Source organism: Bariatricus sp. HCP28S3_A4 (assembly GCF_052066395.1).
Classification (GTDB): Bacteria; Bacillota; Clostridia; order Lachnospirales; family Lachnospiraceae; genus Allocoprococcus.
Window position 1 is genome coordinate 1 of the sequence record NZ_JBQHSE010000002.1, and the last position, 57,671, is coordinate 57,671.

General features: G+C 43.9%; 56 protein-coding genes, 2 tRNA genes, 1 other RNA gene and 1 other annotated feature (1 of these 60 running past the window's edge). Of the genes, 54 read left to right on the forward strand and 5 right to left on the reverse strand.

Translation table 11 applies throughout. The features are described from left to right. Positions 1-519 precede the first annotated feature (519 nt). Complete coding sequence (locus tag ACTNBF_RS00960; protein WP_441088605.1) at positions 520-1,611, reverse strand: CdaR family transcriptional regulator; 1,092 nt, start codon at positions 1,609-1,611, stop codon at positions 520-522. A 379-nt stretch (positions 1,612-1,990) separates the two neighbouring features. Between ACTNBF_RS00960 and secG the strand changes: the two genes are divergently transcribed. The 7 genes from secG to ACTNBF_RS00995 all read left to right on the forward strand — a co-directional run bounded on the left by secG (position 1,991) and on the right by ACTNBF_RS00995 (position 7,007). Beyond that, on the forward strand, positions 1,991-2,233 hold the full coding sequence (gene secG / locus ACTNBF_RS00965) for a preprotein translocase subunit SecG (RefSeq protein ID WP_427806214.1): 243 nt from the start codon (positions 1,991-1,993) through the stop codon (positions 2,231-2,233). Between the two features lie 97 nt (positions 2,234-2,330). Further along, positions 2,331-4,451: a ribonuclease R gene (gene rnr, locus ACTNBF_RS00970; protein ID WP_441088606.1), complete on the forward strand. Its 2,121-nt coding sequence runs from the start codon at positions 2,331-2,333 to the stop codon at positions 4,449-4,451. A gap of 11 nt (positions 4,452-4,462) precedes the next feature. Further along, positions 4,463-4,930 (forward strand): SsrA-binding protein SmpB, encoded by a 468-nt coding sequence (gene smpB / locus ACTNBF_RS00975; RefSeq protein ID WP_427818844.1) that lies wholly within the window; start codon positions 4,463-4,465, stop codon positions 4,928-4,930. Positions 4,931-4,989: 59 nt separating this feature from the next. Continuing rightward, complete coding sequence (locus ACTNBF_RS00980) at positions 4,990-5,223, forward strand: hypothetical protein (RefSeq protein ID WP_427818845.1); 234 nt, start codon at positions 4,990-4,992, stop codon at positions 5,221-5,223. Between the two features lie 117 nt (positions 5,224-5,340). Continuing rightward, complete coding sequence (locus ACTNBF_RS00985; protein WP_427806218.1) at positions 5,341-5,937, forward strand: ECF transporter S component; 597 nt, start codon at positions 5,341-5,343, stop codon at positions 5,935-5,937. Between the two features lie 90 nt (positions 5,938-6,027). Further along, on the forward strand, positions 6,028-6,513 hold the full coding sequence (locus ACTNBF_RS00990) for a YbaK/EbsC family protein (protein ID WP_441088607.1): 486 nt from the start codon (positions 6,028-6,030) through the stop codon (positions 6,511-6,513). Then, positions 6,489-7,007: an N-acetyltransferase family protein gene (locus ACTNBF_RS00995; RefSeq protein ID WP_441088608.1), complete on the forward strand. Its 519-nt coding sequence runs from the start codon at positions 6,489-6,491 to the stop codon at positions 7,005-7,007. The genes ACTNBF_RS00990 and ACTNBF_RS00995 overlap by 25 nt, the downstream gene beginning before the upstream one ends. Before the next feature lie 102 nt (positions 7,008-7,109). Here the strand turns inward: ACTNBF_RS00995 and ssrA are convergent. From ssrA to ACTNBF_RS01010, 3 genes are all read right to left on the reverse strand, one after another. Further along, positions 7,110-7,456, reverse strand: a transfer-messenger RNA (tmRNA) gene (ssrA, locus tag ACTNBF_RS01000). A 231-nt stretch (positions 7,457-7,687) separates the two neighbouring features. Then, a tRNA-Ala gene (locus tag ACTNBF_RS01005) sits at positions 7,688-7,760 on the reverse strand. A gap of 4 nt (positions 7,761-7,764) precedes the next feature. After that, positions 7,765-7,838 (reverse strand) — tRNA-Val (locus ACTNBF_RS01010). Positions 7,839-7,941: 103 nt separating this feature from the next. Here ACTNBF_RS01010 and ACTNBF_RS01015 point away from each other — a divergent pair. From ACTNBF_RS01015 to ACTNBF_RS01105, 19 genes are all read left to right on the forward strand, one after another. Next, positions 7,942-8,850: a LysR family transcriptional regulator gene (locus ACTNBF_RS01015; RefSeq protein WP_427806221.1), complete on the forward strand. Its 909-nt coding sequence runs from the start codon at positions 7,942-7,944 to the stop codon at positions 8,848-8,850. 204 nt (positions 8,851-9,054) lie between these two features. Continuing rightward, on the forward strand, positions 9,055-9,579 hold the full coding sequence (locus ACTNBF_RS01020) for a C-GCAxxG-C-C family protein (RefSeq protein WP_427806222.1): 525 nt from the start codon (positions 9,055-9,057) through the stop codon (positions 9,577-9,579). Between the two features lie 86 nt (positions 9,580-9,665). Then, positions 9,666-10,589, forward strand: coding sequence for a TDT family transporter (locus ACTNBF_RS01025; RefSeq protein WP_427818847.1), 924 nt, complete (start codon positions 9,666-9,668; stop codon positions 10,587-10,589). A 147-nt stretch (positions 10,590-10,736) separates the two neighbouring features. Beyond that, positions 10,737-11,414, forward strand: coding sequence for a response regulator transcription factor (locus ACTNBF_RS01030; RefSeq protein WP_427806224.1), 678 nt, complete (start codon positions 10,737-10,739; stop codon positions 11,412-11,414). After that, the gene (locus ACTNBF_RS01035; protein ID WP_441049767.1) at positions 11,414-12,877 is read left to right on the forward strand and encodes an ATP-binding protein; all 1,464 of its coding nucleotides are present in this window, start codon (positions 11,414-11,416) and stop codon (positions 12,875-12,877) included. The genes ACTNBF_RS01030 and ACTNBF_RS01035 overlap by 1 nt, the downstream gene beginning before the upstream one ends. Before the next feature lie 84 nt (positions 12,878-12,961). Beyond that, a complete protein-coding gene (gene hisH / locus ACTNBF_RS01040) occupies positions 12,962-13,567 on the forward strand; it encodes an imidazole glycerol phosphate synthase subunit HisH (RefSeq protein ID WP_427818849.1) in 606 nt (201 codons plus the stop codon). A 12-nt stretch (positions 13,568-13,579) separates the two neighbouring features. Continuing rightward, on the forward strand, positions 13,580-14,341 hold the full coding sequence (hisF, locus tag ACTNBF_RS01045) for an imidazole glycerol phosphate synthase subunit HisF (RefSeq protein ID WP_441088609.1): 762 nt from the start codon (positions 13,580-13,582) through the stop codon (positions 14,339-14,341). A gap of 22 nt (positions 14,342-14,363) precedes the next feature. Beyond that, positions 14,364-15,038 (forward strand): uracil-DNA glycosylase, encoded by a 675-nt coding sequence (locus tag ACTNBF_RS01050; protein ID WP_441088610.1) that lies wholly within the window; start codon positions 14,364-14,366, stop codon positions 15,036-15,038. Between the two features lie 53 nt (positions 15,039-15,091). Next, positions 15,092-15,451 carry an ArsR/SmtB family transcription factor gene (locus tag ACTNBF_RS01055; protein ID WP_427806228.1) on the forward strand — a complete coding sequence of 120 codons (360 nt, stop codon included), beginning with the start codon at positions 15,092-15,094 and terminating at the stop codon, positions 15,449-15,451. A 39-nt stretch (positions 15,452-15,490) separates the two neighbouring features. Next, complete coding sequence (locus ACTNBF_RS01060; protein ID WP_441088611.1) at positions 15,491-17,356, forward strand: heavy metal translocating P-type ATPase; 1,866 nt, start codon at positions 15,491-15,493, stop codon at positions 17,354-17,356. 25 nt (positions 17,357-17,381) lie between these two features. Further along, complete coding sequence (locus ACTNBF_RS01065; RefSeq protein ID WP_441024219.1) at positions 17,382-17,948, forward strand: tetratricopeptide repeat protein; 567 nt, start codon at positions 17,382-17,384, stop codon at positions 17,946-17,948. A 5-nt stretch (positions 17,949-17,953) separates the two neighbouring features. Next, entirely contained in the window at positions 17,954-19,198 is a 1,245-nt protein-coding gene (hflX, locus tag ACTNBF_RS01070) for a GTPase HflX (RefSeq protein WP_427818852.1), read from the forward strand. A gap of 2 nt (positions 19,199-19,200) precedes the next feature. Next, a complete protein-coding gene (gene addB / locus ACTNBF_RS01075; protein WP_441088612.1) occupies positions 19,201-22,536 on the forward strand; it encodes a helicase-exonuclease AddAB subunit AddB in 3,336 nt (1,111 codons plus the stop codon). After that, positions 22,537-26,181: a helicase-exonuclease AddAB subunit AddA gene (gene addA, locus ACTNBF_RS01080; RefSeq protein ID WP_441088613.1), complete on the forward strand. Its 3,645-nt coding sequence runs from the start codon at positions 22,537-22,539 to the stop codon at positions 26,179-26,181. After that, entirely contained in the window at positions 26,178-26,444 is a 267-nt protein-coding gene (locus tag ACTNBF_RS01085; protein ID WP_427806234.1) for a DUF1294 domain-containing protein, read from the forward strand. Before addA ends, ACTNBF_RS01085 begins: the two co-directional genes overlap by 4 nt. Positions 26,445-26,625: 181 nt before the next feature. Further along, a complete protein-coding gene (locus tag ACTNBF_RS01090; RefSeq protein WP_427806235.1) occupies positions 26,626-26,949 on the forward strand; it encodes a PadR family transcriptional regulator in 324 nt (107 codons plus the stop codon). Further along, complete coding sequence (locus ACTNBF_RS01095) at positions 26,946-27,665, forward strand: DUF1700 domain-containing protein (protein WP_427818855.1); 720 nt, start codon at positions 26,946-26,948, stop codon at positions 27,663-27,665. The genes ACTNBF_RS01090 and ACTNBF_RS01095 overlap by 4 nt, the downstream gene beginning before the upstream one ends. After that, the gene (locus ACTNBF_RS01100) at positions 27,665-28,531 is read left to right on the forward strand and encodes a DUF4097 family beta strand repeat-containing protein (protein ID WP_441088614.1); all 867 of its coding nucleotides are present in this window, start codon (positions 27,665-27,667) and stop codon (positions 28,529-28,531) included. The genes ACTNBF_RS01095 and ACTNBF_RS01100 overlap by 1 nt, the downstream gene beginning before the upstream one ends. 45 nt (positions 28,532-28,576) lie before the next feature. Next, entirely contained in the window at positions 28,577-28,768 is a 192-nt protein-coding gene (locus tag ACTNBF_RS01105; RefSeq protein WP_427806238.1) for a PspC domain-containing protein, read from the forward strand. 42 nt (positions 28,769-28,810) lie between these two features. On the opposite strand, the gene ACTNBF_RS01110 is transcribed toward ACTNBF_RS01105, so the two are convergent. Beyond that, positions 28,811-29,086: a DUF3343 domain-containing protein gene (locus ACTNBF_RS01110; RefSeq protein ID WP_441088615.1), complete on the reverse strand. Its 276-nt coding sequence runs from the start codon at positions 29,084-29,086 to the stop codon at positions 28,811-28,813. 113 nt (positions 29,087-29,199) lie between these two features. On the opposite strand from ACTNBF_RS01110, the gene ACTNBF_RS01115 reads away from it, so the two are divergent. The 28 genes from ACTNBF_RS01115 to ACTNBF_RS01250 all read left to right on the forward strand — a co-directional run. Beyond that, the gene (locus ACTNBF_RS01115; protein ID WP_427818857.1) at positions 29,200-29,397 is read left to right on the forward strand and encodes a small, acid-soluble spore protein, alpha/beta type; all 198 of its coding nucleotides are present in this window, start codon (positions 29,200-29,202) and stop codon (positions 29,395-29,397) included. Between the two features lie 126 nt (positions 29,398-29,523). Continuing rightward, positions 29,524-30,222, forward strand: coding sequence for a WecB/TagA/CpsF family glycosyltransferase (locus ACTNBF_RS01120; protein ID WP_427806241.1), 699 nt, complete (start codon positions 29,524-29,526; stop codon positions 30,220-30,222). A gap of 159 nt (positions 30,223-30,381) precedes the next feature. Beyond that, complete coding sequence (locus tag ACTNBF_RS01125; RefSeq protein WP_427806242.1) at positions 30,382-31,470, forward strand: PucR family transcriptional regulator; 1,089 nt, start codon at positions 30,382-30,384, stop codon at positions 31,468-31,470. A 16-nt stretch (positions 31,471-31,486) separates the two neighbouring features. Continuing rightward, positions 31,487-32,173 carry a cell division ATP-binding protein FtsE gene (gene ftsE / locus ACTNBF_RS01130; protein WP_427806243.1) on the forward strand — a complete coding sequence of 229 codons (687 nt, stop codon included), beginning with the start codon at positions 31,487-31,489 and terminating at the stop codon, positions 32,171-32,173. After that, positions 32,163-33,074 carry a permease-like cell division protein FtsX gene (gene ftsX / locus ACTNBF_RS01135; RefSeq protein ID WP_427818858.1) on the forward strand — a complete coding sequence of 304 codons (912 nt, stop codon included), beginning with the start codon at positions 32,163-32,165 and terminating at the stop codon, positions 33,072-33,074. The genes ftsE and ftsX overlap by 11 nt, the downstream gene beginning before the upstream one ends. Before the next feature lie 28 nt (positions 33,075-33,102). Further along, positions 33,103-34,221: a murein hydrolase activator EnvC family protein gene (locus tag ACTNBF_RS01140; RefSeq protein ID WP_427806245.1), complete on the forward strand. Its 1,119-nt coding sequence runs from the start codon at positions 33,103-33,105 to the stop codon at positions 34,219-34,221. Between the two features lie 33 nt (positions 34,222-34,254). Continuing rightward, on the forward strand, positions 34,255-35,454 hold the full coding sequence (locus tag ACTNBF_RS01145) for a S41 family peptidase (protein WP_441088616.1): 1,200 nt from the start codon (positions 34,255-34,257) through the stop codon (positions 35,452-35,454). 108 nt (positions 35,455-35,562) lie between these two features. Further along, positions 35,563-36,840, forward strand: coding sequence for a dihydroorotase (locus ACTNBF_RS01150; protein WP_427806247.1), 1,278 nt, complete (start codon positions 35,563-35,565; stop codon positions 36,838-36,840). 30 nt (positions 36,841-36,870) lie between these two features. Then, complete coding sequence (gene pyrF / locus ACTNBF_RS01155) at positions 36,871-37,797, forward strand: orotidine-5'-phosphate decarboxylase (protein ID WP_441024202.1); 927 nt, start codon at positions 36,871-36,873, stop codon at positions 37,795-37,797. A 115-nt stretch (positions 37,798-37,912) separates the two neighbouring features. Beyond that, positions 37,913-38,695, forward strand: coding sequence for a dihydroorotate dehydrogenase electron transfer subunit (locus ACTNBF_RS01160; protein WP_427806249.1), 783 nt, complete (start codon positions 37,913-37,915; stop codon positions 38,693-38,695). A gap of 11 nt (positions 38,696-38,706) precedes the next feature. Then, entirely contained in the window at positions 38,707-39,609 is a 903-nt protein-coding gene (locus ACTNBF_RS01165; protein WP_427806334.1) for a dihydroorotate dehydrogenase, read from the forward strand. A gap of 37 nt (positions 39,610-39,646) precedes the next feature. Then, positions 39,647-40,327: an orotate phosphoribosyltransferase gene (gene pyrE, locus ACTNBF_RS01170; RefSeq protein WP_427806250.1), complete on the forward strand. Its 681-nt coding sequence runs from the start codon at positions 39,647-39,649 to the stop codon at positions 40,325-40,327. A 12-nt stretch (positions 40,328-40,339) separates the two neighbouring features. Then, positions 40,340-40,492 carry a hypothetical protein gene (locus tag ACTNBF_RS01175; RefSeq protein WP_441088617.1) on the forward strand — a complete coding sequence of 51 codons (153 nt, stop codon included), beginning with the start codon at positions 40,340-40,342 and terminating at the stop codon, positions 40,490-40,492. A 15-nt stretch (positions 40,493-40,507) separates the two neighbouring features. Next, positions 40,508-41,005, forward strand: coding sequence for a VanZ family protein (locus ACTNBF_RS01180; RefSeq protein ID WP_427806252.1), 498 nt, complete (start codon positions 40,508-40,510; stop codon positions 41,003-41,005). Further along, complete coding sequence (locus ACTNBF_RS01185) at positions 40,956-41,333, forward strand: DUF6142 family protein (RefSeq protein ID WP_427806253.1); 378 nt, start codon at positions 40,956-40,958, stop codon at positions 41,331-41,333. Before ACTNBF_RS01180 ends, ACTNBF_RS01185 begins: the two co-directional genes overlap by 50 nt. Continuing rightward, on the forward strand, positions 41,330-43,372 hold the full coding sequence (locus ACTNBF_RS01190; protein WP_427818992.1) for an aminopeptidase: 2,043 nt from the start codon (positions 41,330-41,332) through the stop codon (positions 43,370-43,372). The genes ACTNBF_RS01185 and ACTNBF_RS01190 overlap by 4 nt, the downstream gene beginning before the upstream one ends. Positions 43,373-43,490: 118 nt before the next feature. After that, a complete protein-coding gene (gene purE / locus ACTNBF_RS01195; RefSeq protein ID WP_427806254.1) occupies positions 43,491-44,003 on the forward strand; it encodes a 5-(carboxyamino)imidazole ribonucleotide mutase in 513 nt (170 codons plus the stop codon). Between the two features lie 25 nt (positions 44,004-44,028). Beyond that, positions 44,029-45,054 carry a phosphoribosylformylglycinamidine cyclo-ligase gene (gene purM / locus ACTNBF_RS01200; protein WP_427806255.1) on the forward strand — a complete coding sequence of 342 codons (1,026 nt, stop codon included), beginning with the start codon at positions 44,029-44,031 and terminating at the stop codon, positions 45,052-45,054. Beyond that, positions 45,048-45,674, forward strand: coding sequence for a phosphoribosylglycinamide formyltransferase (gene purN, locus ACTNBF_RS01205; protein WP_441088618.1), 627 nt, complete (start codon positions 45,048-45,050; stop codon positions 45,672-45,674). Before purM ends, purN begins: the two co-directional genes overlap by 7 nt. Before the next feature lie 10 nt (positions 45,675-45,684). Then, positions 45,685-46,956: a phosphoribosylamine--glycine ligase gene (gene purD / locus ACTNBF_RS01210; protein ID WP_441024195.1), complete on the forward strand. Its 1,272-nt coding sequence runs from the start codon at positions 45,685-45,687 to the stop codon at positions 46,954-46,956. 173 nt (positions 46,957-47,129) lie between these two features. After that, the gene (locus tag ACTNBF_RS01215) at positions 47,130-47,666 is read left to right on the forward strand and encodes a DUF6323 family protein (RefSeq protein WP_441088619.1); all 537 of its coding nucleotides are present in this window, start codon (positions 47,130-47,132) and stop codon (positions 47,664-47,666) included. A gap of 4 nt (positions 47,667-47,670) precedes the next feature. Further along, positions 47,671-48,456 carry a DUF6179 domain-containing protein gene (locus ACTNBF_RS01220; RefSeq protein ID WP_441088620.1) on the forward strand — a complete coding sequence of 262 codons (786 nt, stop codon included), beginning with the start codon at positions 47,671-47,673 and terminating at the stop codon, positions 48,454-48,456. A gap of 76 nt (positions 48,457-48,532) precedes the next feature. After that, positions 48,533-49,771: a DUF1015 domain-containing protein gene (locus ACTNBF_RS01225; protein ID WP_441088621.1), complete on the forward strand. Its 1,239-nt coding sequence runs from the start codon at positions 48,533-48,535 to the stop codon at positions 49,769-49,771. Between the two features lie 110 nt (positions 49,772-49,881). Then, positions 49,882-50,114 (forward strand) — a binding site (T-box leader). Positions 50,115-50,194: 80 nt separating this feature from the next. Continuing rightward, positions 50,195-52,843, forward strand: coding sequence for a valine--tRNA ligase (locus ACTNBF_RS01230; RefSeq protein ID WP_427806260.1), 2,649 nt, complete (start codon positions 50,195-50,197; stop codon positions 52,841-52,843). 83 nt (positions 52,844-52,926) lie between these two features. Next, positions 52,927-55,185, forward strand: a complete 2,259-nt coding sequence (locus ACTNBF_RS01235) for an LTA synthase family protein (protein ID WP_441024186.1) — start codon at positions 52,927-52,929, stop codon at positions 55,183-55,185. A 24-nt stretch (positions 55,186-55,209) separates the two neighbouring features. Next, positions 55,210-56,520 carry a bifunctional folylpolyglutamate synthase/dihydrofolate synthase gene (locus ACTNBF_RS01240; protein ID WP_441016671.1) on the forward strand — a complete coding sequence of 437 codons (1,311 nt, stop codon included), beginning with the start codon at positions 55,210-55,212 and terminating at the stop codon, positions 56,518-56,520. Continuing rightward, entirely contained in the window at positions 56,513-56,647 is a 135-nt protein-coding gene (locus tag ACTNBF_RS01245; protein WP_427806263.1) for a hypothetical protein, read from the forward strand. Before ACTNBF_RS01240 ends, ACTNBF_RS01245 begins: the two co-directional genes overlap by 8 nt. A gap of 11 nt (positions 56,648-56,658) precedes the next feature. Continuing rightward, positions 56,659-57,671, forward strand: partial view of a tetratricopeptide repeat protein gene (locus ACTNBF_RS01250; RefSeq protein ID WP_427806264.1) — the 5' portion only. The gene runs 370 nt beyond the window's last position; the window shows 1,013 of its 1,383 coding nt (coding positions 1-1,013); it begins with the start codon at positions 56,659-56,661; its stop codon lies off the right edge, out of view.

Here is a 57,671-nt window from a genome sequence, read left to right on the forward strand (position 1 = left end):
CAAAGGCGGTGCGAAGCATCCTTTACATACACTGGAAACTTCGGTATTATCCAAGCAACAATCCAATGAATTTTTTAGCCACAAATGTTACAAAAAAGCTTGACCACAACAGTTGTCGTCAATCGACGTAGCCACCGCTACGCCTCATTCCTCCGCCTTGCATATGAAACAATCATCCTGCGTCAATGTATCAGATACTTATTTTTCGGTGTACTAGTACATCGGTTTCGAAATAACTATACTAAATAACTTGCCTATTTCTCCGATTGCACATGGCAAAAAGTCTCAGCGTAGCTAGCTATATAATAGTTTACGTATTGAAAAGAAGAAAAAAGAGAATAATCCGTAGCATTTTCCTTAAGTTACGTGTCAAAAAGAAATAAATTTATAATAGTCCGTAGCAGTGCGCTGAAACTACGTGTCAAAAAAGATGATTCCCCAAAAAATCCGTAAATCGTTATAAAATGCAAGAAACAAATGATAAGAAATTGAAGTGTTTCCTATGCCTAAGCATAAGACTTACCTTGATATCGTATAGTATAGTTTCACTGCAAGGTAGAGAATGACAGCATCCTGAAATCGGCGTGGATTCAATCCACAAATGCGATAGATGCGGTCAAGCTTATATTGAAGTGTATTTTTATGTAGAAAAAGCTTCTCGCAGGTTCGGTTAAGCGATTGCTCTTCCTCGAAATAGGTGCGCAGCAAAGAAAAATCTTCGGAGGAAAGTCCTGCAGCTGCCTTAGATAAAAAGTCTTTTTTGGTTACCGAATCTATCCTGGCCAGAATGATTTCCAAAGTCAGTTTGTCAAAAAGGGCAAAATGTGTCTCTGAACCGGAGAGACTTTCCAGAGCAATCCGGGCGGTACGAAGAGAATCATCAAGCTGATAGATACTGTCTGTTCGTCCAACTCCAAGAAGCACATCATCTCTGGCAGAAACAAAAGACTCGAGAATTGTCTGATGCGTATCGAATGAAGTACTGTCAATGATCGCTGCAAATTCGTTCGGATACTGAAAACAGAATACAGAATCCGGAATCCGTTCAAAGAGATGATGAATGGCGGATTCGACGGTGGAAATCCCGGAACGTCCTTCGTGAGAGCATACTTGTAGAAGAAGAACACGTTTTGGCTTCTTAGCATTTAGATGAAATTCCTGAAGCATTTTCTGAATGTATTCCGGATTTTCAATATTGCCATTTAACAGTGTCTGAATCAAGTAAGTTTTTTTCTCAGTCTGAGTCCGGGAAGCGGCATTTAGTTCCTGCTCGCGGATCAGAAGACGGGTAATCTTCTCAGCAAGGTAAGCATAACTTCGTACCTCGTCCGGTTCCCCACTGATTCCGATTACGGCAGTCAGAATGCCATTGTGTGTCACCGGAATATTCACACCCTTTTGTGTGCCGGAAAGGCTGTTGTCTTCGTAAACTTCCAGAGGAATTCCGGTCTTGATCACTTGTTTTCCACCCTCATGGAAGGTGCCGATGCGCGTTAAATCTGTACTTGCAATGATCATGCCGTTTTCATTGATGAAATTTATATTGTGCCCACAGACATCCTTGACAGTATCAACGATTTGCTGAGCCGTTTTCTTATTGATGATATTCATGGCAGAAACTCCTTTGTGCTTTGGGTGACTTACATTCTGACGGCTCTATGAAGGAGCCTATATAAAATAAAAAGCATATAACATCATTATATAATCTGGCATTTTCGGATGCAATAGAAAATGAGACAGAGCTTTTTATATTAATGTAACTGTTCAGAGCCAACCTCGAAAACACTTCGTGTTTTCTCAGTGTGGCGTATCCGCCAAATAGATTTGTCAAAAAAGGCTCTCACGAATGCAAGCATTCATCGGTCTTTTTTATCAAATCTGCTTGGCTCTGAACAGTTACATATTAATTTAAAAAGAGGAAAAATTTTCTTGAATAACACATCATAGTATGGTAGAATAATCATGGTTTATCCATCAGGAGGTGTGAATAATGGAGATTTTGAAAACGGTTCTTTTAATACTTTTTGCAATAGACTGTGTCGCATTGACAACAATCGTATTACTTCAGGAAGGAAAGTCAGCCGGTCTTGGAACGATCGCGGGAGCAGCCGATACGTACTGGGGACAGCATAAGGGACGCTCTATGGAAGGTGCACTTGTGAAGTCTACCAAGTTTCTTGCAGTTCTCTTTATCGTACTTGCGGCAGTGCTGAATCTGAAAGTATTTGGTTAACGAATGAATGGTTGAAAATGAGGAACACTCTATAGTAATTATAGGGTGTTCTTTTTTCGATACAGGGGCCCGAGGGAGTAAAACAGGGAGATAAAAAATGGACGAGATATTTGAAAAGCGGAAGAAAATTATATATGAATTTATCTGTGACGAGTTCTATGTGCCGATGAAGCTGAAAGAACTTGCGATGCTGCTGCAGGTGCCAAAAGATCAGAGAGATGAACTGAAGGCAGTAATGGATTCGCTGGAGGCAGAAGGCAAGGTTCATGTCACTCAGAAAGGGAAATATATCAAAGGGGAAGCGAAGCATCTGCGCGGAATCTTTCAGGCGAACGCAAGAGGATTCGGATTTGTGACGGTGGAAGGAGAGCCGGAGGATATTTTTATCGGTGAAGAGGATATGGGCGGTGCCATGCAGGGGGATGAAGTGGAAGTCGCCATTACGAAGGCACCGGAAGGAAGACGAAGAGAAGGAAAGATCCTGAAGATTGTGAATCGGGGAACGCAAAGACTGGTCGGTTATTATCAGAGCAGAAAGAATTTCGGTTTTGTAGTGCCGGATAATGAACGGATCTTACAGGATATTTTTGTCCCGGCAGAGCAGTCAAAAGGAGCTGTGACCGGACATAAGGTTGTCGTGGAACTGACATCTTATGGAGGAGAGAGAAAGAAACCGGAAGGCAGGATCGTAGAGATTCTTGGTCATGCAAATGATCCGGGGGTGGACATCCTTTCTATCGTGAAGGCATATGATCTTCCGATCGAATTCCCGGAAAAAGTGCTGAATCAGGCAGAACGTGTGGCAAAGCCGGTGACTGGAGCTGATATGGCAGGAAGGAAGGATGTCCGGGACTGGCAGACGGTCACGATCGACGGTGAGGATGCCAAGGATCTGGATGACGCGATCACGCTGACAAAGGAAGGGGACAACTATATCCTCGGCGTGCACATTGCAGATGTGACGAATTATGTGCAGGAGAACAGTGCATTGGACAGAGAGGCTTTAAAAAGAGGGACCAGTGTGTATCTGGCAGACCGTGTGATCCCTATGCTGCCGCATGTACTATCAAATGGCATGTGTTCTTTAAATGCCGGCGAAGACAGGCTGGCACTCAGCTGTATCATGACGGTGGACGCAAAAGGAAACGTAGTCGACCATCAGATTGCAGAGACGGTGGTCAATGTGGATGAGCGGATGAGTTATACCAGTGTGAAGAAGATCCTGGAGGAACATGACGAGGAAGAATGCCGGCGCTACCAGACCCTGCTTCCGATGTTTGAGATGATGAAAGAACTCTCTGAGATCCTTAGGAACAGAAGGCACAAACGAGGGGCAATTGATTTCGACTTCCCGGAATCCAAGATGGTGCTGGATGAAGACGGTACACCTCTGGAAATCAAGGCGTATGACAGAAATGTAGCCACAAAGATCATTGAAGATTTCATGCTTCTTGCCAATGAGACGGTGGCAGAAGAATATTTCTGGCAGGAAATCCCGTTTGTATACAGAGTCCATGAAGCGCCGGATGAAGAAAAAATGAAGAAACTGATCACATTTATCCAGAATTTCGGCTATACGATGCACGTTCCGAAAGGACAGGAGATTCGTCCGAAAGAGGTGCAGAAACTGCTGGATAAGATAGAAGGAAGCCAGGAAGAAGCAATGATTTCCCGGCTGACCCTTCGTTCCATGAAACAGGCGAAGTATTCACCGGATAATGACGGCCATTTTGGACTTGCAATAAAGTACTATACACATTTCACATCGCCGATCAGGCGCTATCCCGATCTGCAGATTCATCGGATTATCAAGGATAATCTGCGCGGAAGAATGACAGAAAGCCGAAGAGATCATTACGCGAAGATCCTGACAGAGGTTACGATGCAGGCGAGCAGCCTGGAACGCCGTGCGGATGAAGCAGAACGTGAGACGGTGAAGCTGAAAAAAGTTCAATATATGAAGAAATTCTACGGAGAAGAATTCGAGGGAGTTATTTCCGGTATCACGAAATGGGGACTTTATGTGGAGCTTCCGAATACGGTGGAAGGGCTGGTTCATGTTGCAAATATGATGGATGATCATTATGATTATGATGAGACTCATTTTCAGATGGTCGGTACTCACACAGGTAAGAGATATGAATTGGGTCAGAAAGTGAAAGTCCGTGTGACGGGCTGTGATACGATAGCAAGAACGATTGATTTTGAATTGGTATAAGGAGAGGCAAGATGGCAAAAACGCAGGGAAAACTGATCGCGAATAACAAGAAAGCATATCATGACTATTTTATACTCGATACTTACGAGGCAGGGATCGCCCTTGCAGGGACGGAGGTAAAATCTCTCCGTATGGGAAAATGCAGTATCAAGGAATCATTTATCCGGATCGAAAACGGAGAAATATTCATTTACGGAATGCACATCAGTCCATACGAGAAAGGAAATATATTCAATAAAGATCCGCTCAGAGTGAGAAAATTGCTGCTTCATAAAAGCGAGATCAACAAACTGCTTGGCAAGATCAAGGAAAAAGGAATGGCGATCGTGCCATTAAGAGTGTACTTCAGTGGCAGCCTTGTCAAGGTGGAGATCGGGCTGGCAAAAGGTAAAAAACTATATGATAAGCGCGATGACATCGCGAAAAAAGACCAGAAGAGGGAAGCTGAGAGAGACTTTAAAGTGCGGAATTTCGGATAAGCGATTCGCATTGATGGAAGCAAAGATAAAGAAAAACGGATGATTAGGAGGAAGAGAAGTTGGTACCACGGACAAAAGAAGATTTGAACAAAATGGTAACTCAGCAGACATTGGAAACGTATGAGGAACTGGCACCGCAGCTTGTTCAGCTGATTGACATGACGAAAAACAGAGCTGATCTGACAGATGCCGAAAAATGGGATGAGATTGCGCTGCATATGATGGGGTATGTAAAATCCTGCACCAACGAAATTATGGTGGAAGTGCTGGCGGAAATATTGGGTCTGGATTAAAACTGTACATATAAAAATAATGAAAATTGTGTATTTCTAAAAAGACAGTCAAGCGGTAATATAGGTCTATCCTTGAGAAATAAAAATAGGGAACAAGAAGAAAGGATGAGACGTAACATGAGACAGAAAAATACAACCGTATTAAAAATCGCACAGACTGCTCTTTTGGCAGCACTTTGCTATGTATCTTTTACATTTTTACAGATTAAGATTCCGATGCCGGGAGGAGATGCAACATCTCTTCATATCGGAAATGCATTCTGTGTTCTTGGCGCGCTACTTGTCGGCGGAGTGTACGGAGGACTGGCAGGAGCAATCGGTATGTCAATTGCAGACATCATGGATCCGGTATACATCACTGTAGCACCGAAGACATTTGTCCTCAAATTCTGCATCGGTCTGATCGTAGGACTGGTGGCACACAAAGTGGCAAAGATCAACGAAAGCACAGATAAGAAATACATTTTCAAATGGAGCGTGATCGCATCCGCCTTCGGACTTGGATTTAATGTGATCGCAGATCCTCTGGTAGGATATTTCTATAAACAGTATATTCTCGGACAGCCGCAGGAGATGGCATCTGTACTTGCAAAATGGAGTACCATGACAACATTTGTCAATGCAATTGTCTCTACGATTCTGGTAGCGATCATCTACAATGCACTTCGTCCTGTACTGCTCAAAAGTGGACTTCTGATCACAAAAGAAGCATAAGGTTCGATATTGTAATTCGATATGAAAACCGTTATACTAAGGGGAAGACCCGGTATAACGGTTTTTTACATCAACAGGAGGCATAGGAATATGGCAATCGACAAAGTAAAAGAGTATTTCAAAGCATATGGTATGGAGGACAGGATACTGGAATTTCCGGTATCGAGTGCAACGGTGGAGCTTGCGGCAGAAGCGGTGGGGTGCGAGCCGTGCAGAATTGCAAAAACACTGTCTTTTATGGCAAATGATTTTCCGATTCTGATCGTAGCAGCCGGGGATGCGAAGATTGATAATCATAAATACAAAGAAAAGTTTGCGAAGAAAGCAAAAATGCTTACGCCAGAAGAGGCGGAACAACTGGTGGGACATGCTGTCGGCGGCGTCTGCCCATTTGCGGTGAATGAAGGAGTTACCGTTTATCTGGACGAATCTCTGAAACGGTTTGAGACAGTATTTCCGGCATGTGGAAGCAGTAACAGCGCGATTGAACTTACGATTGAAGAACTGGAACGTTATTCTTCTTATATAGAATGGATTGATGTATGCAAAGGATGGGAAAGAGGAACGGACAGATGAACCATGATATTGAAATAAGAGAATATGTACCGGAAGACCTGGATCAGATGGTCGAGATCTGGAATGAAGTTGTAGAAGAAGGAATTGCATTTCCACAGGAGGAATGTCTGGATCAGGCGTCGGGAAAAGTATTTTTTGACAGCCAGAGTTACTGCGGTGTAGCGGTCGATACAGAAACGGAACGAATTATGGGGTTGTATATTCTCCACCCGAATAATGTGGGAAGATGCGGACATATCTGTAATGCGAGTTATGCGGTCCGTTCTGAGAGCAGAGGACTTCACATCGGAGAAAAACTGGTTCTTGATTGTCTGGAACAGGGGAAGAAGCATGGATTCGGTATCCTGCAGTTTAATGCAGTCGTAGCGACAAATGTGCATGCACGACATCTTTACGAACGACTTGGATTTGTGCAGCTCGGGATAATCCCGAATGGATTCCGTATGAAAGACGGAAGTTATGAGGATATTTGTCCGTATTATCATGAGTTATAGGAATGTGTGGAAAGAAGTGCTACTCCACAATGATATAAAAGGATCGTTTTTAACATACAAAAGGAAAAGCCTTGAAAATCCAGCATTTTCAAGGCTTTTCTCATATGGACCTGAGGGGAATCGAACCCCTGTCCGAAAGCTCATCCATCAGAGCATCTCCCATCACAGTCATTACTTTGACATTCCCTCCTTCGGACGCCTAATGACAGGCTGCCGAATTCAGTAGCTTCATAAAATCTTCCATTCCCTCAAAGCTTTGAGAACGAAGTGCCTCATCTGGTCGAAGCCGGTTACTTAAGCGATGAGCGACCTAAGGCCGACTGCTGCAAACTAGGCAGCTAACGCGTAATTATCGTCTGCGTTTAATTTTAAATACGGTTTACTGCGCGGTCCCGTCCCGCGGATGGCTTCTCCAACTTCCAAACCCCCGTCGAAACCAGTACAAGCCCTGGTTTATCTGTCTGCATGTTCTTACTATAAATGAATATGCAGAGGTCGGAAAGCTCCAACGCATATGTTATTATAAATGGGATGCCGGGGTGATGTCAAGGGGGGATGAAAACTTTACTTGGGATATATTTGCAGATTCTTTACAAGAAAAGAGTATCCTAGTATAATATCTATAGAAACAAAAGGAGTATCGCAAAAAAACAATGATTTTGCGGTACTCCTTTATGAAATGGAGTATACGGGATTCGAACCCGTGGCCTTTACAATGCGAATGTAACGCGCTCCCAACTGCGCTAATACCCCAAAGTGGAAGCAACGGGGCTCGAACCCGTGACCTCTCGCGTGTGAGGCGAACGCTCATCCCGGCTGAGCTATGCTTCCGTGCTGCTTATAAATTTCATTAAATCATATTATAGCACCGGACGAAAATAAATCAATTGTTGGATTATAATAATTTTATAAAATTTTCAGGAGATGATAATCGATGAATGTCAAAGATTTCAATGTGTTTATTACGGTGGCTGAGACGAAACACCTCACGAAGGCGTCCAAATTATTGTATATGACCCCGCAGGGAATAAGCAAAGTCATCAAAAATCTGGAAAATGAATGTGACTGTGAGTTGTTTCTGCGTACGGGAAACGGGATGGAATTGTCGGAAGCAGGCAGACATTTCCTTGAGTATGCAAAAAAGGCAATGAAAGAGTACTTTGATATGAGAAATGAACTCCTTCGGATCAAACAAAAAGAACATGGGGTGGTGGATCTGCTTTCCGCATTTGGTATCGTGCGTCTGGTTACTCCGGAGTGCATTTTGGATTTCAAGAAGAAGTATCCTGAGATTGAGTTCCACAGCAGAGAATGCCCTGATAAGCAGGTGGAACGATGGTTTCTTGCCGGGGAAGGGAATGTTGCCTTTTCGCTGGCACCCTGTGATGAAGAAAAATATGATGTATCAGAGCTTTCCGCTTTTCCGGTAAAACTTTTGGTGAATGAAAACCATCCGCTCAGCAGAAAAGAAACGGTTACGATACAGGATTTAAGAGGAGAGCCTCTTTATATAGAAAGCAGAGAGTTTAAGATTCACGATCTGATCGTGAATAAGTGCCGTGAAGCCGGATTTGAGCCGAACATCATGTTTGAAACAAGCGGATTCAGTTTATGCCACAAAATGGTCAGAGAAAACAAGGGCATTTCTGTTACGGTTGATTTTGTTTCCGATGATATGGGGCACGATAACATGGTACTGATTCCGTTTGCGGACGGAGACTATGAATGGAAGATCTGTATGCTGACGCGGAAGAATGAAACGGTTGGAAACGGTGTTGACATTTTCCAGAAACATGTGAAGGAATGGATGGACAGAATCCGGGAAGGGGATATCAATAGATAGTTGAAAGGGCGGAACGAAACGTTGACTTGAATTAGAAAATCCTACATAATTCACAAAAATTGACAGGATTTCAGATGGTTTTCTCTTGAAAATTTTAACTTATAGAAAACGCAAATATATTTATCAAAATTATAAATTAGTGTATAAAAATGCAATATGATAAAATATCCTTCAGGTAATTGATACACGAAGGAGGAAACAAAAATGAAAATTGGTGTAACAGAAATCAGCCCGAGAGCGGTGCAGCAGGTAGCGGAGAAAAAATTCAAAGGTGGATACTATTGCTGTGAAGCACTGATCAGTGCGATTCGTGACGAATTCAAGCTGGATGTTCCGGAAGAGGTTATCGCAATGGCTTCCGGTATGGCAGTTGGAGCCGGAAAATCAGGATGTGTATGCGGAGCATTTAACGGAGGTATCATGGCACTTGGAATGTTCTTCGGACGTACAGAGCAGGATGGCCCGACAAATCCAAAGAGCGTGAAATGTATGGAGCTGACCAAAGAACTTCATGACTGGTTCAAGGTTGCAAACCAGAAAAATGCAATATGCTGCAGAGTCTTGACGAAGGAGTTTGACAAAGGGAAAGGCGAACACAAAGAACAGTGTATTTTCTTCACAGGACTGTGTGCATGGAAAGTTGCTCAGATTGTCTGTCGCGAGCTTGGTATCAAGAATCTGGATGAGATTGATGAACCGGCACCAAGAAGAACACTCGCTGAAATCTAGAAGAATATGTGAACTTCCGGCGGTGTATCTGCCCGGAAGTTCACAAATTGAAAACAGTTTTTTTTGACAGAAAGGATGAGAGTGACATGAAAGATATGATTAAAAAAGTTCCGGTACCTCTTTGTGGGGTTATGCTGGGATTTGCGGCACTGGGAAATTTATTACAAAGCTATGGTGAGGGAATCCGTTCTGTATGCGGTATCGTGGCAGCATTTTTGCTGATTCTGATATTTGCAAAACTGCTTCTGTTTCCTCAGATGATCAAAGAGGATATGAAGAATCCGATTATGGCGAGTGTTGCGGGAACATTTCCGATGGCGCTTATGCTGCTTAGCACTTATGTGAAACCTTATATCGGAGCGGCAGCTATGTATATCTGGTTCTTTGCCATTGCATTACATATTGTGCTGATTGTCTATTTTACAGTGAAGTTTGTTTTAAAACTTCAGCTTCCAAAGGTATTTGCAAGTTATTACATTGTATATGTGGGAATTGCTGTTGCGGCAGTTACGGCACCGGCATATGAACAGCTTGGAATCGGAACGGCAGCGTTCTGGTTCGGATTCGTAACGCTGATTATTCTGCTGGTACTTGTGACGATCCGTTATGTGAAGTGTCCGGAAGTACCGGAACCGGCACAGCCGCTGATCTGTATTTACGCAGCGCCTACAAGCCTCTGCATCGCAGGTTATGTACAGTCTGTGACACCTAAGTCAAGAGGGTTCCTTCTTGCGATGTTAGTTGTAGCGACAGTGATTTATATTTTTGCGCTTGTAAAAGCAATCGGATATCTGAAATTAAAATTCTATCCAAGCTATGCTGCATTTACATTCCCGTTCGTAATCAGTGCGATTGCTACGAAGCAGACGATGGCCTGTCTGGCTAATATGGGACAGCCGATACCGGCACTCAAGTATCTGGTGCTGATTGAAACTATTATCGCCGTTGTCCTGGTAGTATATACATTTATCAGATTTATGGGATTTATCTTTGCCGGAGAAAAGAAATAATATAGAAAACCACCAGTCGTATCAAAAACGACTGGTGGTTTTCTTACTTTTTATGAGAATGATATCGAAAATTAATTCACATATGCAACACATTTTCGTGTTACAATGGGAAAATAAAGAAGATACCAAAGTGAGAGGAGCATTTTTATGGATAAATTAAAAATTCTGGTAGTGGACGACGAGAGCAGGATGCGGAAACTGGTCAAAGATTTCCTGCAAAGGGAAGGATTTGAGGTGATCGAGGCAGGCGATGGTCTGGAAGCAATGGACCGGTTCTATGAGGACAAGAATATTGCGCTTATTATTCTGGATGTTATGATGCCGAAGATGGACGGATGGCAGACATGCAGGGAGATCCGCAAGGAATCGAAGGTGCCGATCATCATGCTGACAGCGCGGGGGGATGAACGGGATGAGCTTCAGGGATTTGAGCTTGGAGTGGATGAATATATATCCAAACCTTTCAGCCCAAAGATCCTGGTTGCCAGAGTGGAAGCGATTCTGCGCAGAACGAATGCGCTTGCGGCGGAAGAGACGATCTCGGCCGGTGGAATTGAGATTGATAAGACCGCGCATATGGTGAAAATCGATGGAAAGCCGGTAGAGTTAAGTTTCAAGGAATTTGAATTACTCACGTATTTTGTGGAGAACCAGGGAATTGCACTTTCAAGGGAAAAAATTTTAAATAATGTGTGGAATTATGATTATTTCGGCGATGCCCGTACAATTGATACCCATGTAAAAAAACTGAGGAGCAAACTTGGGGATAAAGGGGATTACATTAAGACGATCTGGGGTATGGGATACAAGTTTGAGGTGGCATAATGAAACATTCGATTAAGCAGCAGATGATGATGGTATTCGTCGGTATTGTTGTCGTTATGATGCTGGTATTTATGGCGGTGAACGGGGGGTTCCTGGAAAAATACTATATTGCTGAGAAGCAGTCGGAATTTGTCAGAACCTATTCTCTTTTGAAAAATGGTGTTATAAGCGGGACATTGATGGAAGAAACTCCGGGAAGTGAGCTGAGTAAATTGACGGAAAAGAACAATATTGCTGTTGTTGTGATCGATCCGGAAGCTTCTTATATTTATACGAATGCCAGGAATCTGGAAACGGTGATGAAGAACCAGCTTATGGGATATCTGTTTAATAAGAACAATCAGGAGATTCTGAAAAAAACGGATGAGTATGTTATCAGCAGATCAATGGATATGCAGAACAGTACAGAGTACATTGAGATGTGGGGAGAGTTTGAGAACGGCTCCGTATTCTTGCTGAGAAGTCCGCTTGACAGTATTCGGTCGGCGGTGAGAATCTTTAATCAGTTTATCGGAATGGTTGGTGGCATTGTTATCTTACTGAGCCTGTTTGCTGCATGGTATTTTTCGAAAAAACTTTCAGAACCTCTGATGGAGCTGGCTGCTCTTTCTCAGAAAATGGCGGATCTGGATTTTGAGGCCAAGTATACAAGTGGGGGAAGCAATGAAATCGGTATTCTGGGTCAGAGTTTTAATCAGATGTCTGAAAAACTGGAACAGACGATTTCCGATCTGAAGAAGGCGAATAATGAATTGCAGATGGATATTGAGCAGAAAGAGAAGCTCGAACGTATGAGAACGGAATTCCTTGGGAATGTTTCCCATGAACTGAAGACGCCGATCGCGCTGATTCAAGGATATGCGGAAGGCTTAAAAGAGGGAGTCAGCGATGATCCGGAGAGCAGGGAATTCTACTGTGATGTGATTATGGATGAAGCCGGAAAGATGAATCAGATGGTGAAGAACCTTCTGACACTGAATCAGCTTGAATTTGGAGATAATGATGTGCAGTTTGAACGGTTTAATCTTACGGATCTGATTCGTGGGGTACTGCAGAGCCTGGATATTATGATCACCCAGAAGGAAGTACACGTTATTTTCAGACAGGAAAATCCGGTATATGTATGGGCAGATGAATTCAAGGTGGAGCAGGTGCTGCGAAATTATGTGAATAATGCACTGAATCATGCGGAAGGCGAAAAGGTTATCGAGATTAAAATCGTAGAAATAAATGAAAAGGCACATATCAGTGTGTTTAACACAGGCAATCCGATTCCGGAAGAAGACGTGGAACATATCTGGGAGAAGTTTTACAAAGTGGATAAGGCGCGAACAAGAGAATATGGAGGAAATGGTATCGGGCTTTCTATCGTCAAGGCAATTATGGAATCTCTGCACCAGGCGTATGGTGAGAAAAATTATGATAATGGAGTGGAATTCTGGTTTGAGCTGGATGTAAAGTAATTGAAAACTCTTGCCCCTATAGAGAAAAACGTCTATAATAATCACATGATGCAAGTTACAAATGAAGACAGCGAGGGCAGACAAATGATAGCGATTATTGATTATGATGCAGGAAATATCAAGAGTGTAGAGAAGGCATTGATTTTGTTGGGAGAAGAGCCGGTGATCACCCGTGACAGAGAGACGATTCTGAAGGCGGATAAAGTAATTCTTCCGGGAGTGGGAGCATTTGGTGATGCCATGCACAATCTTAGAAAATATGGGTTGGACAAGGTGATACATGAAGTTGTAAAGAGACAGATACCACTGCTTGGAATCTGCCTGGGACTCCAGCTTTTATTTGAACGCAGCGATGAAACGCCCGGTGTGGAAGGACTTGGCGTGCTGAAGGGAGAGATTCTTCGTATTCCGGAACAGGAAGGACTGAAGATTCCTCATATGGGATGGAATTCTCTGAAACTTCAGAATAATGGACGATTATTTCAAGGTCTGGAAGAAGATCCTTATGTATATTTTGTACACTCTTATTATCTGAAAGCAGAGGATGAAAGCATCGTAAAAGCGACAACGGAATACAGCACGCTGATTCATGCATCTGTAGAGCAGGGGAATGTATTCGCCTGCCAGTTCCACCCGGAAAAAAGCAGTGATACGGGACTTCGAATTCTGGAAAATTTTGTGGCATTATAGGAGGACAGCAGTATGTTTACGAAAAGAATCATTCCATGCCTGGATGTAAATAATGGTCGGGTGGTAAAGGGCGTTAATTTTGTAGATTTAAAAGATGCAGGAGATCCGGTAGAGATTGCAAAAGCTTATGATAAAGCCGGAGCAGACGAACTGGTATTTCTGGATATCACCGCATCTTCGGATGCCAGAAACACCGTGGTTGATATGGTGCGTAAAGTGGCTGAAAATGTGTTTATTCCTTTTACGGTAGGCGGCGGAATCCGTACGGTGGATGATTTCAGAGCGCTTCTCAGGGAAGGAGCGGACAAGATCTCTGTAAATTCCGCAGCGATCATGAGACCGGAACTGATCAGCGAAGCGGCAGAGAAGTTCGGAAGCCAGTGTGTGGTAGTTGCAATTGATGCAAAGCGCCGTGAGGATGGCGGATGGAATATTTACAAAAACGGCGGACGTATCGATATGGGAATCGATGCGGTTGAGTGGGCCATGAAAGCGGAAAAACTGGGAGCAGGAGAGATTCTCCTGACCAGTATGGACTGCGATGGTACCAAGGCGGGATATGATCTGGAGATTACACGGACAATCGCGGAAAATGTCTCCATACCGGTAATTGCTTCGGGAGGAGCAGGGACACTGGAACATTTCTATGACGCGTTAAGTGAAAAGGGTAAAGCGGATGCAGCTTTGGCAGCATCACTTTTCCATTACAAAGAACTGGAGATCCGTGAGGTGAAGGAATACCTGAGAGAGAGAGGTATTTCGGTACGCTTATAGAGAAAAAGAGGGATAATAGAAAATGGCTGCGCTGAATAATGACTGGCTGGATGCTCTGAAAGGGGAGTTCAGAAAACCATATTATAAGAAATTGTTTGAAACGGTGAATCAGGAATACCGGACTCATCGTATCTATCCTCCGGCAGATGATATTTTCAATGCATTTCATCTGACACCACTTAAGGATGTGAAGGTTGTGATACTGGGACAGGATCCGTATCATGGAGACGGGCAGGCACACGGACTTTGCTTTTCGGTAAAACCGGATGTGGAGATTCCGCCTTCACTGGTGAATATTTATCAGGAACTGCATGATGATCTGGGATGTCGGATCCCCAGCCACGGGAATCTGACCAAATGGGCGAAGCAGGGAGTTTTGCTTCTGAACACAGTTCTGACGGTGCGGGCGCATCAGGCGAACTCTCACCGTGGAATCGGATGGGAAGAATTTACGGATGCGGCGATTCAGGTATTAAACAACCAGGACAGACCGATTGTGTTTATTTTATGGGGAAGACCGGCACAGCTTAAGAAGAGGATGCTGAACAATCCAAAGCATTTGATTCTGGAAGCACCGCATCCAAGTCCATTATCTGCCTACAGGGGATTTTTCGGAAGTAAGCCGTTCAGTCAGACGAATCAGTTTCTGGAAGCAAACGGCCTTATGCCGATTGACTGGCAGATCGATGAACTGTAGTGGATAGAAACAGATAAAGCAATTTTTTGTCTGTACGAAGGGAAGGGGATTGTATGAAAAAAACGGAAGTGGAATGCTGTGACATTTTTCAGATACATGAAGAACTGGTGAAGAAGGCCGAGGAAAATATCCTCGATGAGGATAGGCTGAAGGAGCTTGCGGATTTTTTCAAAGTATTTGCAGACACGACCCGGCTCAGAATTCTGAGCGTTTTGTTTCAATCGGAAATGTGTGTATGCGATCTGGCGGAAGTGCTGGGAATGACGCAGTCGGCTATTTCCCATCAGCTCAGGATCCTGAAGCAGATGAAGCTGGTCAAGAACCGCAGGGAAGGAAAGACAGTGTTCTATTCTTTGGCGGATGGACATATCCAGACGATTATGAATCAGGGGATGGAACATATCATGGAATAGAGAATGCTGTCGATGTATGGATAAAGGGGTTTGAGGGTTATGACCAAAGAGATAAAAAGACAGTGGATCGTATTTGGAGCGGGTCTACTTGCATTTTGGGGAAATATCGTGCTCCGGGAGAAGGAAATGATCGTGGGGAATATGGTATTCCCCTTCTTTCTTATATCCTACATTTTGCTGGGATATACAGTGTTCCGGCACGTTATAAGAAACATAGAAAAAAAGCAGTACTTTAATGAGAATATTCTGATCGTGATGGCATCTGCGGGAGCAGTCGGAATTGGAAGATATACGGAAGGCAATCTGATCATGATGCTGTTTGCATTTGCCGGAATCATGGAAGATATGCTTATGAAGCATTCTAGAAATGTAATCAATAAGCTGATGGATATGCAGCCTACTGTGGCGGTGAAAAAAGTACGTGGAAAAGAATACAAGGTGGCACCGGAGCTTTTGAAAATTCGAGATACGGTGATGGTAAAACCCGGAGAACGTATCCCTGTGGACGGGGTCGTGACAACCGGAGAAACGACGGTGGATTCGCGGATGCTGACGGGGGAGATGATTCCGCAGACAGCCCGGGAAGGGGACAGAGTATACGGGGGAAGCATTAATCTTACCGGTGTGATCGAAATCAGAGTGATCCGGACTTATCAGGAGTCGACCTTATCACGGATCCGTCAGATGGTGGATGACGCAGGCGGGGAAGATACAGAAAATACGACAATGACGGGGCGGTTTATGTGGAAATATATTCCGGCTGTTATAATGCTTGCCGTTGCGGTTGCAGTTGTTCCTCCCCTTACGTTTTCATGGGGGCAGTGGCATGAATGGATCTACCGTGCCTTTTTGTTCCTGATTGCCGCATGTCCGTGCGGCCTTCTGATCTCAGAGCCCATTGCTTTTCTGGGAGGAATTTCGGCGGCGGCGAAGCACGGTGTGATCATTAAGGGCGGAAGGTTTTTGGAATATCTCACGGAAGCGGATGTGTTTATTTTTGACAAGACCGGTACGCTTACTGAAGGCGTGTTTGAAGTGACGGAAGTGCATCCAACGGAGATCACAACAGACGAGCTTCTGAAATATGCAGCTTATGCGGAAAGTTATTCCAATCATCCGATTGCCAAATCCCTCCAAAGAGCCTATGGGCATCCGATTGATAAAAAGCAGGTGCAATGGATCAAGGAGACGGCGGGACTCGGGGTCAGTGCAACCGTAGAAGGAAAAAGAGTACATATCGGGAATCGTAGGATGGCGAAAAAGCATGGTGCTGAATATGAGCAGGTAGAAAGTGGAGGAACTGTTTTACATGTAGTTGTGGATGATAGATATGCCGGATATATTGTGGCGGAAGATACAATCAAAGAAGAAGCATATGATCTGATCGAGTGGCTTCAGAAGAAGGTTCATGTATTGACTGTAATGCTGACGGGTGATCGGCGGTCGGCGGCGCTTCATGTCGCTCGGAAATTGAATATTGATTATGCCTATGCGGGACTTCTTCCGAAGGATAAGCTGGAACAGTTGGAGCATTTTCAGGGATTGAAAGAAGAAAACGAGAAAGTGGTTTTTGTTGGCGACGGAATGAACGATGCGATTGTGCTGAAAAAAGCAGATGTCGGTGTGGCAATGGGAGCACTCGGATGTGATGCCGCGATTGAGGCTGCGGATATCGTACTTCTTGAGGATGACCTCTCCAGACTGGCCGGCGTGATCGGCCTTTCAAGAGAAACCTGCCGTGTTGTAAAGGGGAATATCAGACTGGCAATGTTTGTGAAGATTGTGGCGCTGATACTTGCAGGACTTAAGCTTGCTACACTTAGAACAATTTTGATTGTGGATTTGGCAGTTATGTTTGTGGGACTTTTGAATGCACTTTTAATTTCAAAATATCCGATGGAATAATCTTAATATAGAAGGGTAGATTAGAATGAGAAACAGTATGAAGAAATGGAACAAAAGCAAATATAGTTTGGTGATGCTGCTTCTGGCTGTGATGTTGGCAACTTCTGGCTGTACTTCCATTGTAAAAGAAGGGACAGAGCTGCTTGAAGAAGGAAATTATACAGAGGCAGCGGAAAAATTCCAGGAGTCAGTTGATAAAGGAAAAGACCTGGGAGAAGCATGGAGGGGGCTGGGAATCTGCTACTGGGAAGAAGAAGATTACGAAAAGGCAGAAAAGGCGTTTGGAAATGCACTTCAAAACGGTTCGGAGGAAACAGCAACCATTTATAATATGTTGGGAATCTGTGCATTGATGACGGATAAACCGGAAAAGGCAGTCTATTATTTTGAAAATGGGCAGGAGTTTCCGGATGCGGGTCAGGAGCTTTTGAAAGAAATGTCATTTAATCTGATTGCGGCTTATGAGCAGGTGGGGGATTATCAGAAAGCAAAAGAAAAGCTGGAAGTTTATCTCAGTCTGTATCCGGATGATGAACGTGCGCTGAAAGAAAAAGAGTTTTTGAATACGCAGGTCCCAAGTAGAGAGGAATAGAATGTATGGCAATCTATGAGATAAAAGATGAAAAAGAAAAGCTCATTCTGGTGGGAGTCGCAAGCAGTGCGAACGATGATACCGAACAGTCATTGGATGAGCTTTGCGATCTGGTCGATACGGCAGGAGGTGTGGTCGTCGGCAGGGTCATTCAGAGGCGGGAGATGATTCATCCCGCCACTTATGTTGGTAAGGGGAAAATTGAGGAAATCAAAGAACTTTTGTGGGAAACAGATGCGGACGGCATTGTTTGTGATGATGAATTGTCCCCTGCACAGACAGCGAATCTGACAGAACTTTTGGATACAAAGGTAATGGATCGGACACTCATCATCCTGGATATCTTTGCCGGGAGAGCATCGACCAGTGAAGGGAAGATCCAGGTGGAGCTGGCTCAGCTCCGTTACAGGCAGACTCAGCTTACCGGCGCCGGCAAGGCATTGTCCCGTTTGGGAGGAGGAATTGGCACAAGAGGACCGGGAGAAAAGAAATTGGAGATGGATCGAAGGCTGATTAAGAACCGGATTGCCCTTCTCAACAGAGAACTTAAGGATGTCAAAAGACATAGAGATCTTACCAGAGAACAGCGCAGCAGAAATCATATGCAGGTGGCTGCCATCGTAGGATATACGAATGCGGGAAAATCCACATTGCTTAATACGCTGACGGATGCAAAGGTATTGGAAGAGGATCAGCTTTTTGCAACGCTGGATCCTACAACAAGAAATTTGAAGCTGCCGAGCGGCCAGGAGATGTTGGTGACGGATACGGTCGGATTTATCAGGAAGCTTCCGCATCACCTGATTGAAGCGTTCCGGAGTACTCTGGAAGAGGCAAAGTATGCGGATCTGATTCTCCATGTGGTAGATTCCTCCAACCCGCAGATGGACGAGCAGATGTATGTGGTATATGAGACACTGCGTAAGTTGGAAGTCATGAATAAACCTGTCATTACAGTATTTAATAAGATGGATCGACGTGGGGAGAACGCATTGCTGCGCGATTTTCAGGCAGACAGAACCGTGCAGATTTCGGCAAAGACCGGAGAAGGGATTCCAGAGCTTCTCTGTGCGATTGAACAGCAGCTGCGGGAACAGAAAATTCTAATAGAAAGAATGTATCCTTATCAGGAAAGCTCCCGCGTACAGATGATTAGAAAATATGGAGAGCTTCTGGAAGAACACTATACGGAAGAAGGAATTTATATCCGGGCTTACGTCCCGAAGGAGATCTATGGAAGGAGTTTGTGATCATGTCTCTTCAGTTTATTTTTGGAAATTCCGGATCCGGAAAATCTCATTATTTGTATGAATATATTATCCGGGAATCAATACGGTTCCCGGATAAAAATTATATTGTACTGGTTCCGGAACAGTTTACGATGCAGACACAAAAGGAGCTGGTCATGCGTCATCCAAGACATGGGATTATGAATATTGATGTGCTTAGTTTTGCTCGTCTTGCATTTCGCGTGATGGAAGAAACAGGGGAAAGTGGGCGTAAAGTACTGGATGACGAAGGAAAGAATCTGATTCTGAGAAAGATAGCCGGAAAGCTGGAACCGTCATTAAAAGTTATCAAAGCTAACCTGAAAAAACCGGGTTATACCAGTGAGGTAAAATCGGTTATTTCAGAACTGACACAATATAATATCCAGCCGGAAGGAATGGGGCCTTTATTCGATGCGGCAGGTGACAATATGAGCCTTTTGCTGAAACTAAAGGATATTCAAACGGTTTATTCGGCATTTGAACAGTATCTGGCTGATCAATATATTACGAAGGAAGAAATTCTGGATGTGCTCAGCCGGGTGATGGGAAAATCCCGGATATTGAAAGACAGCGTGATCGCCCTGGACGGATTTACCGGATTTACACCGGTACAGAATAAGGTCCTGAGTGAAATGCTGACATATTGCAGCAAAGTTTGCGTGACGGTTACTATGGATGAGCGTGAGAATCCTTATGTGTTAAAGGACAAGTATCAGCTTTTCTCATTAAGTAAGCAGATGGTGAAATCACTCATAGAACTGGCACAGGAAAAAGAGGTTTTGGTGGAAGAGTCGGTCTGTCTTTATAGCAGGCCGGTTTATCGTTTCCGCTGTAATCCTGCGCTTGCACATCTGGAATCAGAAGTGTTTCGGCATGCTCAAGAGAAGTATCAGAAAAAAACGGATCGTGTCCGCTTGTATCTGGCGCATAATCCGGCAGATGAAGTTATGTGTGCGGCTCAGAGGATTCGCTTTCTTGTGCGGAAGAAGGGCTATCGGTATAGAGATATTGCCGTGATTGCCAGTGATATGAATGTTTATGCTGACGAAATCGAAAAGAACTTTGCAAGATATCATATTCCGGTATTCCTGGATTATAAGAGAAATGTACTTCTGAATTCTTTCGTGGAATATGTGCGGAGTCTTCTTGGAATTGCAGAACAGAATTTTTCCTACGAGAGTGTATTTAGGTTTTTGAGAACCGGACTTGCAGGATTTACATCAGGTGAAGTGGATCTGATGGAAAACTATGTCCTTGCACTTGGAATCCGTGGGTATAAGAAATGGCAGGAAAAATGGATCAGACGCAGTGCGCAGACGACAGAAGAAGACCTGGAGACACTGAATCATTTGCGGGTGCGTCTGGTGGAAAAGATGGACGGACTGATGTTTGTGCTGAAGCAGCGTAAAAAAACGGTGAAGGATGTGACGACCGCACTCTATGAATTTCTGGTACAGGAGGAAATGCAGCAGAAGATAAAGGTTCAGGAGAACCAGTTTGCGGAGGCGGGGGAGCTGGCACTGGCAAAGGAATATTCGCAGATTTACCGGGCTGTCATGGAGCTCTTTGATAAGTTTGTTGGACTTCTTGGAGATGAATATATTTCACTCAAGGAATATTCAGAACTTCTGGATGCCGGGCTCGAGGAGGCGAGAGTGGGAGTGATTCCTCCAAGTCTGGACGAAGTAATGGCGGGTGATGTTGAGAGAACGCGTTTGAAGAATATCAAGGCTCTGATTTTCCTGGGAGCGAATGATAATCTGGTGCCGGGGATTATGCCTACGAAGGGACTGATCACCGAGCATGACAGGGAGCGGTTCGAGAATGCCGGAATCACTCTGACACCGGGAACGAAAGAAAAAACCTGTATTCAGAAGTTTTATCTTTATCTTCATATGACGAAACCTACGGAAGAACTGACTGTCAGTTTCAGCAAAGTTTCGGCAGAAGGAAAAAGTCTGCGTCCTTCTTATCTGATCGGGGAGCTTAAGAAGATTTTTCCGGAAGTACCGATTTATGATATGGATCAGTATGGACCGGAAGTGCTGGAACTGGTGCCGGAGCTAGGAATCGATTATCTGATTGAAGGATTGAGAAAGCCCCAGCGGCAAAAAGATGGAATATGGCAGGAGCTATATCGCTGGTATTTGAAAGATGAGAGATGGAAAAAGGATGTGGAAAGGCTGGTAAATGCGAGCAGGTATCGGAAACGGGAAGATTCACTGGCGAAAGAGACGGCTGAAAAGCTCTATGGGCCCTGGGATCCGAGTGTATCCAGAATGGAGAAATTCGTTGCTTGTGCCTGTGCACATTTTATAGCTTACGGGCTCCGGCTTAAGGAGAGAGAGGAATACCGCTTTGCAGCGCTGGATTTCGGAAATATATTTCATTCAGCAATGGAGAAGTATGCTCTTAAACTGGAGAAAGAACAGGAAGGGTGGACGGAAATATCTGAAGCGGATAGTCGAAAACTGATCGAGGAAAGCGTGGACGAGAGTATTGTGGATTACAGTAATACGGTCCTTTATAGTTCTGCGCGTAATGCTTATATGATTCCACGTATCAAACGGATGATGCGCCGGACGGTGTGGGCGATGACCAGACAATTGGAAAAGGGACAGTTTCGGCCGGAAGGGTATGAGGTGCGATTTGGCAGCGGAAAAATAGACCGGATCGACACCTGTGAGACGGAGGATTCTGTTTACGTGAAAATTCTCGACTACAAGACCGGAACAAAAACTTTTGATATGGCAGCGTTTTACCATGGACTCCAACTGCAGCTTGTTGTATATATGGAGGAAGCATTGAAGCTGGAAGAGAGAAAACATCCGGGAAAAAGGGTTGTACCTGCAGGAATCTTCTATTATCGGCTTAAAGATCCGGTGGTGGAGAAGCAGATCGATCAGGAGAAACTGGAAGAGGCAATTATGAAAGAATTGCGTCTGGATGGACTGGTCAATGCAGATGAGGCAGTGATTCAGAAGCTGGATCAGGATTTTACGGCGGGATCCAGCGTGATTCCAGTATCGCGAACGAAGAATGGATTGTCCAAAACATCCAAGACCGTGAATGATGAAGAATTCAGAGAGATACTGGATTATGCGGCAAAGAAACGGAATGATCTGCGGGAAAAGATGTTGAGTGGAAATGCAGAAGCGGCGCCTTACGAGATGGGAAAACAGACAGGGTGCGATTATTGCATATATAGGGAGATCTGCGGATTTGATGACCAGATTCAGGGATATGAGTATCGGAATCTTCCTGTATATACCAGAGAAGAAGTGTTGCATAAAATATCCGGAAAGGGGGAACGATAGATGGGCGTGACGTGGACGAAGGAGCAACAGCAGGTTATTGACTTGAGAAACCGGAATATCCTGGTTTCGGCGGCGGCCGGTTCCGGAAAAACAGCGGTTCTGGTAGAACGTATCATTAGCCGTCTGACGAAAGAGACTCCTCCGCTTGATATTGACCGGATGCTGATCGTGACTTACACTGATGCTGCGGCAGCGGAAATGAAAGAACGTATTGCGGCGGCAATCGGAAAAGCAGTGGAAGAAAATCCACAGGATGAACATTTAAAGCATCAGCTTGATCTGATACATACTGCCAGGATCACAACGATCCACAGTTTTTGTATGTCTGTGATCCGAGAGTATTTTCATGTGATCGATCTGGACCCGGGATTCAGGGTGGCGGAAGACGGAGAATTGCGCCTTTTGAGGCAGGATGTCTTAAAAGAAATGCTGGAAGCACATTTTGCCGAAGAAGATGAATTGTTTCTCCAATTTGTAGAGACATTTGCAACTGGACGGGAAGACACGAAACTGGAAGAGATTATTGAACAGTTGTATCATTTTTCGGGGAGTTATCCGGACCCGGATGCCTGGCTGGATCAGTGTGTGGCGGCCTATCAGTCAGGGATGGAAGAAGACTCGGAATTTATGAAAAGGGGATTTGCCTATATTCAAAACTGTCTGGGAGACATTCGCGCGTATATGGAAAAGGCGAGAATGCTTTGTAATGAGCCTTCCGGCCCGTATATGTATGAAAAAACGATCGATGAGGATGAACAGATACTGAAACCTCTTTTTGCGGCGGACACTTATGAGAAGATGTGGCGAGTGTTCCCGGAGAAAGGAAGTTGGGCACGTCTTGCACCGAATCGTGACAAAGAAGTGGATCCGGAGCTTACCGGTCAGGTTAAAGAGCTGAGAGAGACGTGGAAGAAACTGATCGAGAATCTGCGAGAAGGCTATTTTTTCCAGAGCCCGGAGGGGATGAAAGAGGACCTCGCGATGTGTTTACCTGTTGTGACTGTACTTGTGAATCTGGTGAAAGAATTTGAAAGGGCATTTGCGGAAAAGAAGGCGGAAAAGAATCTGATTGATTTTCGGGATATGGAGCAGTTTGCACTCAAAATTCTGACCAGAAAGGAAAATGGGTATCTGGTTCCTTCGGAGACTGCCCTGGAATATCAGGAACAGTTTGAGGAAGTTATGATCGATGAATATCAAGACAGTAACTTTCTTCAGGAAGCGATACTGACCAGTGTTTCCAGAGTAAGCAAAGGAGAAAATAACCTTTTCATGGTGGGGGATGTAAAGCAGAGTATCTATCGATTCCGACTCTCCAGACCGGAACTTTTTATGGAAAAGTTTGAACACTACAGTACAGAGGACGGAGATTGCCGTCGAATTGATCTGCATAAGAACTTTCGAAGCAGAGCGGAGGTGCTGGAACCTGTCAATGGAATTTTTCGTCAGATTATGACGAAAAATCTGGGGAAAATTGAATATGACGATCACGCGGCCCTTTATGTAGGAGCGGACTACCCGGATTGTCCGGGCAATGAGGCGGAACTATTACTGATTGACACGCAGGAGGAAGAAGAAGGACAAATTGAAGGAACGCGACAGAAAAAATCTGTGCAGACAGCGCGGGAAATGGAAGCGAAGGCGGTGGCTGAACGGATTCATTTGTTGATGGACAGTCAGAAAATCTGGGATAAGGATGCCCAAACATTCCGTAAGGTGGAATACCGCGATATCGTAATTCTCTCGAGAAGTATCAGCGGATGGGCGGATGTATTTGCGCGAGTTTTAAGTCAGGAAGGTATTCCCGCGTATACAGAGTCGAAGGAAGGGTACTTTCAAACGCTGGAGATTGGGTGGATGCTGGATTACCTCCGCGTTCTGGATAATTTCAGGCAGGAGCTGCCTCTTGCGGCGGTCCTAAAATCTCCATTTGGCGGCCTAAGCAATGAAGAAATGGCGGAAATTCGTGTTATGTTTCCGGAACAGCCGTTTTATGACTCCGTACGGATGGTGGCAAATATAGAAGGAGAGACTGGTGCGAAACTTCGAAAAGTCTTGAAACAGATCGAGGATATGCGGAGTCGTATCCCATATACCTCGATTCATGATCTGCTCTGGCAGATCATGACGGAAACCGGATATAGGGGATATATATCTGCCATGCCGGGCGGAGAACAGAGGCTGGCGAACCTGGAGATGCTTCTTGTAAGGGCAAAGACGTTTGAGGCTACCAGTTATAAAGGATTATTTCATTTTGTCCGATACATTGAACAGCTTCAGAAATATGAAGTGGACTATGGCGAGGCGGGCATTTACGATGCACAGACGGATGCGGTGCGTATCATGAGTATTCATAAAAGCAAGGGTCTGGAATTTCCTGTCGTTATTGTTGTAGGCATGGGAAAGCGATTCAATACTCAGGATATCCGGGGAAGCGTTGTGATTCATCCCGATCTGGGAATCGGGATCGATGCGGTTGATTTGACGAGACGTACGAAGTCTCCGGCAATTTTGAAAAAAGTGATTCAGATGGAAACCGGACTGGAAAATCTGGGAGAGGAACTGAGAGTCCTTTATGTTGCGATGACAAGGGCAAAAGAAAAGCTGATTATGACAGGAGTCATTCCGGGAGCCCAAAAGAAACTGGAGATACTCGATACATTTTTGGAAGAAGGACAAGACACGCTGGAATTCACCAGACTGATCGGAGCAAAGACTTATCTGGACTGGGTAATTCCGGCAACCCTGAGACTGCATGAATCGGATTCTGTGCAGGTCCAGGTGATATCACCTTCAGATCTTACTGCTATGGAGGCGGAAAGGAGCCTGGAAGAACAACTGGATGCATCATTGATGCTGCAGGAAGTCACAAATGAAGGCAGCCCGTTTGCGAGCCACGATGAGGCGTTTGCAGCCAGAATTGCCGAACAGTTCACTCATCAGTATCCATATGAGGGTGAAGAACAGCTTAAAATGAAATTTACTGTTTCTGAATTGAAAAAACGTGCATATCTTTTGGGGGAAGAAGAAAACGGAGAGATGCTGGTGGAAGAGGAAGATGTGGTGCCGTTGATCCCTGAGTTTTTACAGGAAAAAGAGGAACTGACAGGGGCATCCCGGGGAAGTACCTATCATAAATTGCTGGAACTTCTGGATTTTACGAAGGAGTACGATGAAGAAGTGCTCCGAAAAGAAATCGATTATTTCCGGCAGCAGGGATTTCTGACGAATGAGATGGCCGCATGTATCCGGCCGGATGATATTTTGCATTTTCTGGATACTGATATGGGAAAAAGAATGAAAAAAGCGGCAGGATGCGGCAGACTTCATCGAGAGCAGCCTTTTGTATTCGGGATTGATGCCAAAGAACTTTATCCGGACACTGCTTCTGGGGAACTGGTGCTGATTCAGGGAATTATCGATGTGTATCTGGAAGAAGATGATGGACTTGTGGTGCTTGATTATAAGACGGATCAGGTGAAATTTGGAAGAGAACTGGTGGAAAAATATCAGGAGCAGCTTCGGCTTTATGCCAGGGCACTGGAACAAATGACATTAAAAAATGTAAAAGAAGAAGTGATTTATTCCTTTACGCTTGGTGAAGAAATTCTGCTGGTAGATCAGGAAGGTAGACTGGAAAAATGATTTGGAAAGAAATAGTGATATATCTGATCGTGATCAATATGCTGACATTCTGCGTGTATGGAATCGATAAGAGAAAGGCAATCAGAAAGCAATGGAGAGTTCCGGAAAGAACGCTACTTTTCCTTGCGGTGATCGGAGGATCAATCGGAGCGTTGGCTGGAATGCAGGTATTCCGACATAAAACGCGACATTTAAAATTTAAACTAGGAGTACCGGGGATTCTGGTTGTACAGGTGATCATTCTGTATTGCGTTATGAAATAAAAATCGAATTGGACGATGAAAAAAGCATTTTTACCGAAGAAAACAGGGTGAGAGTGCTTTTTTATTTTTGAAATAATAATGTATTGACAAACAATATTATACGGTATATAATATAAGTATAAAAATAATATAAGGGATCGAATAATATTGCAGATTCTAAAATAGAAAAAGGAGTGAGAGCATGGTATTTAACACCGGAGCGGCTCTTCTGGATGCCATTGTATTGGCAGTAGTTTCCAAAGAACAGCAGGGAACGTACGGATATAAGATAACCCAGGATGTAAGGAAAGCCCTGGAAGTATCGGAATCGACACTGTATCCGGTATTGAGGAGACTACAGAAGGATGAATGCCTGGAAGTATATGATATGCAGTTTGACGGAAGAAATCGACGCTATTATAAAGTGACGGATAAGGGAATGGCGCAGCTTCAGCTTTACCGGGCAGAGTGGAAGAAATACTCGCAGAAGATTACTGATATGTTCGAGGGAGGAGTGAACTTATGACACGCGTAGAATTTATGAATGAGCTGCGTGCATTGCTTTGGGACTTGTCCGTGGAGGAAAGAGAAGAGGCATTGCAGTATTATAATGATTATTTTGATGATGCAGGCGCAGAGAATGAAGCTGACATTATCAAAGAATTGGAAAGTCCGAGGAAGGTAGCCGAGACGATCAAAGCAGGTCTTGGCGGACAGAACGAATTTCATAGTGAATACAGGGAAACCGGATATACAGATACCCGATTTGAAAAGAATGATTCTCCGGCGAAAAGAGAAGGATACCGAAGCACGGGACGTAGAATGAGCGAAAGTGATTATAGGGAGAAAAAACCCTGGACGAGTAAGACACTGAAGATTATCCTTATCGTTTTAATCGTTCTGATCGGAGCACCGTTCGTGATACCGGCGGTGGTCGGAATCCTTGCGGCGATCCTTGGAATTCTGATTGCGATCGTGGCAGTGGTTGCAGCAGTCCTTGTATCTGGGGTTGCGGTTTCCGTTTCTGGAATCGGGATTGCAGCAGTGGGATTTACGCAGATCTTTCATTCGGCACCGGTGGCTTTGGCATTGATTGGCGCCGGACTGCTGGTACTTGCATTAGGCATTATGCTGACAGCATTGATTGGCTGGATCTGTGCAAAAATCGTCCCACCGGTATTCCGTTGGTTTGTAGAACTTTGCAGAAAACCATTTCTAAGAAAGAAGGGAGGGGCCTGCTAATGAAAAGAGGATGGAAAATATTCTGGATCGTTATTGCGACGATTGTAGTGATGGGATTGATATTCTGCGGAGCGGCTTTGGTGCTTGGATTCCGTATCCATGATTTACGGAAAGAATATCCGAATGGAATTGTGCTGTTTGGAGACGATGATATGGAATGGGATGATGATCCGCTGGAAAATGAATATCTGAATCCGGAAGCAGCGATGGAATATGATGATATCACAGAGCTTGAGATGATTCTTGGTGGTTGTGATGTGGAACTTGTTCAGGGAACAGATGAAAAGCTGCGAGTCGATACATCGAAACTTACTTTTGGAGACACGGGAGTCAGTATCAGAATGCAGACAAGCGGCAGTAAATTAAAAATTTATATGGAAAAAGGAAATCAGATCTGGGATGTTTGTAAAATCAAGAACAAGAATCATGGGTTTGGAATACTTTATATAGAAGTTCCGGCATCGGTAAGAATGGAAAACATCACATTGCATGCGGGTGCGGCAAATGTAATGGCAGATGGGCTTTATGCGAAAAAAATGGAATTGAAGATCGGAGCGGCGGACTGCGATATTCGAAACGCTGATGTAGATGATCTTGTGGCAGAAGTGGGCGCCGGAGATCTAGAACTGGAAGGAACATGTAACGGAGATGTTGATCTGAAATGCGGGGCTGGAGAAATGGATCTTGATCTTTGCGGAAATGAAAAGGACTTTAACTACTCTTTGAAATGCGGAGCTGGAGAAATTGAGATTGCCGATCAGGAATACGGTGGACTGGCAGTTGCCAGGGAGATTGACAATGGAAGCAGCAAAACGGTTGAGATCGTCTGTGGCGCCGGAGATGTATCAATAACATTTGTACGATAAACATTGGCCTGTAAGGGAAAAATTGTAAGGAAAGGAGAAAGAAAAATGGAACAAAAAAAATTATACAAGTCAAGAGAGAACAGAATGATCTGTGGAGTATGCGGAGGTATAGCGGAATATTTTAATATTGATCCGACGTTGATCCGGCTTGGAGGTGCACTTCTTGCATGTATGAGTTGCGGAACCGGACTTCTGGTATATTTTATAGCAGCAGTGATTATTCCGGAACAGCCGTAAAGAATCATAGAATCGCGGAATGGTTTTATGGCAGAAGACCTGTCAGAACGAGAGAAGCTTCTCGAAGGGTCTTCTGCCATTTTCGCGTCTCATCTGCATTTTATATAACGTTCCATGCAGGGGGAGCGTGCGACAAAAAGTGAGAATGGAGGTTTCGTCCGGATCCAGAAAACGAATTGCAAGACCGCAGCCACTGTGAAATTCTCCGGGCACTGGCATGATCGTAATCGCAAAATGTTCTTGGATTCGTTTCTCTGCATACATGACATCAGCATTGGTTTCGAAGGTCAGTATATAGTATTCCTGTTGTGACAGCATATGTGGGACCTCATTTCTTATCAGATATAATGTTATTATAAAGCATTTTTGTGTGAAAAGACAGAATAAATCTGATAAAGTAAGGAAATACTCCATGAAAAGGAGAGATCATGATGGCTGGTAAGAAGCAAAAAAAGATATGTCGTGAAGATATTGAACGGATGGAGCCAGAAGAAAAGATTAAATACGAAATTGCCGAAGAACTAGGACTTCTGGATAAAGTTCTGGAAGACGGATGGAGATCGCTGTCTGCGAAGGAGACCGGTAGAATCGGAGGATTGATGTCGAAAAAGAAAAAAGAAGGGGAGTAAGTTTACAATATTGTTAAGAAATATGAATAATTAGAAATAACTGTGAATATTTTGCGACTTTGGTTGAAAAAATGCAGTGGGTTTGATATAATCGCTTGACTGAAAACTTGAAAACAGGTGAGTTTTATGGATGGAAAAATGAACGTGTTAAATGTGCAGTTGGATGATTATACAGCAAAAGACGCGATGAAGGCAGTCACGGAATATATGCACACAGAACCTGTAAATACGGTTGAAATCTTGACAGTGGATATCCTTATGAAGGCTGCTCAGACAGAAGGCCTGAAAGAAGATATCGAGCAGCTTGATCTGGTGATTGCAGGAGATGAATCGATTCTGGAAGCGGCAGAAGTGACGGAAAAGAAAAAGCTTCAGGAAGCGCATAATCAGGTGTTTATGAAGCTGGTGTTCCATTATTTTCATAAAAATCGTTCGCGCGTTTTTTTACTGACAGATTTGCCGGAAGAGACACAGAAGCTTGAGCAATTTTTACAAAGTGAATATACGGGGATTCAGATTGCCGGAACGGCATGTGTGCCGGAAGATGAGAGTGCAGATGATCTGATTACAAATCAGATTAACGGTGCGGAGGTGGACTGTGTGTTGTCCAGCATGGTTTCTCCGAAACAGGAGGAGTTCATCCGGCGGTGTAAGAACCTGCTCAATACTCGGCTCTGGCTGGGAATCGGAACAGAGTCTGGAATTATGACACAGAAAGAAACATGGAGAGTGCGGTTCAGAGAATTCTTGATACGTAAGATCCTGAAACGTGAAGTGGAAAAGGACAAGAAAAAAGTTAGTAACAATTTCCAACTTGAAAAATAAATATTTATAAAAAAATAACTGAGGAAATGCATAAAAAAATGTGATTTCCTCTTTATTTTTTTGTTGATTTGTATTAAAGTATAGTATAAGTATATTTGCATTTCCATGTTTTCGGGGGAACGCTGTTGTGTAAAATGTATAATTGGAGGAGAAGAAAGTATGATATCAAATCAGATATTGCAAAACACAATTGAAGGTTTAAAAGCAATTACGAGAATAGATTTGGGAGTGATGGATACAGACGGCAAGACTCTTGCCACAACTTTTACAGAACCAGGTGACTATGGAAACGCAGTGCTTTCTTTTGTGGAATCTCCTGCGGAAAGTCAGGTAATACAAGGTTTCCAGTTTTTTAAGATTTATGATGAGCATCAGCTTGAATACATTTTGATTGCCAATGGTGGCAGTGAAGATGTCTATATGGTTGGGAAGATTGCTGCTTTCCAGATTCAGAACCTGCTGGTTGCATATAAGGAGCGGTTTGACAAGGATAATTTTATTAAAAATCTGTTGTTAGATAACCTTCTTCTGGTCGATATTTATAACCGCGCCAAAAAATTACATATTGACACTGAGGTGAAACGTGTTATCTTTATAGTTGAGACTTCTCACGAAAGAGATATCAGTGCGCTCGACAGTCTTCGTTCTGTTCTGGGTGGAAAGAGCCGGGATTTTATCACAGCTGTAGATGAAAAAAACATTATCGTTGTCAAAGAATTGGGAGCAAATGACGGTTATCCGGAAATGGACAAGACAGCGCATGAGATTCTGGATCTTCTCAAGTCAGAAGGGGAAGAGAATGTCCGCATAGCGTATGGGACGATCGTGAATGACATCAAAGAAGTTTCAAAATCTTATAAAGAAGCCAAGCTGGCTTTGGATGTGGGAAAGATTTTCTTCGATGAGAAGGAAGTGATTGCTTACAGTGCTCTGGGAATCGGACGACTGATCTATCAGCTGCCAATTCCGCTCTGCAAGATGTTTATCCGTGAAATTTTTGAGGGGAAATCTCCGGATGAGTTTGATGAGGAAACTCTTACGACAATCAACAAGTTTTTTGAGAACAGCCTGAACGTTTCCGAGACATCCAGACAATTGTATATTCACAGAAATACTCTGGTATACCGCCTGGATAAACTTCAGAAGAGTACAGGACTGGATCTTCGTGTGTTCGAGGATGCAATCACATTTAAGATCGCACTTATGGTTGTCAAATACATGAAGTATATGGAGACACTGGAGTATTAATAATTAGGAGGAGCATATGATAGAACTGAAAGAAGTTACGAAAGAATACTCGAAGGGTATTGCCGCGCTGAATGGGATCAATCTGACGATCGAACAGGGCGAATTCGTATTCATTGTAGGTGACAGCGGATCCGGAAAATCCACTCTGATTCGTCTTCTGATGAAGGAGATTGATCCGACGTCAGGAACGATTATTGTAAACGGGCAGAATCTGAACCGAATGAAGCATCGTCAGATTCCGCAGTACCGAAGAGGAATCGGAGTTGTGTTCCAGGATTTCCGACTGTTGAAAGACCGTAATATTTACGAAAATATTGCGTTTGCGCAGAGAGTTACAGAGAAATCAAGCAGGGTCATCAAAAAGAAGGTACCTGCAGCGCTTTCACTGGTAGGACTTGCACAGAAATATAAAGCATATCCGAAGGAATTGTCCGGAGGAGAACAGCAAAGAGTTGCGATAGCACGAGCTGTTGTGAATGAACCTGCGATTTTGTTGGCCGATGAACCGACAGGTAACCTTGATCCGACGAACTCATGGGAAATCATGAAGTTGTTGGAAGAGGCGAACGAAAGAGGAACTACAGTACTGGTAGTTACTCATAACCAGGAAATTGTGAACGAGATGAAAAAGCGCGTTATTACAATGAAAAAGGGGGTCATTGTCAGCGACGAACGAAAAGGTGGGTATAGAAATGAGAATTAGTACAATTGGATATTCGGTGAAGCAGGGAGTCAAAAATATCGGAAGAAATAAGATGTTCTCTCTGGCATCTATTGCTACCATGTCGGCTTGTATTTTTGTGTTCGGCCTCTTTTTTGCAATCGTAATGAACTTTCAGTATATCGTACACAAAGCAGAAGAAGGTGTGGCAATCACAATTTTCTTTGAAGAAGATGCGACGGAAGAACAGATTGCTGATATTAAAACGGAGCTATTGGCCAGAGATGATGTCAGCAAAGTAAATTATATATCAGCCGATGATGCATGGGAATCTTTTAAAGACGACTATTTCGGTGAAGATGCACAGGAGGCGGCAGAGGGATTCAAGAATGATAACCCGCTTGCAACTTCAGACAGTTATGAAGTTTTTATGGATGATGTGGCTTCACAGAAAGAAGTGGTTGAATTCGCAAAATCACTTCCGGGTGTGCGGAAAGTCAACAAATCGGATCTGGTTGCAAATACTTTGAACAGCATTAACCGTCTGATCTATTGGGTATCTGCAGCGATCATTGCCATTTTGCTTGCAGTGTCTGTATTCCTGATCAGCAATACGGTTACAATGGGTATCACCGTGCGGCGAGAAGAAATCGCAATTATGAAATATATCGGTGCGAAAGACAGTTTTGTACGTGCACCATTTATTTTTGAAGGTGTACTGATCGGACTGGTAGGAGCGGCAATCCCACTGGCAATGTTGTATTTCCTGTATGATAAGGCGATTAATTACGTCCTTATGAAGTTTGAACTACTCAAGAATATACTGGATTTTCTTCCGGTTGCACAAGTATATAAGACACTTTTGCCCGTGGGACTGGCGTTAGGAATCGGAATTGGTTTCATGGGAAGTTTCTTTACAATCAGGAAACATTTACATGTGTAATCGTGTATAGAGGATTAAGGGGACGAATATGATAAAGAAGAAAAGGTTACTAAGCTTACTTCTGGCCGGAGTTCTGTGCCTGGGAATGGTACAGCCTGTGCGGGCTGATGAGGTCGCAGATGCGAAGAAAAAGCAGGAAGCTCTTGAAGAAGAGAAGAAGAAAGCGGAACAGGAACAGGCTGAGCTGTCGCAAGAGCTTGATTCTATTATGGAAAAAATGCAGAAGACGCAGCAGGATCTATCTGATAAAGAACAGGAAATCAATGTTGCGGAGACGGATCTGGTTGAGGCGAAAGCAAAAGAGAATGATCAGTATGAGAGTATGAAGCTTCGCATCAAATATATGTATGAGAACAATAATACAGAGCTGATCGAGATCCTCGTCACCTCAAAGAGTATGTCGGAGCTTCTGAATAAGATTGAGTATATTCAGCAGGTGACGGAATATGACAGAAATATGCTGAAGGAGTTCCAGAAAATCCGGGAAGATATTGAGAAGAAAGAAGAAGCGCTGAAAGAGGAGTATGCGCAGCTTGAAACGCTCAGAGATCAGCTTCAGAACGAACAGACAGAGATGCAGGCGCTTCTGGATGAAAAGAATATTCAGATTGACAACTTATCTTCTGAAATCAGTGCAAACGCAGATGAATTGAAGAAACTGATCGCTGAAGCGAAAGCAGCGGAAGAAAGAAGAAAGCAGCAGAATCAAAGCAATGTATATCAGCCGAATAACGGTAACAGTCAGATTGTGATTACCGGCAATGGGAAGCTTTCTCATCCGGTTCCCGGAGCTTATATTACCAGTGGGTTTGGTTACAGAGTGGCGCCGACTGCAGGTGCGACGAGCAGACACGATGGTATCGATTATGGTGCAAGCACCGGTACACCAATCTATGCAGCGGACAGTGGTACGGTTATTACTGCTCAGTATAACAGTGCACGAGGTTATTATGTTGTAATCAATCATGGTAATGGGATGCAGACATGGTATCAGCACTGCAGCGCTTTGTATGTGAGTGTGGGAGATAAGGTGTCCCGTGGACAGAATATCGCAGCTGTGGGAGCGACCGGTATTGTTACAGGGCCGCATCTTCATTTTGAAGTACATGTAAACGGTACCCCGGTAGATCCGCTGCTATACTTGTAAACAAATACATAGACAAGTGGAAATAGGAAGAATATGGAAGAAAATTCAAATAAAAAAGAATTTTGGAAGGGCACACTTTGTGGTGCCCTTGCTGTGTTATTAGTGGTCATGATCGGAATGACTGCAAAGAATTATCTGCCGGTAAGCAAGGCGGAGCAGAATGTGGCAAACGGAAAAAGTAAGATCAAATTACTGGATCAACTCATTGAAGAAAAATTCCTCTACTCAGATGAAGTGAATCAGGAAACCCTGGAAGAGGGGGCGTATGCCGGATATATCGAAGCATTGGGAGATCCTTATACGATTTACCGCGATGCGGAGGAGACGGAAAAATATTATAGCGATGTTGATGGAGAATTCTATGGTATTGGCGTTCTTTTCAGCCAAAATACGGAAACAAAGCTCATAACAGCAGTGCATGTATACGAGGACACGCCGGCCGGCAAAGCGGGTGTCCGGGTCGGTGATATTTTGTATGAGGTTGACGGAGTGGATGTAACGGATATGAATCTGGATGAAGTGGTTTCTCTTGTGAGAGGAGAAGAAAACACGGTGGTGAACATTGTTGTGCTCCGGGGTGAGAAGAAAGAAAAAGTGGAAATGGACATCACAAGAGAAAAAATCCAGTCGCAGACAGTGCAGTACGAGATGAAGGAAGAGAAAATCGGATATATCCGGATCACCGAATTTAATAAAGTGACGTATGAACAGTTTCAGACGGCATTTGACGAACTGGAAGGGCAGAATATGAAGGGACTCATTGTGGATGTCCGTAACAATCCGGGTGGGCTTCTGGATGTTGTATGTGAGATACTGGATCAGCTTTTGCCGGAAGGAAAGATTGTATATACCAAAGACAAAGAGGAAAATGAGAAAACGCAGTATTCGGATGAAGAACATCAGTTTACAAAGCCACTTTGTGTTCTGGCTGATCAGAACAGTGCAAGTGCGTCGGAAATTTTTGCCGGTGCCATTCAGGATTATGGAATTGGTACAATCGTAGGGAAGAAGACTTTCGGAAAAGGGATCGTACAGAGCGTTTTCCCAATCAGTGACGGAAGCAGTGTTACAATGACAACGATGGAGTACTATACTCCAAATGGAAGAAACATACATAAAAAGGGAATTGAACCTGATATTGAAGTGGAGTATCAGTATGATGAAACGAATCCGGATGCTGATAATCAGCTTGAAGCGGCGCTGGAGGAGATTCGGAAAAAGCTTGATCAGTGATGTAGAATGAAGAAAATATGAAGGGAATGCCAAAATCGGCATTCCCTTTTAAGGTTGTCTATGATAGAATGTTTATGATAACGGGATGTGCAGAAAGGATTAGAAACTATGAAATTACTCATTAAAAATGGACATGTTGTGAATCCGGAAAACGATCTGAACGCCGTACAGGATGTTCTGATAGAGAACGACCGTATTATCAAAGTGGCTGATTCAGTTCGGGATGATGCGGATACAGTGCTTGATGCCAAAGGTATGTATGTCATGCCGGGATTTATTGATTTGCATGTACACCTGAGGGATCCGGGACTTACCTACAAGGAAACTCTGGAAACGGGAGGGATGGCAGCGGCAAGAGGCGGAGTAACGACGATCTGTGCAATGCCGAATACAAGACCGGTTACGGATACGAGTCAGATGATAGAGGAGCTGCATGAACGGGCGGCACATGAGAGCCCGGTTCACGTTATTCAGCTTGGTGCAATCACCAAAGGTCAGTTGGGTGAGGAACTTGCTGACATAAGAGGAATGGCAGAAGCAGGATGTCATGCCATCAGTGAAGACGGCAAGTCGGTTATGAATGCATCGCTATACCGGAAAGCCATGAAGATTGCAAAAGAAGAAGGAATATCCATCTTCGCACATTGTGAAGACATCACAATGGTAGAAGGTGGTGTGATGAATGCGGATGCGAAGGCGAAAGAACTGGGACTTCCGGGAATTACAAATTCAGTGGAGGATGTCATCGTGGCAAGAGATATACTTCTTGCAAAAGAAACTGGTGTGAGACTCCATTTGTGTCACTGCTCGACTCAAGACAGCGTGGAGATGATCCGACTAGCGAAGGCGGAAGGCCTTCCGGTAACCGGAGAGGTGTGCCCACACCATTTTACTTTGTGTACAGATGATATCCGGGAAGATGATGGAAATTATAAAATGAATCCTCCACTAAGGGCAAGAGAGGATGTAGAGGCGCTGAAAAGAGGTCTTGCAGATGGAACTATGGATGTGATTGCTACCGATCATGCGCCACATTCCGCAGAAGAAAAGAATCGCTCCATGGCAAAGGCGGCATTTGGAATTGTAGGACTTGAGACGAGTGCGGCACTTACCTATACAGAGCTGGTGGAACCGGGAATCCTTACTGTCATGCAGATGGCGGAAAAGATGAGCTATAATCCGGCAAAGATTCTCGGCTTAAATGACAAAGGTTCTGTATCTGAAGGAAAAATCGCGGATCTGGTTATCTTCGACCCCGAGAAGGAATATCGGATTGATGTAGAAAAATTTGCTTCGAAAGGGAAAAATACTCCTTTTAATGGATATCCGGTAAAAGGTGAGGTTGCCTGTACAATTGTAGATGGAAAGATTGTTTATCAAAGATAAATACATGAGAAATATGAGGAGAAGACTATTATGATTAACAAATTAGTAGAAAACATTAAAAAAACAGGAGCACCGATTGTGGTAGGGCTTGACCCTATGCTGAATTATGTGCCGGAACATGTACAGAAGAAAGCATTTGCAGAGTTTGGTGAGACGCTGGAAGGCGCTGGTGAGGCAATCTGGCAGTTTAACAAAGAAATCATTGATAAGACATATGATCTGATTCCTGCTGTGAAGCCACAGATCGCTATGTATGAGCAGTTTGGCATTCCGGGGCTTGAAGCATTCAAAAAGACCGTAGATTACTGCAAGTCGAAAGGACTTGTCGTAATCGGTGATATTAAGAGAGGCGACATTGGTTCTACATCTGCAGCATATGCAGTAGGGCATCTTGGTAAAGTGCAGGTGGGAAGCAAGACATATGTGCCGTTCGATGAAGATTTTGCAACGGTGAATCCCTATCTTGGATCAGATGGCGTAAAGCCTTTTATTGAGGTATGTAAAGAAGAGAAGAAAGGCCTTTTCATTCTGGTAAAAACATCAAACCCGTCCAGCGGAGAATTTCAGGATCGTCTGATAGACGGACGTCCGCTCTATGAACTGGTTGGAGAAAAAGTGGCTGAATGGGGTGCTGACCATATGGGAGACGAATACAGCTACATTGGAGCGGTTGTTGGAGCAACCTATCCGGAGATGGGAAAAGTCCTTCGTAAGATCATGCCGAAATCTTATATCCTGGTTCCGGGATACGGAGCACAGGGGGGAAAAGGAAAAGATCTGGTGCATTTCTTCAATGAGGATGGATTGGGTGCAATCGTAAACTCATCACGAGGAATTATCGCAGCTTACAAACAGGAGGCATACGCAAAATACGGAGCGGAGAATTTTGGTGATGCTGCCCGTGCTGCGGTAGAAGCCATGGCTTTAGACATTCGTGAGAGCATTGAGCAGCGGTAAAATGGAACCGGGGAGAGTGGAGACTTTACGAGGCTTTGCTGTAAAGGATCCAAGAGCAGGAAAAACAGCTGTGAGCGAAAAAATAGAGAAATCAGAATCAGGAGATAGCATAAAGATGGCAGACAGAAAAAAAGAAAGCGCAGTCATATCTTCACAGGAGCAGATTGCGGATGGCATTTTCAGTATGTGGCTTCAGACTGAAGCGGCGAAGACGGCATGCCCGGGGCAGTTCATTTCCATGTACACGAATGATGGAAGCAAGCTGCTGCCGAGACCGATCAGTATCTGTGAGATTGATCGGGAAAAAGGTGAGCTTCGCGTGGTTTACCGTGTAACAGGTGAAGATACGGGGACAAAACAGTTTTCAGAAATGAAAGCGGGCGATACGGTTCCTGTTATCGGACCGCTGGGCAATGGTTTCCCGCTGGACAGAGGAAAAGGGAAAACGGCATTTCTTATGGGAGGCGGAATCGGTGTGCCGCCGATTTTGGAATTGGCAAAGCAGTTAGATGCCGACAGACAGATCGTGGTCGGCTACCGAGATGAGCATACATTCCTTCGGGAAGAATTCGAACAGAACGGTAACGTATATATTTCGACAGAAGACGGAAGCGTGGGAACCAAAGGCAATGTCATGGATGCAATCCGGGAGAACGGACTTACCGCAGATATTATTTATGCGTGCGGACCGACTCCGATGTTGCGGGCAATCAAGGCTTTTGCGGAGGAACACGGAATCGAATGCTACATTTCCCTGGAAGAGAGAATGGCATGCGGAATTGGTGCATGTCTGGCCTGTGTCTGCAAGTCCAAAGAAAAGGATCATCACAGTAATGTAAATAACAAGCGAATCTGTAAAGATGGACCGGTGTTCTTATCTACGGAGGTGGAAATCTGATGAGTACAGAAATAAACATGAGTGTAAATATAGCTGGCGTAGAATGGAAGAATCCGGTAACAGTAGCATCGGGTACTTTTGGGTCCGGAGCTGAATTTGAAGAATTTGTGGATTTGAACCGACTGGGGGCAGTTACTACAAAAGGTGTGGCAAATATTCCATGGGCGGGGAATCCTACGCCGAGAGTGGCGGAGACCTGTGGAGGAATGATGAATGCCGTGGGACTTCAGAATCCCGGGATTGATTTGTTTTGTAAAAGAGACATTCCATTTTTGAAAAAATATGATACCAGAATTATTGTAAATGTCTGCGGAAAATCAACAGAGGATTATTGTGAAGTTGTAGAACGTCTTGCAGAGGAAGACGTGGATATGCTGGAAATCAATATTTCCTGTCCGAATGTGAAAGAAGGTGGAATCGCATTCGGACAGAACCCGAAAGCGGCTGAGAATATTACAAAAGAAGTGAAAAAATATGCAAAACAACCGGTAATCATGAAGTTGAGCCCAAATGTGACTGATATTTCTGAAATGGCAAAAGCGGTTGAAGCTGGAGGGGCGGATGCCATTTCTCTGATCAACACTCTGACAGGAATGAAGATCGACATTGACCGCAGACAATTTGTTTTGGCAAATAAAACCGGAGGAGTGTCTGGCCCGGCAATCCATCCGATTGCAGTACGAATGGTGTATCAGGCAGCAAATGCGGTACGGGTACCGGTCATCGGTATGGGAGGGATCGCAAGTGCAAAGGATGCCATTGAAATGATACTTGCCGGGGCAAGTGCTGTCTCGGTAGGAACTGCAAACTTCCACAATCCGGCAGTAACGATGGAAATCGTGGATGGAATTGAAGCATATATGAAGAAATATGGTTTTGCAAATGTGAAAGATATGGTAGGAATTGTGAAATAGAGACAGAACAGTGATCAATTTGGAGGATGAATGGATTATGGAACAGTATAAGAAAGAGTTTATTGAATTTATGGTGGAAAGCCAGGTCTTAAAATTTGGAGAATTTACATTGAAAAGCGGAAGAAAATCACCATTCTTCATGAATGCAGGTGCATATGTGACCGGATCCCAGCTGAAAAGGCTCGGAGAATACTATGCAAAAGCAATTCATAACAAATATGGAGATGATTTCGACGTGCTGTTCGGACCGGCGTACAAAGGAATTCCACTCAGTGTTGTAACAGCAGTTGCTTACAGTGAATTGTACGGAAAAGAAGTGCGTTATTGTTCAGACAGAAAAGAAGAAAAGGATCATGGTGCTGACAAAGGAAGTTTCCTTGGAAGTAAACTGAAGGATGGAGATCGTGTGATCATGATCGAGGATGTTACTACATCCGGAAAATCAATGGAAGAGACCGTTCCGAAGGTAAGGAACGCCGCTGAGGTCGAGATCGTTGGCCTGATTGTATCTCTGGACCGAATGGAAGTTGGAAAGGGCGGTGTAAAATGCGCGCTGGAAGAAGTAAAGGATCTGTATGGATTTGATACATCAGCAATTGTTACAATGGCAGAAGTCGTAGAATGTCTTTATAATAAAGAAGTGAATGGACAGGTTGTAATCGACGATACATTGAAAGCGGCAATCGATGCATACTATGAACAGTATGGTGCAAAATAAGGAGGAAATCCGATGACTGAGAAAGCATATAAAGTAATGGGATATACCGGAGCAGCGAGTCTTGCAGTGGGAATCGTAATGATTGTTGTCGGTGTTGTGACCGGAGTAGTCATGATCATCAGTGGGGCGAATCTGTTCAAGGCAAAAAGAGGTTTGACGTTTTAGGAAGGATGCTTTGAATTGAAAGCAAAAAAAAGGAAGCGATTTCGGATACTCGGAAAGATCTTATTTGTGTTATATATAGGATTTCTATTGTATTTTTTGATCTTTTCGGACTGGTATGGACGAACCGGAGAAATGAGAGAATATCATTATAATCTGGTTCTGTTTCAGGAAATCAATAGATTTTGGTATCACCGGGACCGGCTTGGTTGGATCGCATATGCGAATCTGTTTGGCAATGTACTGATTTTTGTACCGTTTGGATTTTTTATGCCGATGGCAAGCAGGTACCGAAGTCTCTTTCTGACGCTGTTCTATAGTTTTGGACTGAGCTTCCTTGTGGAAGCTTTTCAGTTTGTTTCCCGGGTGGGGAGCTTTGATGTGGATGATCTGCTGCTCAATACGATCGGCGGTGTGCTCGGATACATTATATTTGTAATTTGCAACACGATAAGGAGATGGCATGATGCGAATCGGGAGAGAAAAAGAGCAGGCGCGAGAAAGGGAAAGAGATAAAGAGAGAAAAAAAAGGGGAAACCGGAAATATGGACAGGCGAAACTCAGACATTCCAGGAAAGGCCTGTTGTCCTGTATGATAGCGGTTGTTGTTGCGGGGATTTTTGTCGCATTGATCCTGACCGCTTTTATACATAAAGGAAACTCGGTGGCGATGATCGGCAGCTTCGGGCTTTTTGATATGATTCTTGCAGGAGTGGGGCTGAGTATTGGAGTAAAAGGGTTTCGTGAGCGGGATAAGAATTATCTAAGCTGTAAAATAGGCATAGGAATCAATGGATTTATATTGTTCTGTCTTATCCTGGTGTTTGTAAGGGGGCTTATATAGTGGAAGAAAGATACTATCTGACATTGGAACGAATTATGAAAATTACCGAAGAAAATACGGTAAAAGAACCGTATCAATCTTATTTTCGACATGTGGCGGAATTCTTGCTAAGGATTCATGATATCAAAGACAGCAGACATACTTCAGCGAGAGCGAGTATGACGAAGGAACGTCTGGAAGAAGAGATGCAAATGCTTTACTATGATGTGCTGCCCCAGAATTATGAGACATCCTACGCAAATCCGGAATATGCCGTGAGAGAACTCGGAGAAGAACTCGGTGCTTTTTTAAGTGCACTTTATACGGAACTTCGTGGAGATATCGGATATGTGTATGAGGAACGATATGATTATATCGTTATAGGAAACGAATTATTCATTGAAATTTACAATAAATTTGAAGAAGAAGAGACTCCTTCGCCTGAAAGTCTGAAGGAGATTTTTTACTGGTATGCCAGTGATTATTGTGATGTCTATGCAGCGGACAGAGTGGTTGAGCAGATCGATCCTGAGGCATATGATTTTGCAGTAAAGCGTATTATGGAGTCGGATCTGACAGACCTCAGATACCTGTACCGGTTCGGAGAATATGTGAGTGAAAATGAATTAAAGACGGCAGAATATCTGAATAGTCTTCCACAGGAGACCATTGATAAGATGGCGGATACCTATACAGAGGGATTTCGTGTAGGATTCATCAATACGGGTAAAGATTTGTCAAAGAAATCTGTTGTCAATATTCGGTATGTACTGGGATTTGAACGAGTTGTACGCAAGGCTATTCAAAATTTTGAAAAAATGGGATTGAAGCCGACCATTTACAGAGCTGCATCCAGCGTGATTACGCGTCCGCGTCTGGGAAAGAATGGATTCTATGGAGGAATTCCGAATAAGCAGTACGATTATGATCATAAAGATGATCTGGGGCTGGTCCTGGATAAACAATTCATGGAAAGAAAGCTGGAAGTGATGCGGACTGTTTTGGAGAAAAATAAAGAGCTGGCGGGGAGTTTTGCAGGTCCTGCGGTCATGGAAGTATTTGGCGAAAAACCGTTTGCACCGGTGACCAAACCGGAAGCGGTTACTTTCTCGAAAAAGCAGGAAGAGTTACTTCTTATAATGAATTCTCGTGCAGGTCAGATTACCAATCAATACATCAAAGGTGAGGAGAGAAGTTTTACGATCATTTCCTGGCCACTTCCGGAAATTGGGAATAACTATCCGGAAATTTTTGATGAAGTCATCCGGATCAATACACTGGATGCAAATGTATATGAAAAGGTGCAGCAGACGCTGATCGATGCGCTGGATCAGGGAGAATATGTTAGAATTTTGGGAAAAGGAGCCAATAAGACTGATTTGAAGGTGAGCCTTTGCAGACTTAAGAATCCGGAGAAGGAAACCATTTTTGAGAATTGTGTCGCGGATGTGAATATTCCGGTCGGCGAAGTGTTTACTTCCCCAATGCTTGAAGGAACGGAAGGCGTCTTATATGTAAGTAAGGTTTATCTGAACGAACTGCAGTACCGGGATTTGGAAATTCATTTTAAAGAAGGAAAAACGACAGAATATACTTGTAGTAACTTTGAATCTGAGGAAGAGAATAAAAAGTATATTTGTGATAATATTATGCACAATCATGAATCACTTCCATTGGGTGAGTTCGCAATCGGTACGAATACAACTGCATATATGGCAGCGAAAAAGTATGACATAGCGGATAAGCTTCCGATTCTGATCGCCGAAAAGATGGGACCGCATTTTGCGGTGGGGGATACCTGCTACAGCTGGGCGGAGGATAACGTGGTATATAATCCAAACGGCAAGGAGATCATCGCCAAAGAGAACAGTGTGAGTGCATGCCGGAAAGAAAACCCGGAACAAGCATATTTCCAGTGTCATACGGATATTACCATTCCATATGAGGAACTGGGAAAAATCAGTGTATTTACTTGTGAAGGAAAAGAAATTGTATTGATCGAGAATGGACGTTTTACGCTTCCGGGGACGGAAATTCTGAATGAACCTTTGGATAAATAGGAGATTTCTGTATCTGAGATTCTTTTTTGAGTTGACAGAGGAAAGAAGTGTTAGTAAAATAGCTAATAAATAAAGAGATATTTATTAAAATACTTATAAATAAGAAAAGGAGACTATTATGCCAAAAGTAGGAATTGTAATGGGCAGTGACTCTGACATGAAGGTTATGAGCAAAGCTGCGGACATGCTGGAGAAATTTGGAATCGAGTATGAGATGACAATTATTTCTGCACACCGTGAACCGGACGTGTTCTATGAATACGCAAAGTCTGCGGAGGCAAAGGACTTTAAGGTCATTATTGCCGGTGCAGGTATGGCAGCGCATCTTCCGGGAATGTGCGCGGCAATTTTCCCAATGCCGGTTATTGGGGTCCCGATGTCAGGAAAGAATCTTGAGGGGATGGATGCACTGTATTCTATCGTTCAGATGCCGCCGGGAATTCCGGTTGCTACGGTGGCAATAGATGGCGGGGCGAATGCAGCAATTCTTGCAGCTAAGATTCTGGCAACATCGAATCCGGAACTGCTTCAGAAGTTGAAAGACTATACTGCTGAGATGAAAGAAACGGTGCAGAAGAAAGCAGAAAAACTGGAAAAGCTCGGACATAAAGAATACTTAAAACAGATGTAGAAAAACAGTTAATGGAGGATTTGAGATGGACTATAAGAATGCGGGTGTAGATATCGAAGCTGGTTATAAATCAGTGGAGCTTATGAAGAAACATATTCAGCAGACGATGAGAGAAGAAGTTCTTGGAGGAATCGGAGGATTCTCAGGTGCATTTTCTCTTGAAAAATTTAAAAATATGGAAAAACCGACCCTCGTTTCCGGTACAGACGGTGTTGGAACCAAGCTGAAGCTGGCGTTCCTTCTGGATCGACATGATACCATCGGAATTGATTGTGTTGCGATGTGTGTAAATGACATTGCATGTGCAGGTGGAGAACCGTTATTTTTCCTGGATTATATCGCATGTGGAAAGAATGAACCTGAAAAGATTGCTACGATCGTAAGCGGTGTGGCAGAAGGATGTAAACAGTCCGGATGTGCCCTGATCGGTGGAGAGACCGCTGAGATGCCGGGATTCTATCCGGTAGATGAGTACGATCTTGCCGGATTTGCAGTCGGAATCGTTGATGAGAAGGATCTGATCACCGGAAAAGATCTGAAGCCGGGCGATGTTCTGATCGGTATGGCTTCGTCAGGAGTACATAGTAACGGTTTCTCTCTTGTAAGAAAAGTATTCAGCATGAAGCCGGAAGTCCTGAACGCAGAATATGAATGTCTGGGAACAACGCTTGGAGATGCACTTCTTGCACCGACCAAGATTTATGTAAAAGCACTTCGTATGGTGAAGGAAGCGGGTGTTAAGATCAAAGCCTGCAGCCATATTACCGGCGGCGGATTCTATGAGAACATTCCGCGTATGCTGATCGAAGGTACTCACGCAGTAGTGAAGAAAGACAGCTACCCGATTCCACCGATCTTCCGTATGCTTGCAGAAGACGGTGATATTGAAGAAAGAGCAATGTACAATACGTTCAATATGGGTCTTGGAATGATTGTAGCAGTAGATGAAAAAGACGTGGATGCAGCTATGAAGGCAATGAAGGAAGCCGGAGAAGAACCATATGTGGTAGGATATGTAGAGGCAGGAGAAAAAGGAGTAACCGTATGCTAAGAGTTGCAGTTCTTGTATCCGGAGGCGGAACGAATCTGCAGGCGATTATTGATGCGGTGGAGCACGGGACGATCACGAATACGCAGATCGTCGGAGTAATCAGTAACAATAAGAATGCGTTTGCACTGGAAAGGGCCGGGAGACATGGAATCCCGGCACAGTGCATTTCTCCGAAGGATTTTGAGACAAGAGATGAATTTAACAGAGTATTTTTGGACAAGGTCAATGAACTGAAGGCAGATTTGATCGTACTTGCCGGATTCCTGGTTGTGATTCCGGAGATGATGATCCGGGAATACCGGAATCGTATCATCAATATTCATCCGTCACTGATTCCGTCATTTTGCGGAACCGGATTTTACGGGCTGAAAGTTCATGAGGCGGCGCTTAAAAGAGGCGTAAAAGTGGTAGGTGCCACAGTGCATTTTGTGGATGAAGGAACAGATACCGGACCGATCATTCTGCAGAAAGCAGTATCAGTAGAAGAAGGTGACACTCCGGAAATCCTGCAGAGACGTGTCATGGAGCAGGCGGAATGGAAGATTCTTCCGCAGGCTATTGATCTGATTGCAAATGGTAAGGTTCAGATTGTGGATGGAAAGGTATCCATCACACAGTAAGGAGGGACTTATGAAGGTATTAATTGTTGGCGGCGGCGGAAGAGAGCACGCTATCGCGTATTGTGTGGCAAAGAGCAGCAAAGTAGAAAAGATTTATTGTGCACCCGGAAATGCGGGGATTGCAGAATTCGCAGAATGTGTTCCGATCGGAGCAATGGAATTCGATAAGCTGACAGCATTTGCGAAGGATAACGCAATTGATCTTGCAATCGTGGGAATGGATGATCCGCTGGTAGGCGGTCTGGTAGACGAGTTTGAAGCTGCAGGTATCCGTGCATTCGGTCCGAGAAAAAATGCGGCGATCCTGGAAGGAAGCAAGGCGTTCTCTAAAGATCTGATGAAAAAATATGATATCCCGACAGCAGCGTATGAAAACTTTGATGACCCGGAAAAAGCGCTTGCTTATCTGGAAACAGCGAAATTCCCGATCGTGCTGAAGGCCGACGGACTTGCACTCGGTAAAGGCGTGCTGATCTGCAACACGCTGGAAGAGGCGAAAGACGGTGTCAAAGAAATCATGCTTGACAAAAAGTTCGGTGCCTCAGGTAATACGATGGTTGTTGAAGAATTTATGACCGGACGTGAGGTGTCTGTTCTCTCATTTGTTGACGGCAAGACGATCAAGACGATGACAAGTGCACAGGATCACAAGCGTGCAAAGGACGGCGATCAGGGACTGAACACCGGAGGAATGGGAACATTCTCTCCAAGCCCGTTCTACACGGAAGAAGTAGATGAATTCTGTCAGAAATATGTTTACCAGAAAACGGTAGACGCTATGGCGGCAGAAGGAAGAGAATTCAAGGGAATCATTTTCTTCGGACTGATGCTGACACAGGACGGACCGAAAGTTCTGGAGTACAACGCAAGATTCGGAGATCCGGAAGCACAGGTTGTTCTTCCGAGAATGAAGAATGATCTGATCGAGGTCATTGAAGCCTGTATCGACGGAACGCTGGATCAGATTAATCTGGAATTTGAAGACAACGCAGCAGTCTGTGTTGTATTAGCTTCAGACGGTTATCCGCTCGCATACGAAAAGGGACTTCCGATCACGGGACTGGAAGAATTCAAGAAGCATGAAGGATATTACTGCTTCCATGCCGGAACAAAGTTTAACGGCGATCAGATCGTGACGAACGGAGGACGTGTACTGGGTGTGACCGCGAAGGGTGCGACCCTGAAAGAAGCACGTGCAAATGCATATGCGGCAACCGAATGGGTAAAATTTGATAATAAATATATGCGCCATGATATCGGAAAAGCGATTGATGAAGCATAGATAAAACAGTACAGAAAGAGGAAAGATTTTGATGAATTATCGAAAATCTTTCCTCTTTCTGTAATTATATTACCATAAAATGGCCAAAATTTCAAGACTGGTAAATAATTCTGTACTGCGGTATAATCGGCAGACGATAAACCAAATGAAATCATAATAAGGGGGAAATCAGGATGGAAGAGAAAAACTGGATGCAGATCCTGTCCGGACAAAACCAGCTGGCGAAAGTCATAGCGACCAATCAGGTTACAGAAAAATTTGGCCTTGTATTATCAGAGGAGGATGCGAAGCTTCTGGTGAATGAAAAGTCGAAAAGTCTGAAGGAGCAGAAAAGAATCGAATATGGGGAGAGCATCCTTCCGAAGATCATTTATGAATTCTGCGATTCGGATTACATTTCCCAGAGAAATTATGTGGAGACGATCGGACATCTTCAGGACATTTTCTTTCTTTACAAGAATGAGATGATGGATGAAATATCGGATGACGAGCTTCTGCATTTTATGAAGGAGCAGTTTGAGACTGTCTGTTATGGAGATCTGGAATATCTGGAGAGCACCTGTCTGGATGTTTTTGCGCAGGCGATCCGGGCAGGATATCAGGGATACCATGTGACAGAAGGAAAGTCAGAATACGGAAAATTCGATCTGGCATCCCGTTGGGATCACGAAGTTTATCTGGAAGTATTGAAAGAATTGTGTTGGAGGTAGCGAGATGAAATATCTGGAATATGAGATAGAGGAACTGATACCAATCGTAATCCGGCTTGCAGAGAAATATACTTCTAAAGAAAGTACATCGATTACCTACGAAGCGGCAGCACATCTGATGGAAGCGGTGCAGTATTGCATCCGGGAATATGTGCAGGAAGAGCAGGAAACAGATAAAGAAGGGGAGGCGGATAGACAGATGCCGGAGGTTTCTAAGAAGAAAGTTCCGGCTGAACTGGCTTATGAGAGAGGATACCAGATTGTACTGGAAAAAGTGGATTGTGTCAGACGTATGTATCATGTCATTCTTCCGAATTTTAAATCATACGGCAATGAAAATTACAAAGATACATTTGAAAAGGGTATTCCGGTATTTCTGCGTTACTATAACCCGAGATTTGCCCCTCAGGATCCGGTTATCACGATGGACTATCCGGTGCTCTGGAGCATGGAGCAGCTTCAGGGAGTAGATGCGGTTGAGAAATATGTGGAAGCAATCCGCCTGGAGCAGAGATTCCTTGGAAAACTTCCCGATGAGTATGTCAGAAGAACACTGGAAGAATATCAGTATGATTATGAAAGGCAGTTTTTCAATATCTGCAATATCGTGCTGCGGGGAATTCTTCGCCGTATGATGGGGGAGAATGTACCGGAGCCGGAGCACCTGGAAAGGGCGATAGAAGGGTATCTGAGAATTCTCGTGAAGGAGCAGTACAAAGACTCGAAGGATTTGCTGCGGTATCTCAGGGAAGATGTAAAAGATTTCTGTGTGGAGTTGAAACAGAGATAATTTCTATTGCGAAATAAGAACAAAGAGAGTAAACTGGACATAAATTTATCAAATGTGATAGAAGAGGGTGAAGAACATGGCAGAGATCAGACCGTTCAGAGGAGTCCGTCCGGCGCCGGAGGTTGTCGCGCAGATTGCAGCACTCCCGTATGATGTATACAGCAGCAGAGAGGCGAGAAAAATCGTGGAGAATAATCCATTGTCTTTTTTGAAAATAGACCGTGCGGAGACGCAGTTTCCGGAAGGGACGGATATGTATTCGGAACAGGTATACGAAAGAGCCCGTGATACACTTCGGGAAATGAAGGCAGAGGGGCAGTTTGTTCAGGATGAGAATCCCTGTCTCTATCTTTATGAACTTACCATGGATGGCAGGAGCCAGAGAGGACTGGTGTGCTGTGCATCCGTAGATGATTATCTGAATCAGGTTATAAAAAAACATGAGAATACCAGAGAGGACAAAGAAATTGACCGGATTCGGCACGTCGATATCTGCAGTGCACATACGGGGCCCATTTTTCTGGCTTATCGTTCCAATGAAGGAATCAGAGAAAAGATTACGGAGGCGGTATCCCGGATGCCGGTGTATGATTTCGTGAGTGATGATGGAATCAGGCATCGTGTCTGGAAAATAGAAGAGGAAGAATGGAACCTGGATATCTGCAGACGATTCGGTGAACTGGATAGTCTTTATATCGCAGATGGACATCATCGGGCAGCGTCAGCTGTAAAGGTGGCGCTTAAGAGAAGAAAGGAAAATCCGGAATACACCGGAAAAGAAGAATTTAATTATTTTCTGGCGGTTCTTTTTGATGAGGCAGAACTAAGGATTCTGGATTATAACAGAGTGGTGCATCAGGTTCCAAGTGAGATTATTGGAAATCTTCCGGAGCTTCTTAAGAGCGGGTTTTGGGTTGAGTACACAGGGAAAGAAGAAATCCGGCCGCGGCAGAAAGGTGGAATTGCCATGTATCTAGAAGAAGGATGGTACCTTCTTAAGGCAAAACCGAAAATTTGCCCGGAAGATGCCGTGAGAGGTTTGGATGTTTCTATTCTTCAGGATCACATTCTTTCACCGGTTATGGGAATCCAGGATCCGAAGACCGATACAAGGATCCAGTTTGTCGGAGGAATCCGCGGCCTTAAGGAACTGATGAATATTGTGGATGGGGAGGAAAATGCAGTGGCATTTGCCATGTTCCCGACTTCTATGCGGGAACTTCTTGAAGTGGCGGATGAAGGGAGACTGATGCCGCCAAAATCCACATGGTTTGAACCAAAACTAAGAAGCGGAATCTTTATTCATGAGTTTTAGTGCACTGCCCCAGCACACTAGATTCTAAAGATTTTATGAATCTTTTATGAATCTTGATTTTCCATTCTTGACAAACCGGGGATTGAATACTATTATAATCAATAGTTATGAGAAAGGCAGAGAGAAAGAGGAGTATGTATTTAGGGCCGGAAAGAGAGGACCATTCACTGGCTGAAAGGTGGTTCGCGGGAAACGGATACAGAAGGTAGCTTTTGAGCCGGATATCTGAACGGGCGAGTAGGATATCACGGGGTGGTTTCCGTTACAGAACTATGAGATATATGAAGTATTAGAGAGACTTCATATAACAAAGGTGGTACCGCGTGATTACTACGCCCTTTACGTTTTGTAGAGGGCGTTTTTACATTCTTGGCGGAACCTTTATGAACACACAGAAAGTGAATGAAATTTGAGGAGGAAGCAATGAGTAAGAATTTGGAGAAAACATATAATCCGAAAGAAATTGAACCGAAGCTTTACAAAAAGTGGTGTGAGAAAAAGTACTTCCACGCAGAGGTGGACAGAGACAGGAAGCCGTTTACAACGGTGATGCCGCCACCGAATATCACAGGAAAGCTGCACATGGGACATGCGCTTGACAATACGCTTCAGGACATCCTGATCCGTTACAAAAGAATGCAGGGCTACAATGCACTCTGGATTCCGGGAACAGACCATGCGGCGATTTCGACAGAAGTAAAGGTTACGAATCAACTCAAAGCAGAAGGAATTGATAAGAAAGAGCTGGGAAGAGAAGGATTCCTTAAGAGGACCTGGCAGTGGAAGGAAGAATATGCCGGAACCATCGAGAGACAGCTTGAAAAGCTCGGTGTATCCTGTGACTGGGACAGAGAACGTTTCACCATGGACGAAGGATGTTCCAAAGCAGTAGAAGAAGTATTCATCCGCTTATATGAAAAAGGATATATTTACAAAGGCTCACGCATCGTCAACTGGTGTCCGGTATGTAAGACCTGTCTTTCAGACGCAGAAGTAGAACACGAAGAACAGGCAGGACATTTCTGGCATATCAAGTATCCGATCATCGGAACAGACCGGTTCCTTGAGATCGCTACAACGCGTCCGGAGACGATGCTTGGTGATACGGCGATTGCGGTACATCCGGATGATGAGAGATATACAGATATTGTAGGCAAGATGGTACTGCTTCCACTGGTTGGAAGAGAAATACCGATTGTTGCCGATTCTTATGTGGATAAAGAATTTGGAACAGGAGCGGTTAAGATCACACCGGCTCACGATCCGAACGACTTTGAAGTAGGAAAACGTCATAACCTTCCGGAGATCAATATCATGAATGACGATGCAACGATCGTAGAAGGCTATGGAAAATATTCCGGCATGGATCGTTATGAGGCAAGAAAGGCTATCGTAGCAGATCTGGAAGAACAGGGATATCTGGTTAAAATTGAAGAACATACACATAATGTAGGAACTCATGACCGATGCGGAACAACGGTAGAACCGCTGATCAAACCACAGTGGTTTGTTAAGATGGACGAACTGGCAAAGCCGGCTATCGAAGCAATTCAAAAGGGAGAACTGAAGTTTGTTCCGGAGCGTTTCAATAAGATTTACCTGCACTGGCTGGAAAATATCCGTGACTGGTGTATTTCCCGTCAGATCTGGTGGGGGCACAGAATCCCGGCTTACTACTGTGATGAATGCGGTGAGTTTGTAGTCGCAAGAGAGATGCCGGAGGTTTGCCCGCATTGCGGATGCAAACATTTTACACAGGATGAAGATACACTGGACACATGGTTCAGTTCTGCACTGTGGCCATTCTCCACACTCGGCTGGCCGGATAAGACAGAGGATCTGGATTACTTCTATCCGACAGATGTACTGGTAACCGGATACGATATCATTTTCTTCTGGGTAATCCGTATGGTATTCTCCGGATACGAGCATACCGGAAAGGCACCGTTCCATACCGTACTGATCCATGGACTGGTACGTGACTCTCAGGGACGTAAGATGAGTAAATCACTTGGAAACGGAATCGATCCGCTGGAAATTATCGACGAGTACGGCGCCGATGCATTGCGTCTTACACTGGTAACCGGAAATGCACCGGGAAATGATATGCGTTTCTACAATGAACGTGTGGAATCCAGCCGGAATTTTGCAAATAAAGTCTGGAATGCATCACGGTTCATCCTGATGAATATGGAAGACAAAGTGATCTCCAAACCGGATGACAGGGATCTGACCATGACGGATAAATGGATTTTGTCCAAGGTGAATACACTTGCAAAAGATGTGACTGACAATATGGACAAATTCGAACTTGGTATCGCAGTACAGAAAGTATATGATTTCATCTGGGATGAATTCTGTGATTGGTATATCGAACTTGTAAAATACAGAATCTATCATTCTGATGAGAACTATAAGAGTGCAAATGCAGCACTCTGGACTCTGAAAACGGTTCTTGGAAATGCACTGAAGATGCTGCATCCATTTATGCCGTTTGTAACGGAGGAGATTTATGGAGCACTGGTTCCGGAAGAGGAATCTTTGATGATGTCTTCCTGGCCGAGCTATATTGATGAGTGGAACTTCCCGGAAGCAGAGAAGGTTACCGATCACATGAAGGAAGTCATCCGCGGTGTAAGAAATGCACGTGCAGAGATGAATGTTCCGCCTAGCCGCAAAGCGAAAGTGTTTGTCGTATGTGAAAGTGCTGAACTCAGGGAAGGACTTACGCAGCTGATCACTTCGGCATGTCCGCTTATGAGTGCGAGCGAATTGGATATTCAGGCTGATAAAGCAGGTATTGCAGATGATGCGGTGTCGATCGTAGTGCCGGATGCAGTGGTTTATGTTCCGCTGGAAGAACTGATCGATTTTGAACAGGAAATTGAGCGTCTTACAAAAGAAGAGGCAAGACTGAACAAAGAAATTGCCCGCGCAAACGGAATGCTGAACAATGAAAAATTTGTCAGCAAAGCACCTCAGGCAAAGGTTGATGAGGAAAAGGCGAAGCTTGAAAAATATACACAGATGCTTGAGCAGGTAAAAGAACGTCTTGCAGGTCTGAAAAAATAAAAGTATGGCAGGCAGATGCCGGAAGGTATCTGCCTGAATGGTGCATAAAAACGTAAAAAGAGAGGAATACAAGAGGTTGTTTTATGAAAAAAATTCAGTTTAAGAAATTCAAATTCAAGAAACCTGATATCAGTGGAAGTATTCAAAAACTGAAGAATTTAAGAATGGAAGACATCAAGGATTACTGGAAAATGAAGCATGAACGCCGGGAAAGGATTCTGGAGGAGCGAAGAAACAGTGAATTTTCCAGAAAGATGGCACCGTATTACCGGCTGATGAATCGTTTCTCGCTGCTTCTTCACGCAATCTGGGCAATTCTGATCAATTTTATAATTGAAGCCTTATCAAGACATTCTTTGATAGAAGCATGGGATTACATGACAGAGTCACCGCTTGTATTTTCCTATAATGCATTTATGATATTTGTCACTTTTACCGTTGTATATCTGGTACGGCGGAGGGTGTTTGCAAGAATTATTATCAGCGTGGTATGGTTGTTCCTGGGGGTCTGCAATGGCATCATGCTGTTGAAACGAGTTACGCCTTTTAATGCCCAAGATTTGAAGACTTTTAAAGAAGGCCTATCGCTTTTTACTAATTATTTTTCCCCGTTAGAACTGATCATGATTGCAGTCGGTGTGAGTGCACTTTTGGTATGGGGTGTTGCCATGTGGCGAAGAGGAGGGCAATATGAAGGAAAATTGCACCGTCTTCTTGCGCTTGCAGGTGTTATTGTGAGCTTTGGAGCATATTCTCTGGTGACAGATCTGGCAGTTGAAAACAGAGTTGTTTCCACATATTTTGGGAATATTGCGTTTGCCTATGAGGATTATGGACTTCCATATTGCTTTGCCGCGAGCCTGTTTAATACAGGAATTTCGCAGCCGAATGATTATAATGAAGATACAATTCAGAGAATCAGCAATAACGGAGAACTGACAGAGAGTACTGCTGATACGGATGTTATGCCGAATGTGCTTTTTGTGCAGCTGGAGTCATTCTTTGACACTTCTGAGTATGAAGCACTTCAGACATCGATGGATCCGTTGCCAAATCTTAGAGAGATGTTTGAAGAGTATTCTTCCGGGTATTTTAAAGTGCCTTCTGTAGGTGCCGGCACGGCGAACACGGAATTTGAGGTGCTGACGGGGATGAACCTGCGTTATTTCGGCCCGGGAGAATATCCGTATAAAACGGTTCTCAAGAATCAGACGGCAGAGAGTGCAGCCACTGCATTTGCCGAGTTCGGATATGGTACACATGCGATTCATAACAACGGCGGAAATTTCTACAGTCGTGCAAAAGTATTTAACAATATTGGATTTGATACATTTACCAGTAAAGAATTTATGAATATTCTTCAGTTGACTGAAAACGGATGGGCCAAGGATGATATTCTTCTAACGCATATTGCGGATGCGTTGGATTCAACAGAACAGCAGGATTTTGTCTTTACCATTAGTGTGCAGGGCCATGGAAATTACCCGGAGACGAAGCTGATCGAGAATCCGAGGATCACAGTCAGCGGAATGGAAACTGAGGAAAAGAATAATGCCTGGGAATATTATGTCAATCAGGTATATGAGATGGATCAGTTTGCCGGAAATCTGGTGAAGATGATGGAAGAGCGGGGAGAGCCTACGGTCATTGTTTTCTATGGTGACCATCTTCCGACAATGGGACTGGAGGCAAAGGATCTGAAGAGCCGTTATCTCTATAATACGAATTATGTGATCTGGGATAATCTTGGACTTGAGAAGCAGGATCGCAATATACCGGCATATCAGATTATGGCCGATGTGATGGAACGGTTGGGACTGCATTCCGGAACAGTATTTAATTACCATCAGCAGAGAAGAAAGACGAAGGATTATCTGCTCGATCTGGAACTTCTGCAGTATGATATACTTTATGGAAAACAGTATGTGTATGAGGGAGAGCTTCCGATTACGGAAGGCCATATGGAAATGGGAATTAAAGAAGTGACGCTGACCGGACTGAATAGTAATCTGAATGGAAGTTACAGCCTCTATGGAACAAACTTTACGAAATGGAGTAAAGTTTATATTAACGGAGAGAAGCAGAAGAGCACATTTTTGAATAATACGCGAATTGAACTTCCGGAAAGCAAACTGGAAGAGGGCGATATTATAACAGTTAGTCAGGTGGGATCCAGCAATACGATATTTCGCACATCTGCGGAATATATCTGGATGAGTGGAAACCTATTAAAATATACAGACGAGCTGAAGCAGCAACTGGAAAGAGATCAGGGTACGACAGTTTCTGAAGTGAAGGATACAGATGCAGAAAAAGAGCCGGAAACGGAGGAAAATCAGTAACATTCTGCACAGTGAGGGGAAAGCGTGAATTACGAAGAAATTATTCATTATATAGAAGAGATACCTAAATTTACGAAAAAACACACATTAGAACATACTCGGGATTTTTTGAGAAGACTTGGAAGTCCCTGTCACAACAGAAAAATCATTCATGTGGCAGGGACGAATGGAAAGGGGAGCGTCTGCGCATATATGCAGGCGATTCTTCTTTCTGAGGGGAAAAGTGTTGGACTTTTTACATCCCCTCATTTAGAAAAAATGAATGAGAGAATCAAAATTAACGGAATCGACATTACAGATGAAAAATTTGAAAAAATATTTAACAGTGTGAAGGGTGTCGTGAATGAAATGGAAGAGGAAGGAATCGGACACCCCTCGTATTTTGAATTTCTGTACGGAATGGGAATGACAGCATTTGAAGATGCCGGGACAGAGTATGTGATTCTGGAGACCGGGCTGGGAGGACGTCTGGATGCGACAAACTCATTTGCGCATCCGTGTCTTACGGTGATTACTTCCATTGGAATGGATCATACAGAGATTCTGGGGGATACGTTGGAACAGATTGCTGCAGAAAAGGCCGGGATCATAAAGGCAAAGGTTCCGGTTTTCTTCGATGGAAGCTGTCCGGAAGCAGCTGCCGTAATCCGTCGAATGGCAGCAAATGTCGGTGCACCATGTAAAGAAATCGGGAAAGATGCGTTCGAAATTCAGGAAATTACGGACAAACATATTGCTTTTTCTATTTGTAGTGAGTATGATAGTAATACCAAATGGCAGGTTGAAAGTACCGGCATTTATCAGGTTATGAATGCAGGAATAGCCATTATGGCGATGCGGTCCATATTGGGTGATGAGGCAGACACGGAGAAATGGAAGGCCGCAGTGGCTGCCACATACTGGCCGGGAAGAATGGAAACAGTTATGAAGAATGTCGTTCTGGATGGGGCACATAATCTGGCTGCAATAAACCGATTCGCGGAAAGTATCCGGGAGCAGAAAAAAGCAGGGAATTTATTGAAAGATAAACTGGTCATTTTATTTTCGGCTGTTTCGGATAAAGATTATGAACATATGATCAAGGTGCTTTGTCAGGATGTGGATGCAGACGTATATGTTATAACAAAACTGGAAGATAAAAGAGGGGCAGATGCCAGGACCCTGGCGGAAGTATTTGAGAAATATACGGAAAAGCCGGTTCTGGAAGAAGCGTCTCTTAGTGAGGCATTTGAACGTGCAATAGAAGAGAAAGGAAAGAATGGAAGGCTGTATTGCCTTGGTTCTTTGTATCTGATTGGTGAGCTGAAAAGGCTGATAGGAGGCAGACATGCTTAATTTTGAAGAAGAACTGAAGAAATTTAAACCAAGTCTGGAAGTGGAAGAGATTGAAAAAGCTGTTTATGAAGAAGATTTGACGGATATGACAGATATTTTGCGGGAGATGCTTGAAAAAGCAAAATAGGGGAGAGTTTCATGGATTATTTACAGAAGTTTGCGTATCAGTCAAATTACTGGTACAATGATGGTCTGAAAAAGGCAAAAATCCGGGATCTGTCCGGGGCTATTTTGTCTTTGAGGAGGAGTTTACAATATAACAGAGAGAATATTGCGGCAAGAAATCTATTGGGACTTGTGTATTATGGCCGAGGCGAAGTGGTAGAGGCTTTGGTGGAGTGGATCATCAGTAAGAATTTCAAGTCTTATGAGAATATTGCCAATTACTATATTAAAAAAGTACAGGAGACACCGAGTGAGCTGGAGACGATCAATCAGGCGATTCACAAATACAATCAGTGCCTTCTATATTGTCGCCAGAATGGAGAGGATCTTGCAATCATACAGCTTAAAAAGGTCATTGCAGCGCATCCGAGTTTCCTGAAGGCGCATCAGCTTCTTGCACTTTTATACCTTCATACAGAGCAGTATGCTAAGGCAAGGCAAATCTTGCGACGTGCGCATAAGATGGACATTACCAACGAGATCACACTTGCGTATATGCATGAATTGACACAGATGCGAAGTCAGAAAGTGGCAAAGCTGAAAGAAGAGAAGGAACAGACGGTAACCTATAATCTCGGAAATGAAACGATCATCCAGCCGGTATCTGCGAGCCTTAAAGATAATGCGGCTGTGCTGACGATTGTCAACATTCTGATTGGCATTCTGGTCGGGGCAGCAGTAGTCTGGTTTCTTATATCGCCTGCTGTCAACCAGAAACGTACAGAAAATGCGAACCGGAATGTGATTGCATTGAGTGAAGAGGTGGAGTCGCGGGATACACAGATTGAGACATTGAAAAAAGAACTGGAAAGTTATCGGAATACCAGTGATCAGGCAGAAAATGCATTGCAGACTGCCCAGTCCACACAGCAAAGTTATGAGGCTTTGATGAAGGTGGCGGAGCAGTACGAAGGCGGAGCAACCAGTAATGCAGACATGTTGGATGGACTGTTTACGGTGAGCCCGGATGCGCTGGGCGAACAAGG

Bases quoted from the DNA above. Each gene is read 5' to 3' on its own strand.
- ACTNBF_RS01060 (WP_441088611.1), top strand. From the start codon at position 15,491: ATGACCAAAGAGATAAAAAGACAGTGGATCGTATTTGGAGCGGGTCTA.
- pyrF (WP_441024202.1), top strand. From the start codon at position 36,871: ATGATTAACAAATTAGTAGAAAACATTAAAAAAACAGGAGCACCGATT.
- ACTNBF_RS01120 (WP_427806241.1), top strand. From the start codon at position 29,524: ATGGATGGAAAAATGAACGTGTTAAATGTGCAGTTGGATGATTATACA.
- addA (WP_441088613.1), top strand. From the start codon at position 22,537: ATGGGCGTGACGTGGACGAAGGAGCAACAGCAGGTTATTGACTTGAGA.
- ACTNBF_RS00985 (WP_427806218.1), top strand. From the start codon at position 5,341: ATGAGACAGAAAAATACAACCGTATTAAAAATCGCACAGACTGCTCTT.
- ACTNBF_RS00960 (WP_441088605.1), bottom strand. From the start codon at position 1,611: ATGAATATCATCAATAAGAAAACGGCTCAGCAAATCGTTGATACTGTC.
- ACTNBF_RS01230 (WP_427806260.1), top strand. From the start codon at position 50,195: ATGAGTAAGAATTTGGAGAAAACATATAATCCGAAAGAAATTGAACCG.
- ftsX (WP_427818858.1), top strand. From the start codon at position 32,163: ATGAGAATTAGTACAATTGGATATTCGGTGAAGCAGGGAGTCAAAAAT.
- ACTNBF_RS01035 (WP_441049767.1), top strand. From the start codon at position 11,414: ATGAAACATTCGATTAAGCAGCAGATGATGATGGTATTCGTCGGTATT.
- ACTNBF_RS01215 (WP_441088619.1), top strand. From the start codon at position 47,130: ATGGAAGAGAAAAACTGGATGCAGATCCTGTCCGGACAAAACCAGCTG.
- pyrE (WP_427806250.1), top strand. From the start codon at position 39,647: ATGGAACAGTATAAGAAAGAGTTTATTGAATTTATGGTGGAAAGCCAG.
- purN (WP_441088618.1), top strand. From the start codon at position 45,048: ATGCTAAGAGTTGCAGTTCTTGTATCCGGAGGCGGAACGAATCTGCAG.
- ACTNBF_RS01185 (WP_427806253.1), top strand. From the start codon at position 40,956: ATGCGAATCGGGAGAGAAAAAGAGCAGGCGCGAGAAAGGGAAAGAGAT.
- addB (WP_441088612.1), top strand. From the start codon at position 19,201: ATGTCTCTTCAGTTTATTTTTGGAAATTCCGGATCCGGAAAATCTCAT.
- ACTNBF_RS01160 (WP_427806249.1), top strand. From the start codon at position 37,913: ATGGCAGACAGAAAAAAAGAAAGCGCAGTCATATCTTCACAGGAGCAG.
- ACTNBF_RS01015 (WP_427806221.1), top strand. From the start codon at position 7,942: ATGAATGTCAAAGATTTCAATGTGTTTATTACGGTGGCTGAGACGAAA.
- ACTNBF_RS01055 (WP_427806228.1), top strand. From the start codon at position 15,092: ATGAAAAAAACGGAAGTGGAATGCTGTGACATTTTTCAGATACATGAA.
- ACTNBF_RS01150 (WP_427806247.1), top strand. From the start codon at position 35,563: ATGAAATTACTCATTAAAAATGGACATGTTGTGAATCCGGAAAACGAT.
- purE (WP_427806254.1), top strand. From the start codon at position 43,491: ATGCCAAAAGTAGGAATTGTAATGGGCAGTGACTCTGACATGAAGGTT.
- ACTNBF_RS01220 (WP_441088620.1), top strand. From the start codon at position 47,671: ATGAAATATCTGGAATATGAGATAGAGGAACTGATACCAATCGTAATC.
- purM (WP_427806255.1), top strand. From the start codon at position 44,029: ATGGACTATAAGAATGCGGGTGTAGATATCGAAGCTGGTTATAAATCA.
- hflX (WP_427818852.1), top strand. From the start codon at position 17,954: ATGGCAATCTATGAGATAAAAGATGAAAAAGAAAAGCTCATTCTGGTG.
- ACTNBF_RS00995 (WP_441088608.1), top strand. From the start codon at position 6,489: ATGGGAAAGAGGAACGGACAGATGAACCATGATATTGAAATAAGAGAA.
- ACTNBF_RS01065 (WP_441024219.1), top strand. From the start codon at position 17,382: ATGAGAAACAGTATGAAGAAATGGAACAAAAGCAAATATAGTTTGGTG.
- ACTNBF_RS01090 (WP_427806235.1), top strand. From the start codon at position 26,626: ATGGTATTTAACACCGGAGCGGCTCTTCTGGATGCCATTGTATTGGCA.
- ACTNBF_RS01115 (WP_427818857.1), top strand. From the start codon at position 29,200: ATGGCTGGTAAGAAGCAAAAAAAGATATGTCGTGAAGATATTGAACGG.
- ACTNBF_RS01245 (WP_427806263.1), top strand. From the start codon at position 56,513: ATGCTTAATTTTGAAGAAGAACTGAAGAAATTTAAACCAAGTCTGGAA.
- ftsE (WP_427806243.1), top strand. From the start codon at position 31,487: ATGATAGAACTGAAAGAAGTTACGAAAGAATACTCGAAGGGTATTGCC.
- ACTNBF_RS01225 (WP_441088621.1), top strand. From the start codon at position 48,533: ATGGCAGAGATCAGACCGTTCAGAGGAGTCCGTCCGGCGCCGGAGGTT.
- purD (WP_441024195.1), top strand. From the start codon at position 45,685: ATGAAGGTATTAATTGTTGGCGGCGGCGGAAGAGAGCACGCTATCGCG.
- ACTNBF_RS01095 (WP_427818855.1), top strand. From the start codon at position 26,946: ATGACACGCGTAGAATTTATGAATGAGCTGCGTGCATTGCTTTGGGAC.
- ACTNBF_RS01140 (WP_427806245.1), top strand. From the start codon at position 33,103: ATGATAAAGAAGAAAAGGTTACTAAGCTTACTTCTGGCCGGAGTTCTG.
- secG (WP_427806214.1), top strand. From the start codon at position 1,991: ATGGAGATTTTGAAAACGGTTCTTTTAATACTTTTTGCAATAGACTGT.
- ACTNBF_RS01025 (WP_427818847.1), top strand. From the start codon at position 9,666: ATGAAAGATATGATTAAAAAAGTTCCGGTACCTCTTTGTGGGGTTATG.
- ACTNBF_RS01030 (WP_427806224.1), top strand. From the start codon at position 10,737: ATGGATAAATTAAAAATTCTGGTAGTGGACGACGAGAGCAGGATGCGG.
- hisH (WP_427818849.1), top strand. From the start codon at position 12,962: ATGATAGCGATTATTGATTATGATGCAGGAAATATCAAGAGTGTAGAG.
- ACTNBF_RS01145 (WP_441088616.1), top strand. From the start codon at position 34,255: ATGGAAGAAAATTCAAATAAAAAAGAATTTTGGAAGGGCACACTTTGT.
- ACTNBF_RS00990 (WP_441088607.1), top strand. From the start codon at position 6,028: ATGGCAATCGACAAAGTAAAAGAGTATTTCAAAGCATATGGTATGGAG.
- ACTNBF_RS01125 (WP_427806242.1), top strand. From the start codon at position 30,382: ATGATATCAAATCAGATATTGCAAAACACAATTGAAGGTTTAAAAGCA.
- hisF (WP_441088609.1), top strand. From the start codon at position 13,580: ATGTTTACGAAAAGAATCATTCCATGCCTGGATGTAAATAATGGTCGG.
- smpB (WP_427818844.1), top strand. From the start codon at position 4,463: ATGGCAAAAACGCAGGGAAAACTGATCGCGAATAACAAGAAAGCATAT.
- ACTNBF_RS01020 (WP_427806222.1), top strand. From the start codon at position 9,055: ATGAAAATTGGTGTAACAGAAATCAGCCCGAGAGCGGTGCAGCAGGTA.
- ACTNBF_RS01085 (WP_427806234.1), top strand. From the start codon at position 26,178: ATGATTTGGAAAGAAATAGTGATATATCTGATCGTGATCAATATGCTG.
- rnr (WP_441088606.1), top strand. From the start codon at position 2,331: ATGGACGAGATATTTGAAAAGCGGAAGAAAATTATATATGAATTTATC.
- ACTNBF_RS01235 (WP_441024186.1), top strand. From the start codon at position 52,927: ATGAAAAAAATTCAGTTTAAGAAATTCAAATTCAAGAAACCTGATATC.
- ACTNBF_RS01105 (WP_427806238.1), top strand. From the start codon at position 28,577: ATGGAACAAAAAAAATTATACAAGTCAAGAGAGAACAGAATGATCTGT.
- ACTNBF_RS01110 (WP_441088615.1), bottom strand. From the start codon at position 29,086: ATGCTGTCACAACAGGAATACTATATACTGACCTTCGAAACCAATGCT.
- ACTNBF_RS01050 (WP_441088610.1), top strand. From the start codon at position 14,364: ATGGCTGCGCTGAATAATGACTGGCTGGATGCTCTGAAAGGGGAGTTC.
- ACTNBF_RS01175 (WP_441088617.1), top strand. From the start codon at position 40,340: ATGACTGAGAAAGCATATAAAGTAATGGGATATACCGGAGCAGCGAGT.
- ACTNBF_RS01100 (WP_441088614.1), top strand. From the start codon at position 27,665: ATGAAAAGAGGATGGAAAATATTCTGGATCGTTATTGCGACGATTGTA.